At 67.3% G+C, this 55,295-nt stretch carries 55 protein-coding genes (2 of these 55 cut by a window edge); 33 read left to right on the forward strand and 22 right to left on the reverse strand.

What is annotated here, in order from left to right:
* The 5 genes from NGM07_RS17735 to NGM07_RS17755 form a co-directional block, all read right to left on the reverse strand.
* A protein-coding gene (locus NGM07_RS17735) for a DUF7565 family protein (RefSeq protein ID WP_253513961.1) crosses the window boundary here: on the reverse strand, window positions 1–76 show its beginning. 230 nt of this gene lie to the left of the window's left edge; the window shows 76 of its 306 coding nt (coding positions 1–76); its start codon is at window positions 74–76; the stop codon falls past the left edge of the window.
* A gap of 250 nt (window positions 77–326) precedes the next feature.
* Window positions 327–764: a transcription elongation factor Spt5 gene (locus NGM07_RS17740; protein WP_253513963.1), complete on the reverse strand. Its 438-nt coding sequence runs from the start codon at window positions 762–764 to the stop codon at window positions 327–329.
* A gap of 10 nt (window positions 765–774) precedes the next feature.
* Complete coding sequence (locus NGM07_RS17745; protein ID WP_253513966.1) at window positions 775–942, reverse strand: protein translocase SEC61 complex subunit gamma; 168 nt, start codon at window positions 940–942, stop codon at window positions 775–777.
* A 120-nt stretch (window positions 943–1,062) separates the two neighbouring features.
* Window positions 1,063–2,202, reverse strand: coding sequence for a cell division protein FtsZ (gene ftsZ, locus NGM07_RS17750; RefSeq protein WP_253513968.1), 1,140 nt, complete (start codon window positions 2,200–2,202; stop codon window positions 1,063–1,065).
* 117 nt (window positions 2,203–2,319) lie between these two features.
* Entirely contained in the window at window positions 2,320–3,657 is a 1,338-nt protein-coding gene (locus NGM07_RS17755; RefSeq protein WP_253513971.1) for a D-aminoacyl-tRNA deacylase, read from the reverse strand.
* A gap of 120 nt (window positions 3,658–3,777) precedes the next feature.
* On the opposite strand from NGM07_RS17755, the gene NGM07_RS17760 reads away from it, so the two are divergent.
* Entirely contained in the window at window positions 3,778–3,978 is a 201-nt protein-coding gene (locus NGM07_RS17760) for a hypothetical protein (protein ID WP_253513973.1), read from the forward strand.
* 76 nt (window positions 3,979–4,054) lie between these two features.
* On the opposite strand, the gene NGM07_RS17765 is transcribed toward NGM07_RS17760, so the two are convergent.
* Complete coding sequence (locus NGM07_RS17765; protein ID WP_253513976.1) at window positions 4,055–5,398, reverse strand: calcium:cation antiporter family protein; 1,344 nt, start codon at window positions 5,396–5,398, stop codon at window positions 4,055–4,057.
* A gap of 75 nt (window positions 5,399–5,473) precedes the next feature.
* Window positions 5,474–6,451, reverse strand: a complete 978-nt coding sequence (locus NGM07_RS17770; RefSeq protein ID WP_253513978.1) for a calcium/sodium antiporter — start codon at window positions 6,449–6,451, stop codon at window positions 5,474–5,476.
* A gap of 203 nt (window positions 6,452–6,654) precedes the next feature.
* On the opposite strand from NGM07_RS17770, the gene NGM07_RS17775 reads away from it, so the two are divergent.
* The 6 genes from NGM07_RS17775 to NGM07_RS17800 all read left to right on the forward strand — a co-directional run bounded on the left by NGM07_RS17775 (window position 6,655) and on the right by NGM07_RS17800 (window position 12,811).
* Window positions 6,655–7,506, forward strand: coding sequence for a shikimate dehydrogenase (locus tag NGM07_RS17775; RefSeq protein WP_253513980.1), 852 nt, complete (start codon window positions 6,655–6,657; stop codon window positions 7,504–7,506).
* Window positions 7,507–7,533: 27 nt separating this feature from the next.
* Window positions 7,534–8,433 carry a helix-hairpin-helix domain-containing protein gene (locus NGM07_RS17780; protein ID WP_253513982.1) on the forward strand — a complete coding sequence of 300 codons (900 nt, stop codon included), beginning with the start codon at window positions 7,534–7,536 and terminating at the stop codon, window positions 8,431–8,433.
* Window positions 8,434–8,518: 85 nt separating this feature from the next.
* Window positions 8,519–10,162 carry an anthranilate synthase component I family protein gene (locus NGM07_RS17785; RefSeq protein WP_253513984.1) on the forward strand — a complete coding sequence of 548 codons (1,644 nt, stop codon included), beginning with the start codon at window positions 8,519–8,521 and terminating at the stop codon, window positions 10,160–10,162.
* A gap of 629 nt (window positions 10,163–10,791) precedes the next feature.
* On the forward strand, window positions 10,792–11,358 hold the full coding sequence (locus NGM07_RS17790; protein ID WP_253513986.1) for an anthranilate synthase component II: 567 nt from the start codon (window positions 10,792–10,794) through the stop codon (window positions 11,356–11,358).
* 13 nt (window positions 11,359–11,371) lie between these two features.
* Window positions 11,372–12,253, forward strand: coding sequence for an aminotransferase class IV (locus NGM07_RS17795; protein ID WP_253513988.1), 882 nt, complete (start codon window positions 11,372–11,374; stop codon window positions 12,251–12,253).
* 141 nt (window positions 12,254–12,394) lie between these two features.
* Window positions 12,395–12,811 carry a Rieske (2Fe-2S) protein gene (locus NGM07_RS17800; protein WP_253513990.1) on the forward strand — a complete coding sequence of 139 codons (417 nt, stop codon included), beginning with the start codon at window positions 12,395–12,397 and terminating at the stop codon, window positions 12,809–12,811.
* Window positions 12,812–13,288: 477 nt separating this feature from the next.
* Here the strand turns inward: NGM07_RS17800 and NGM07_RS17805 are convergent, their stop codons facing one another.
* Together NGM07_RS17805 and NGM07_RS17810 are read right to left on the reverse strand one after the other, a co-directional pair.
* Window positions 13,289–14,026: a diphthine--ammonia ligase gene (locus NGM07_RS17805; RefSeq protein ID WP_253513992.1), complete on the reverse strand. Its 738-nt coding sequence runs from the start codon at window positions 14,024–14,026 to the stop codon at window positions 13,289–13,291.
* Between the two features lie 62 nt (window positions 14,027–14,088).
* The gene (locus tag NGM07_RS17810) at window positions 14,089–15,249 is read right to left on the reverse strand and encodes a DUF373 family protein (RefSeq protein ID WP_253513995.1); all 1,161 of its coding nucleotides are present in this window, start codon (window positions 15,247–15,249) and stop codon (window positions 14,089–14,091) included.
* A gap of 238 nt (window positions 15,250–15,487) precedes the next feature.
* Between NGM07_RS17810 and NGM07_RS17815 the strand changes: the two genes are divergently transcribed.
* The 3 genes from NGM07_RS17815 to NGM07_RS17825 all read left to right on the forward strand — a co-directional run bounded on the left by NGM07_RS17815 (window position 15,488) and on the right by NGM07_RS17825 (window position 16,474).
* Window positions 15,488–15,709, forward strand: a complete 222-nt coding sequence (locus NGM07_RS17815) for a hypothetical protein (RefSeq protein ID WP_253513997.1) — start codon at window positions 15,488–15,490, stop codon at window positions 15,707–15,709.
* Between the two features lie 120 nt (window positions 15,710–15,829).
* The gene (locus tag NGM07_RS17820) at window positions 15,830–16,189 is read left to right on the forward strand and encodes a DUF7344 domain-containing protein (protein ID WP_253513999.1); all 360 of its coding nucleotides are present in this window, start codon (window positions 15,830–15,832) and stop codon (window positions 16,187–16,189) included.
* Between the two features lie 129 nt (window positions 16,190–16,318).
* A complete protein-coding gene (locus NGM07_RS17825; protein ID WP_253514002.1) occupies window positions 16,319–16,474 on the forward strand; it encodes a hypothetical protein in 156 nt (51 codons plus the stop codon).
* Between the two features lie 26 nt (window positions 16,475–16,500).
* On the opposite strand, the gene NGM07_RS17830 is transcribed toward NGM07_RS17825, so the two are convergent.
* Complete coding sequence (locus NGM07_RS17830) at window positions 16,501–17,376, reverse strand: endonuclease III domain-containing protein (RefSeq protein WP_253514004.1); 876 nt, start codon at window positions 17,374–17,376, stop codon at window positions 16,501–16,503.
* A gap of 92 nt (window positions 17,377–17,468) precedes the next feature.
* On the opposite strand from NGM07_RS17830, the gene NGM07_RS17835 reads away from it, so the two are divergent.
* Complete coding sequence (locus NGM07_RS17835) at window positions 17,469–17,834, forward strand: ArsR/SmtB family transcription factor (RefSeq protein ID WP_253514007.1); 366 nt, start codon at window positions 17,469–17,471, stop codon at window positions 17,832–17,834.
* A 201-nt stretch (window positions 17,835–18,035) separates the two neighbouring features.
* The gene (locus NGM07_RS17840; RefSeq protein ID WP_253514009.1) at window positions 18,036–18,257 is read left to right on the forward strand and encodes a hypothetical protein; all 222 of its coding nucleotides are present in this window, start codon (window positions 18,036–18,038) and stop codon (window positions 18,255–18,257) included.
* A gap of 120 nt (window positions 18,258–18,377) precedes the next feature.
* Here NGM07_RS17840 and NGM07_RS17845 read toward each other — a convergent pair whose 3' ends face one another.
* The gene (locus tag NGM07_RS17845; RefSeq protein ID WP_368410317.1) at window positions 18,378–18,800 is read right to left on the reverse strand and encodes a DUF371 domain-containing protein; all 423 of its coding nucleotides are present in this window, start codon (window positions 18,798–18,800) and stop codon (window positions 18,378–18,380) included.
* Window positions 18,801–18,959: 159 nt separating this feature from the next.
* Between NGM07_RS17845 and NGM07_RS17850 the strand changes: the two genes are divergently transcribed.
* Window positions 18,960–19,556, forward strand: a complete 597-nt coding sequence (locus tag NGM07_RS17850) for a hypothetical protein (RefSeq protein ID WP_253514015.1) — start codon at window positions 18,960–18,962, stop codon at window positions 19,554–19,556.
* A 31-nt stretch (window positions 19,557–19,587) separates the two neighbouring features.
* Window positions 19,588–20,250 (forward strand): DUF2238 domain-containing protein, encoded by a 663-nt coding sequence (locus NGM07_RS17855; protein WP_253514018.1) that lies wholly within the window; start codon window positions 19,588–19,590, stop codon window positions 20,248–20,250.
* 85 nt (window positions 20,251–20,335) lie between these two features.
* Here NGM07_RS17855 and NGM07_RS17860 read toward each other — a convergent pair whose 3' ends face one another.
* Window positions 20,336–20,488 (reverse strand): hypothetical protein, encoded by a 153-nt coding sequence (locus NGM07_RS17860; RefSeq protein WP_253514021.1) that lies wholly within the window; start codon window positions 20,486–20,488, stop codon window positions 20,336–20,338.
* Window positions 20,489–20,600: 112 nt separating this feature from the next.
* Between NGM07_RS17860 and NGM07_RS17865 the strand changes: the two genes are divergently transcribed.
* The 3 genes from NGM07_RS17865 (at window position 20,601) to sppA (ending at window position 25,369) form a co-directional block, all read left to right on the forward strand.
* Window positions 20,601–22,514: a glycoside hydrolase family 2 protein gene (locus NGM07_RS17865; protein ID WP_253514023.1), complete on the forward strand. Its 1,914-nt coding sequence runs from the start codon at window positions 20,601–20,603 to the stop codon at window positions 22,512–22,514.
* A 260-nt stretch (window positions 22,515–22,774) separates the two neighbouring features.
* Window positions 22,775–23,638, forward strand: a complete 864-nt coding sequence (locus tag NGM07_RS17870; protein WP_253514026.1) for a coiled-coil protein — start codon at window positions 22,775–22,777, stop codon at window positions 23,636–23,638.
* A gap of 717 nt (window positions 23,639–24,355) precedes the next feature.
* Window positions 24,356–25,369: a signal peptide peptidase SppA gene (gene sppA, locus NGM07_RS17875; protein WP_253514029.1), complete on the forward strand. Its 1,014-nt coding sequence runs from the start codon at window positions 24,356–24,358 to the stop codon at window positions 25,367–25,369.
* 29 nt (window positions 25,370–25,398) lie between these two features.
* On the opposite strand, the gene ddfA is transcribed toward sppA, so the two are convergent.
* From ddfA to NGM07_RS17890, 3 genes are all read right to left on the reverse strand, one after another.
* On the reverse strand, window positions 25,399–25,755 hold the full coding sequence (gene ddfA, locus NGM07_RS17880; protein ID WP_253514032.1) for a DdfA family disk-determining factor: 357 nt from the start codon (window positions 25,753–25,755) through the stop codon (window positions 25,399–25,401).
* 120 nt (window positions 25,756–25,875) lie between these two features.
* A complete protein-coding gene (locus tag NGM07_RS17885; protein ID WP_253514034.1) occupies window positions 25,876–30,177 on the reverse strand; it encodes a PAS domain S-box protein in 4,302 nt (1,433 codons plus the stop codon).
* A 115-nt stretch (window positions 30,178–30,292) separates the two neighbouring features.
* Window positions 30,293–32,212 carry a beta-CASP ribonuclease aCPSF1 gene (locus NGM07_RS17890; protein WP_253514036.1) on the reverse strand — a complete coding sequence of 640 codons (1,920 nt, stop codon included), beginning with the start codon at window positions 32,210–32,212 and terminating at the stop codon, window positions 30,293–30,295.
* A 527-nt stretch (window positions 32,213–32,739) separates the two neighbouring features.
* Here NGM07_RS17890 and NGM07_RS17895 point away from each other — a divergent pair.
* Entirely contained in the window at window positions 32,740–33,231 is a 492-nt protein-coding gene (locus NGM07_RS17895) for a DUF7984 family protein (RefSeq protein ID WP_253514039.1), read from the forward strand.
* A 219-nt stretch (window positions 33,232–33,450) separates the two neighbouring features.
* Here the strand turns inward: NGM07_RS17895 and NGM07_RS17900 are convergent, their stop codons facing one another.
* Together NGM07_RS17900 and NGM07_RS17905 are read right to left on the reverse strand one after the other, a co-directional pair.
* Entirely contained in the window at window positions 33,451–34,203 is a 753-nt protein-coding gene (locus tag NGM07_RS17900; RefSeq protein WP_253514042.1) for a ferredoxin--NADP reductase, read from the reverse strand.
* Window positions 34,204–34,306: 103 nt separating this feature from the next.
* Window positions 34,307–34,768 carry a VOC family protein gene (locus NGM07_RS17905; protein ID WP_253514044.1) on the reverse strand — a complete coding sequence of 154 codons (462 nt, stop codon included), beginning with the start codon at window positions 34,766–34,768 and terminating at the stop codon, window positions 34,307–34,309.
* A gap of 146 nt (window positions 34,769–34,914) precedes the next feature.
* Here NGM07_RS17905 and NGM07_RS25615 point away from each other — a divergent pair, with 146 nt between their 5' ends.
* From NGM07_RS25615 to proS, 3 genes are all read left to right on the forward strand, one after another.
* On the forward strand, window positions 34,915–35,049 hold the full coding sequence (locus NGM07_RS25615; RefSeq protein ID WP_253514047.1) for an NUDIX domain-containing protein: 135 nt from the start codon (window positions 34,915–34,917) through the stop codon (window positions 35,047–35,049).
* A gap of 87 nt (window positions 35,050–35,136) precedes the next feature.
* Complete coding sequence (locus NGM07_RS17915; RefSeq protein WP_253514049.1) at window positions 35,137–35,670, forward strand: NUDIX hydrolase; 534 nt, start codon at window positions 35,137–35,139, stop codon at window positions 35,668–35,670.
* Window positions 35,671–35,817: 147 nt separating this feature from the next.
* Complete coding sequence (gene proS, locus NGM07_RS17920; RefSeq protein WP_253514052.1) at window positions 35,818–37,275, forward strand: proline--tRNA ligase; 1,458 nt, start codon at window positions 35,818–35,820, stop codon at window positions 37,273–37,275.
* 19 nt (window positions 37,276–37,294) lie between these two features.
* On the opposite strand, the gene NGM07_RS17925 is transcribed toward proS, so the two are convergent.
* Window positions 37,295–38,494: a DUF7827 domain-containing protein gene (locus tag NGM07_RS17925; RefSeq protein WP_253514054.1), complete on the reverse strand. Its 1,200-nt coding sequence runs from the start codon at window positions 38,492–38,494 to the stop codon at window positions 37,295–37,297.
* Window positions 38,495–38,550: 56 nt separating this feature from the next.
* On the reverse strand, window positions 38,551–38,952 hold the full coding sequence (locus tag NGM07_RS17930; protein WP_253514056.1) for a MaoC family dehydratase: 402 nt from the start codon (window positions 38,950–38,952) through the stop codon (window positions 38,551–38,553).
* Window positions 38,953–39,064: 112 nt separating this feature from the next.
* Between NGM07_RS17930 and NGM07_RS17935 the strand changes: the two genes are divergently transcribed.
* Window positions 39,065–39,871: an alpha/beta fold hydrolase gene (locus NGM07_RS17935; protein WP_253514059.1), complete on the forward strand. Its 807-nt coding sequence runs from the start codon at window positions 39,065–39,067 to the stop codon at window positions 39,869–39,871.
* Window positions 39,864–41,573, forward strand: coding sequence for an AMP-binding protein (locus NGM07_RS17940; protein WP_253514061.1), 1,710 nt, complete (start codon window positions 39,864–39,866; stop codon window positions 41,571–41,573). The genes NGM07_RS17935 and NGM07_RS17940 overlap by 8 nt, the downstream gene beginning before the upstream one ends.
* A 124-nt stretch (window positions 41,574–41,697) precedes the next feature.
* Here NGM07_RS17940 and NGM07_RS17945 read toward each other — a convergent pair whose 3' ends face one another.
* Both NGM07_RS17945 and NGM07_RS17950 read right to left on the reverse strand, forming a co-directional pair.
* Entirely contained in the window at window positions 41,698–42,204 is a 507-nt protein-coding gene (locus NGM07_RS17945) for an HTH domain-containing protein (RefSeq protein WP_253514063.1), read from the reverse strand.
* Window positions 42,205–42,368: 164 nt separating this feature from the next.
* A complete protein-coding gene (locus NGM07_RS17950; protein WP_253514066.1) occupies window positions 42,369–43,106 on the reverse strand; it encodes a MaoC family dehydratase in 738 nt (245 codons plus the stop codon).
* Between the two features lie 247 nt (window positions 43,107–43,353).
* Here NGM07_RS17950 and NGM07_RS17955 point away from each other — a divergent pair, with 247 nt between their 5' ends.
* From NGM07_RS17955 to NGM07_RS17980, 6 genes are all read left to right on the forward strand, one after another.
* Window positions 43,354–43,668, forward strand: a complete 315-nt coding sequence (locus NGM07_RS17955; protein WP_253514069.1) for an AbrB/MazE/SpoVT family DNA-binding domain-containing protein — start codon at window positions 43,354–43,356, stop codon at window positions 43,666–43,668.
* A 31-nt stretch (window positions 43,669–43,699) separates the two neighbouring features.
* Window positions 43,700–44,209, forward strand: coding sequence for a hypothetical protein (locus tag NGM07_RS17960; protein WP_253514071.1), 510 nt, complete (start codon window positions 43,700–43,702; stop codon window positions 44,207–44,209).
* 48 nt (window positions 44,210–44,257) lie between these two features.
* Complete coding sequence (locus NGM07_RS17965; RefSeq protein ID WP_253514074.1) at window positions 44,258–44,794, forward strand: poly(R)-hydroxyalkanoic acid synthase subunit; 537 nt, start codon at window positions 44,258–44,260, stop codon at window positions 44,792–44,794.
* Window positions 44,791–46,305, forward strand: a complete 1,515-nt coding sequence (gene phaC / locus NGM07_RS17970; RefSeq protein WP_253514076.1) for a class III poly(R)-hydroxyalkanoic acid synthase subunit PhaC — start codon at window positions 44,791–44,793, stop codon at window positions 46,303–46,305. Before NGM07_RS17965 ends, phaC begins: the two co-directional genes overlap by 4 nt.
* Before the next feature lie 237 nt (window positions 46,306–46,542).
* On the forward strand, window positions 46,543–47,286 hold the full coding sequence (locus NGM07_RS17975; RefSeq protein ID WP_253514078.1) for a beta-ketoacyl-ACP reductase: 744 nt from the start codon (window positions 46,543–46,545) through the stop codon (window positions 47,284–47,286).
* 277 nt (window positions 47,287–47,563) lie between these two features.
* The gene (locus NGM07_RS17980) at window positions 47,564–48,502 is read left to right on the forward strand and encodes an alpha/beta fold hydrolase (protein ID WP_253514081.1); all 939 of its coding nucleotides are present in this window, start codon (window positions 47,564–47,566) and stop codon (window positions 48,500–48,502) included.
* Between the two features lie 121 nt (window positions 48,503–48,623).
* On the opposite strand, the gene NGM07_RS17985 is transcribed toward NGM07_RS17980, so the two are convergent.
* On the reverse strand, window positions 48,624–49,418 hold the full coding sequence (locus NGM07_RS17985) for an alpha/beta fold hydrolase (RefSeq protein ID WP_253514083.1): 795 nt from the start codon (window positions 49,416–49,418) through the stop codon (window positions 48,624–48,626).
* 102 nt (window positions 49,419–49,520) lie between these two features.
* On the opposite strand from NGM07_RS17985, the gene NGM07_RS17990 reads away from it, so the two are divergent.
* The 4 genes from NGM07_RS17990 to NGM07_RS18005 all read left to right on the forward strand — a co-directional run.
* Window positions 49,521–50,546, forward strand: coding sequence for a 3-oxoacyl-ACP synthase (locus NGM07_RS17990; RefSeq protein WP_253514086.1), 1,026 nt, complete (start codon window positions 49,521–49,523; stop codon window positions 50,544–50,546).
* Between the two features lie 998 nt (window positions 50,547–51,544).
* Window positions 51,545–52,744 carry a Cdc6/Cdc18 family protein gene (locus NGM07_RS17995; protein ID WP_253514089.1) on the forward strand — a complete coding sequence of 400 codons (1,200 nt, stop codon included), beginning with the start codon at window positions 51,545–51,547 and terminating at the stop codon, window positions 52,742–52,744.
* Between the two features lie 310 nt (window positions 52,745–53,054).
* Window positions 53,055–53,315, forward strand: a complete 261-nt coding sequence (locus tag NGM07_RS18000; protein ID WP_253514092.1) for a winged helix-turn-helix domain-containing protein — start codon at window positions 53,055–53,057, stop codon at window positions 53,313–53,315.
* Window positions 53,316–53,507: 192 nt separating this feature from the next.
* Window positions 53,508–55,295: the 5' portion of a PAS domain-containing protein gene (locus NGM07_RS18005; protein WP_253514095.1), read on the forward strand. It continues 576 nt past the right edge of the window; 1,788 of the gene's 2,364 nt are visible here — the first part of the coding sequence; its start codon is at window positions 53,508–53,510; its stop codon lies off the right edge, out of view.

Here is a 55,295-nt window from a genome sequence, read left to right on the forward strand (position 1 = left end):
TCTGGTGGACGATGGCCTCCTCGACGGTGTCGAACTCCTCGCCGCAGTCGTCGATGCCGCATTCCCAGTCGGTCATGTACGGGGGATGGTCAGAGCCACCTGATAAAGCTACCTCTCCACCTTTTTTAACGAGGGACTCCGCCGAGCGCAACGCGCTCGGCTTCGACCCTCGCCAAAAAATCTGGACCAAAAAAGGACACGCGACCGCGCCGAGACGCAGTGCGTCTCGGCGCGGTCGCATCTTCTACTGCTGGTGCGCGCGCCGAAGGCGCGCTGTTCGGTCGCCAGTGTAGTCTCACGAAACGACCTCGAAAATCGGGACTCGCTCAGCGCTCTTCGGAGTCGAGAACGCGAATCTGGTCGCCCCGCACAGTCACCGGAATCGGGACGGTCGCCTCGTACAGTTCGACCGTCACCTGGTCCTTGCCCTCGTCGATGCGCTGGACCTGGGCCTTCTCGCCCTTGAACGGGCCGGCGATGAGTTCGACGATGTCGCCCTCCGCGATACCCTCCACGTCGGGGGTCGGCGAGAGGAAGTGCTCGACTTCCGAGATACTGCTCTTGCCCGGGACCATGTTCCGGGCGTGGGGAATCTCTTCGAGCACGCGAGTGATGACGGCGTCGTTGTCGGCCTCGACCATCACGTAACTCGTGAGCGAGTCGGGCGCGAGGACCGCGTGAATCTCGGGCTCCTCGCGGTTGATGATCATGTCGGCGACGGTGCGCTCCTGGCTCGCGGTCGTCTTGACTGCGTACATTCCCATCTGTGCTCACCTACGCTGGCGTGAAACTCATGATCGCGAAGATGATAAAGCCGAGTATGCCGACGAGGAGGATTCCCGCCCCGGCGATGGTCGCGATTTTGGAGAACTCCTCCCACGACGGCGTGCTGGCCAGCTTGAGCACGCGAACGTACGACGAGAGGTCTAACTTGACGTCCATGTTACCGGCAGTTAGAGAGCCGCCTTTTTCTATCTATTGATGCGCGACGGCTCGATTCACGTCGTGAGCGGGCGCTGTCGCGGTGCGCGGAGAGCGGGCGGGGCAGGGCGGGCGGAGAGCTTACTCGACGTAGTCGATGTCCTGGAGTCGCTTGTTCGCCTTCGCCTGCTGGGCCTCGTTGCGGCCGTATATCTGGGGCGATTCGACGCCCGTGACCACGATCATCGTGCGCATCTCGCCGTCCAGGTCCTCGTCGATGGACGTCCCCCAGATGATGCGCGCGTCGGGGTCGATGCGGTCGTAGATCTCCTCGACGACGCCCTCCGCCTCCTCGATGGACATGTCGTTGCCGCCGGTGACGTTGACGAGCGCGGAGTTCGCACCCGAGATGTCGACGTCGAGCAGCGGCGAGCGGAGCGCCGACTTCACGGAGTCCTGGGCCTTGGCGTCCGAGTCGGACTCGCCGAGGCCGATCATGGCGACGCCGCCCTTCTCCATGACGGTCCGAACGTCGGCGAAGTCGAGGTTGACGAGGCCGGGCTTGGTGATGAGTTCGGTGATGCCCTTCACCGAGCGCATCAGCACCTCGTCGGCGACCTTGAACGCCTGACGGACCGGCAGCTTGCCGACCGAGTCGAGCAGGCGGTCGTTGGGCACGACGATGACGGTGTCGGAGACGTCCCGGAGTCGTTCCAGGCCGGCCTCTGCGTTGGTGCGCCGGACCTCACCTTCGGCGGTGAACGGCGTCGTGACGATGGAGATGGTGAGCGCGCCCGACTCGCGGGCGGCCTTCGCGACCACGGGGGCCGAACCGGTGCCGGTGCCGCCGCCGAGTCCGGCGGTGACGAACACCATGTCCGAGCCCTGGATGGCGTCGTAGATCTCGTCCTGGCTCTCCAGGGCGGCCTCCTCGCCGACCTGCGGGAGCGACCCGGCACCCCGACCCTGGGTCTTCTGTTCGCCCATCAGAATCTTGGTGTCGGCCTCGATCTCGACGAGGTGCTGAACGTCGGTGTTGGCCGCCACGAGCGCCGCGCCGTGGATGCCCTCTTCGGCCATGCGGTTGACGGTGTTACCGCCGGCACCGCCGCACCCGACCACCGTGATGTCGGTCTGAAGGTCCTGAAGTACGTCCTTGAGTTCCTCGTCGGTCATCGTCCCCGTCATGTTCGCCGCCTCCGCGGCACCCCCCGACGTGGGTTGGTGCGAGGAGCTACCCCCCTCGGCTTCCTCGATGGCGTCTTCGACTAGCGAGTCCATGCTGAAGTTGCCTTGAGAACGGAGCTTAATTATCTTTCCCCTCTCTGTCGGACGAACGTCTGACAATCGCTGACATATGACGGCTCTCGCGCCCGAACGGTCCCCGCGGCGCTCGGTTCAGACCGGGAACCGGACCGTCCGCTCGGTCCGGACCGCCTCGGGCGGTATCTCCTCGTCGCCCACCGTCACTGCCTCTCCCGCCGAGAGTTTCCCGAACTCCGGCCCCTCCGGCACGCCGAGGTCGCGGGCCTTTCCCGGGTCGAAGGTCGTCTGGCGCGCGACCACCGCGTCGTCCTCGCGCGCGACCGAGTCGTACTTCTCGGCCAGCACGTCGGCCAGCGCCGCCACCAGCGCTTCGCGGTCGGCCGGGCCGCGACTCGCGGCCCGGCCGACCGCCCGCGTCCCGCTCTGCTCGGTTTCGAACGCGAGGACGTTCACTTCGACGGCCTCGCGGGCGGCGTCGGCGTCGATACCCTGGACCTCCGCCAACAGTTCCTCCGGGAGGTCTACGAGTTCGTACTCGTCCGGACCGTCGGCGTCGTCGCACCTCGCAGGGTCGCCGAACCGCAGGCCCTCGCCGACCGGCGCGAGGTCGGCCTCCAGCGACTCGACCAGCGCGAGCGGGACGCCCGTCGTCTCCCGGACCCACGTCTCGCTCACTACCTCGAAGCCGAGGTCGGCGACCTCGGCTTCGAGGTCGGGGCGGTCGCCGTCGACCACCACGCGGTCGGCACGACTTGCCTCGAAGGCTCGGGCAAGCACGTCCCGATTGTGCTCCGGCGCGCCCATCTCGTCGAGGCCCCAGTCGGCGGCGACGTGGCCGACCGCCCAGTCGGTTTCGCGGGCGATGCGAGTAAACCGGGGCGCGTAGTGGTTGCCGCCGAAGCCGACCATCTGTCGGTCGCGGTGCGGGGCGACGCCCCGCAGGTCGAGAATCGACCGGGCGACCGCTCGCGCGCCGTCGGGGTCGTCCCACTGGGGTTCGTCGCTGCCGAGTTCCGCGAACAGCGAGGGAACGCCGACCTCGGAGGGGCCGTGGTGGGTACACTCCATGCCGACCTCGTACTCCTCGGGCGCGTGCTCGGCAAAGGCGTCGAGCAGTCGCGCGAGCGCGTTCGGGCACGCTTCCGCGAGGCCGCCCTCCGTTCCGCCGTACTTCGCGGGGCCGAAGTTGCCCGTGAAGTGGGCGGTCAGCAGCGGACCGGTGTCGCCGGAGTGCCGGGAGGCGAAGACGAGGCAGTCCGGCGAGTCGAAGGGTCCGGCGGCGTCCTCGACGTCGAGGTGGAGGGCGTCGAACTCCCGGAGTTCGAACCCCTCGCGCCGGTAGTAGGTACCGCCGCCCTCGGCGTCGGCCAGCAAGTCGTCTTCGCGCTGTTCCCAGTCGGCCAGCTCCAGCAGGTGCTCGCCGACGTGGACGGAGGCCGAGTCGGCGCGGCTGACGACGATGGCTATCACGGGTGGGGATTGGGAGGAGCGCGGATTAAGCCCATCGAAGGCCGCGGTCGTCTCGCTTCGGACCCAGGTAGCGCCGGTATTTCATCAACTGCTTATAGTGAAAAGAACTTCCGTGACCTCATGGAACTGACGGAAGCCGACGGACTTCGGAATCTCGGTGTCGTCTGGCTCTACGTATGCTCGGTGTTCCTGGTCGTCGAAGCGTTACAATTATTCGGAGTCGGCGGCGCACCCCTCGTTCTGTGTTCGCTCGCAGCCGGCGTCCTGCTGGCGGTCGTCGTCCTGTGGGGCTACAACCGCGTCTTCCTCGACGAAGCGTAATCTCCGTTCTCGCAACTCACGGTAGAACGTGCGTCGAAAGTCGGTCCGCAGAAGTCTTCGAACTATCCTTCAGGCGTCAGTCGGCGTGGTCGACCTGCCCGGACCGACCGCCGATGGCGTCGCGGGCGTTGTCGACGGTGCGACCGACGAGATACTTGAGTTCCGCGCGCCGCATCGCGAACAGCACCGCGCCCAGCACGAGGTAGACCGCGGTGTAGGCGTAGAGGATGAGGATGCTGAGTTCGGTCGCCTGGGGTTCGGCCACCGTCCGGATGACGTAGAACTCCGCGACCAACTGAGTGAGGAACAGCACCAGGATGGCGACCGCCTCCCGGACGCTGATCTCGAAGTTCGAGAGGATGGCCAGCGCGAAGAAGCTCTGGGCTGCCGTGATCCAGATTTCGGCGGTCTGCTTGTGGTCGAAGGGAAGCGTGCCGATCTGGCCGGCGGCGATGCTGTAGACGACCGCGAGCGTCCCGATGAGCAGCGTCCACTGGTTGAGCTTCGAGGAGATGAGCGCGTTGAACCCGGCGGTCGAACGCGCCTTGTTGACGAGGTAGGCGACGACGATGAGTTCGGGCGACTCGGAGGCCAGCGGCGCGATCCACTGGATCATGAAGAACGGCGGGATGCCGGCGGCCGTCCCGAGTTCCTCCAACCCGTGGGCGAACGGGTGGACCGCGGTGTAGATCATCACGCCGGAGTAGGCGAACAGCACGAGGACGGTGAGGATGCGCGGAATCTTCGAGAGCGACTGGAAGTACGCCGGGACGCCGACCTGCTCTTCGTGGTCCTCGACGTCGCCGCGGATGATGATGGCGATGTAGGTGACGTAGAGGCCGACGAGGACGATGGTGTCGGGCATGCCGATGCCGTTGCCCAGCGGGACGAAGAACGCGTAGGCGGTGGCGATCAGCAGGAACGTTATCTCGGTGGCGATGTCGCGGTCGAGTTCGAGGTGGTCGGCCATGATGCCGGAACTCTCGTTGACCGCGGGGTCGTCCGAACTCCCCGAGCGGTAGATGGTGAACAGCGCGATGCCCGACCAGCCCAGGCCGATGAGGATGCGGTTCGCGCCGGTCATGTTGGCCACCGCGAGGTTGGCGGCTTCCATTCCGCGCGGAGTGTTGATGTTCGCGCCGGCGGTCCACGCGTACAGCGCGTCGACGGCGTACTCGGGGGCGACCGCGAGCACCGCGAGCACCGCCAGCGCGAACGCTCGCGGCACGTCTTTCTCGGCGGTTTCTGCGCCCCACGCCAGCAGGAACGACGCGCCGAGGACCGCGAGGCCGGTGATGCCGACCGTCGCGAGGTCGCTCATCGCGTGAACGTTCCCGGAAAGCCTGGTGACGACCCAGGGCAACGTCAGTAACACCGTGGCGGCGACCGCCACCAGCGGGTGTCGTAGGCGACTGGACATGACTCTCACCGGGTCTTGCTCGCCCCGAAAAGTAGGTCTTGCGTTACTAGTTCGACGAGACGACGGAAACGGAGTTCACGGGAACAGCAGGTAGACGAACCCGGCGTAGCCGCCGACGAGCGCGACGCCGCTCCACCGCGAGATGCTCCGCTTGTAGGCCATCAGCGCCATCGCGCCGACCGTGAACGCGACCATCACCGGGAAGTGGAACGTCTGGACGCTGGCCGTGACCGTCAGCGGGTTGACCACCGCGAGCAGGCCGACGACCGCCAGGACGTTGTAGATGTTCGAACCGATGACGTTGCCCACGCTGAACTCTGCTTCGTCGCGGAGCGCGCTCAGCACGGAGGTCGCGAGTTCCGGCAGCGACGTGCCGAACGCGATGATGGTGATGGCGATGAAGAGGTCGCCGAAGCCGAACGACCGCAGGAGGCCGGTACCGCCCTGCACGAGGCCGATGGACCCGCCGAGCAGGCAGACGCCCGCCCCGGCGAGGACGGCGAACTCCCGGAAGCCGGCCGACCCCGAATCGTCGTCGAGTTGCATCTCGTCGGGAATCACGTCACCGTCGTCGGCCCGGGACTCGTAGAGCATGTAGCCGGTGAACACCGCGAGCGTCACGAGCAACGCCGCGCCGTCGAACGGACCGAGCGTGCCGTCCGAGCCGAGCAGGACGAGCAACACCGCCGCGACGAGCATGAACGGCCCGTGTCGCCACAGGAGCTTCGAGTCGACGCCCATCGGCTGGACGAGCGCCGAAGCCCCGAGCACGAGGCCGATGTTCGCGATGTTAGAGCCGATGATGTTGCCGAGGCCGATGTCGTCGGAGATGCCGATGCCGCCGATGACGCTGACGAACAGTTCGGGCGACGTCGTCGAGAACGCGACGATGGTGACCCCGACCGTCGCCGGCGCGATGCCGTAGCCGAGCGCGAGCGAGGAGGCGCTGTCGACGAGCAACTCCGCGCCGAGGTACAGCAGGAGGATGCCGCCGACGAGATACAGCGTCTCCGCCGAGAGAAGAAGATCTCCGGTCGTTTGCAGTGCCAACATTGGTTTCCCTACCGAGAAACCGACCGAGAGGAACTCCATAAGTATTCGGACGATTATAGATTCTGAGAACCGACGCCGCCGACCGGCCGGAAACGCCGCTCTCGGCGCGGGTGGCGACGCGTCGCCGCCCGCGCCGACATCTCGGAGTTCGGACGGTTGCACCGAACCCAGCAGTTAACCCGGTCGCGGGCCTTCCGGCCGACATGGACGTATTCGGACTGCTCGGCAACCCCGTCGGGCACTCGCTGTCGCCGCCGATGCACGAGGCGGCCTACGCGGAACTCGGGATGGACGCCCGGTACGTCACCTTCGAACCGGACCCCGACGACCTCCCCGCGGCGCTCGACGGTGCGCGGGCGCTCGGCATAGAGGGGCTGAACGTCACCATCCCGTTCAAGGAGGACGCCCTCGACCTGGTCGAACCGGACGACCTGGCGGCCCGCATCGGCGCGGTCAACACCGTCGACTTCTCGACCCTCGGCCCGGACGGAACCCCGCGGGGGTACAACACCGACGCCGAGGGCGTGCGGCGGGCGTTCGCCCACCACGACGTCTCCCTCTCGGGCGCCCGGGCGGTCGTCGTCGGTGCGGGCGGGGCCGCCCGCGCCGCGGCGTTCACGCTCGCCGACGCCGGCGCGACGGTCCACGTCGCCAATCGGACCGTCGAGCGCGCCGAGGCGCTCTCAGCCGACGTCCGCGCGGCGTCCGCGCGCGAGTCGCGCGCGGACGCCGCGGAGCAAGCGACCGCCGGGGGCTTGGAGAGCCTCGAAACGCGGGTTCCCGACGCCGACGTGCTCGTGAACGCAACGAGCGTCGGCATGGAGGAGGACCGCTCGCCGGTGCCGGCCGACGCGCTCCACGCCGACCTCGCGGTGCTCGACGCGGTGTACCGACCGCTCGACACCAGACTCCTCCGGGATGCCCGCGAGCGCGGCGCGACGACCGTCGACGGTGCCTGGATGCTGTTGTATCAGGGGGTAGAAGCGTTCGAGCGGTGGACCGGCCGGGATGCCCCCGTGGACGCGATGAACGAAGCGCTTCGAACACGGATTTAAGTACCGGCGCCGTCTACTGTCACGCAAATGGGATTGCTCACCAAGCTGAAGTCGTTGCTCGGATTCGACGAGGACCGCTCGCAGGTGCGCCGCGGTGACACGGGCGTCACCATCGAGCGCGAACCCGGTGAGTCGGCGGAACCCGACACCGAATCCGAAAGCGCCGTCAAGGGCGTCGACACCGGCGCCGAAAGCGAGAGCGAGAGCCAGAGCGACACCAGCACCGCCAGCGACGTGCGGGGCGTGACCGAAGCGGAACCCGACGCAGAATCCGAGGCCGAGACGGAGACCGAACCGGCCACCGAGGCCGAGGCCGAAACCGAGGAACCGTCTAGCGCCGAGGCGGAACCCGAAGCCGAGTCCGAAGCCGAACCCGCGGTCGACGAAACCGAACCGGCGGAAGACGCCGAACCCGGGGAGGACGCCGAATCGGAAACCGACGAGGTCACGGAACCCGAAGCCGAGGTCGAGGCCGAACCGGAAACCGACGAGGTCGCGGAATCCGAACCCGAACCGGAGTCCGACGCCGAGGCCGGGGTCACAACCGAGGATGTGACGACCGCGCCCGAGGCCGAGAGCGCGCCGTCCCAGACCGACGAGGCCGCAGAACCGTCGGAGGCGACACAGCCGTCGACCGACGCCGCCATTCCCGACCAGAGCGCGGGCGACGAACCCGAGCCGACGCCCGAGGATACCGAAGACGAGGCCGAACTCGAACCGGACGAGGCCGCCGAGGAACCGGTCGGCGAGGGCGCGCCCCTCGACGACATCAAGGGCATCGGATCGGCGTACGCCGAGCGACTCCGCGACGCCGGCGTGGCCGACGTTGCGGAACTGGCGCGGGCCGACGCCGACCAGCTCGCCGATGAGACGGGGCTGTCCGAAAAGCGCATCTCCGGCTGGATCGAGCGCGCCCAGGAGTACTGACGTCGAGACGGTTCCGGTTCGGCATGACGCGTGGCGCCACACCGAACCGGAAAGCGGTTACTTCTCCCCTCCGTCCTCCCACCCGATGAGCGACCCGACCGTGGCGACCGACCGGGAGACGTTCCGCGAGACGGCCGCCGGCGCTCCCGCGGGCGCGCGAGTCCCGGTCGAAGTCCGGGTCCGCGTCGCCGACCCGTTCGAGGCCTACCGGCGGGCGCGCGACGGTTCCGGTGGCTTCTACCTCGCCACGACGGGCGGCCAACCTGGCTGGGGGTACTTCGGCGTCGAACCCGCGGAGCGACTGACGACCCACGGGGAGGCGACAGTGCTCGGCGACGACTCCGCGAGTCCCAGCCTCGCCGCCCTCGACGCTGCCCTCGCCGGTGAGCGACTCGTCCGGGGCGACTGCGAGGTTCCCTACCCCTGCGGGCTGTTCGGCTGGCTGTCCTACGACCTCGTGCGCGAACTGGAAGACGTCCCCGAACGAGCAATCGACGACCGCGGGTTACCGCGGGTGCAGTTCGGGCTGTACGACTGCGTCGCGGCGTGGGAAGAACCGCGAGACGCGCCGGACGCCGCGCTCGCGGCGTCCGGCGCGTCTCGAAATGATGAGCGGCGAAGCCGCGAGCCGCGAGGTTCGGGCGACGCGGACACCGCGTCGCCCGAACCTCGGAGTAGCGAGCGAGGAGGAACGACTCGCGAGCCGAGGACGTCCGAGGGCGGAACGACGCTCCGCATCACCGCTTGCCCGCGACTCCCGGCCGACGCGGACCTCGACGAAACCTACGAGCACGCACGAGAACGCGCGCTCGCCCTCGCTCGCGCCGCGAGCGAGGGCGAGCGCACGGTGGGGCCGCCGCGCGTCGACGCCGAAACCGCCGAGTTCGAGAGCGACTGCGGGCAGGACGCCTACGCCGAGGCCGTCCGCCAGGTGAAGGAGTACGTCAGGGACGGCGAGACGTTCCAGGCCAACGTCTCCCAACGCCTCGTCGCGCCCGCGGCGGTCCACCCCGTCGAGGCGTTCGACGCGCTCCGGCGGGTGAATCCCGCGCCGTACTCCGGCCTGCTGGAGTTCCCGGGCGTCGACCTCGTGAGCGCGAGTCCCGAACTCCTGCTCGACGTCGACGGCGACCGGGCGGTCACCGAACCCATCGCCGGAACCAGAGCGCGGGGCGAAACCCCGGCGGAGGACGCGGAACTGGAGGCCGACCTGCTGGGCGACGAGAAGGAGCGCGCCGAGCACGCGATGCTGGTCGACTTGGAGCGCAACGACCTCGGAAAGGTCTGCGAGTACGGGTCGGTCGAGGTTTCGGACTACCGCCGGGTCGACCGTTACTCGGAGGTGATGCACCTCGTCTCGGCGGTCGAGGGCCGCCTGCGTGCCGACCGTGGACTCACAGACGCCATCGCGGCGACGTTCCCCGGCGGGACCATCACGGGCGCGCCCAAACCCCGTACGGTGGAGATCATCGACGAACTCGAATCGACTCGTCGGGGGCCGTACACCGGGAGCATCGGCGTCCTGGGATTCGACGACCGCGCGACGCTGAACATCGTCATCCGGACGCTCGTCCGGTATCGAGACGAGTACCACCTCCGCGTCGGGGCCGGCATCGTCCACGACTCGGTGCCCGAGCGCGAGTACGACGAGACGCTGGCGAAGGCGCGTGCCTTGTTGAACGCGGTGGACGAGGCTTTAGGTGGAGAGAAGCGGCTGGCGGTGGAGTGAAGCGGACGTCTCTGTCAAACCGGATACCGCAACGGCGACCGCTACTCACACTCCACAACTGGAACCGCGACTGCTACCGCAACCCCGGCCGCTACTTACACGATGCAGATGAGTAGCCGCACTGCCACTGCAACCCACATGCCTCCCCAGCCGATTCGTTCGCACCGCTCACTCGGTCGTCCCTCGCGCGAGTTGTCGCGCACCGTCGGAGCGAAGCTCCGACGAGCCTTCCTTCGTTTCACTCAGGAAGACCACGAGGGCACGACCGCACGCGCCACGTCGGCTGTGAGGATGCGCGCTACCGTCTGTTGGTTATGGCGCGCGCTGGCGCGGCTTTATGCCGCGCCTTCATTCGTGCGAGGGACGAGCGAACGAAGTGAGCGAGTCGGCTGGGGAGGCACGTGGTCTGCAGTGGCGGTTGCGGTGCGGTTTCTCAATTGTGTCGTGCGAGTGGCGGTCTGCGGTACGGTCGTTCGAATCCACCTTTTGTGGTTCGGTGGAGCATCGGCGTGCGGGCGACTGAACTATCCACAGTCGTAGCGCACGAAGCATCGAGAGCGACGCACAGCAGGTAACCGAGACGCTTTAGCCGCCTCGATAGCAACCCTCACCCAACGAGACACGCTCGCATGACCATCCTGGTGATAGACAACTACGACTCGTTCGCGTACAACCTCGTCCAGTACGTGGGCGAGTTCGACGACGAGGTGGTGGTCCGGCGCAACGACGCCATCGACCTCGACGGCCTCGCGGCGCTCGACCCCGACGGCGTCGTGGTTTCGCCCGGTCCCGGCGTCCCCGAGGACGCCGGCCTCTCGATTCCGGTGTTCGCCGAGACCGACTACCCCGCACTCGGGGTCTGTCTGGGCCACCAGGCGCTCTGTGCCGCCAACGGCGCGGCGGTCGGCCACGCGCCGGAGGTCGTCCACGGCAAACCTTCGGCGATTCGCCACGACGGCGCGGGCGTCTTCGCCGGCCTCCCCGAGCGCTTCGAGGTCGGGCGCTACCACTCGCTGTCGGTCGAGGAGGCCGACCTCCCCGACGCGCTGGTCCCGTCGGCCCGGACCGACGACGGCGTGCTGATGGCGGTGCGCCACCGCGAGCGCCCCCACATCGGCGTTCAGTTCCACCCCGAGAGCATCCTGACCGACTGCGGGAAGCGACTCGTCGAGAACTTCTGCGAGCGGTGCCGGTGAATCCCTGCCAACAATGCCAGTACGCTACCACGTGAACGGCGACCTCGTGCCGGCCGAGGAGGCGACCGTGAACGTCCGCGACAGGGGATTCATGTACGGCGACGCCGCCTTCGAAACCCTGCGGGCCTACGGCGGCGAGGTCTTCGAGTGGGAGGCTCACGCCGAGCGCCTCCGACGGACCTGCGACGCCCTGTCGCTCGACCATGGCCTCTCCGAAACCGACCTCCGCGAGCGAATCGACGAAACCGTCGATGCCAACGACTTCGAGGAGGCGTACGTGAAACTCTCGATATCCAGAGGCGTCCAGCCAGGAAAGCTCTCGCCCGGCCCCGTCGAGGACCCCACGGTCGTCGTCTACGTCGCGGAACTCCCGCGGGGCGGTGCGAGCGAGGCGAGCGAACCGGTCTGGGACGGGCACGCCCGCGCCGAAGTCGTCGAAACCCGCCGGATTCCCGACACCGCGATACCCGCGAGCGCGAAGACCCACAACTACCTCAACGGGATTCTCGCCCGACTGGAACTCGGCGAGGACGCCGACGAGGCCCTGCTTCTCGACGCCGACGGGAACCTCGCGGAGGGCGCGACGAGCAACCTCTTCTTCGTGACCGACGGCGCGCTCAAGACCCCGAGCCTCGACGGCCCGATTCTCCCGGGTGTTACCCGCCGGTTCGTCCTCGAACTCGCCGCCGACGCCGGAATACCTGTCGAAGAGGGAACCTTCGACCCAGCTGACCTCCGCGAAGCCGACGAGGCGTTCTTGACGAACACGACCTGGGAGATTCGACCGCTGGCGTCGGTCGACGGCGAGGACGTCGGCGGCGGGCCGGTCACGGACGAGTTAATCCGGGCGTTCGACGCGCGCGTCGAACGTGAGTACTACGCGACGGACGAGTAGACCGGCGGATTGCAGGGTGGGACTTTCGAAGCGGTCGAAGTCACGGTTGTTGCGGGACATCGCGTTTCGCCACCGATGATTCTCCGAATCGTTTCCCAGAGTAGAAGCCTTCAATTCCCCCGGACCGCTACGACGGACCAAATGGACGAGGACAGTCGAATCACCGACGTCGACGACGTACCCGCCGACACGACGCTCCTCTTCACGATTCGGGACGGGTTCGACGAGATCGAGGCCATCCTGACCAGAATCGAGGGAGACGGCGAGGTAGCCGCCTACACCAACTACTGCCAGCACTGGACCGACGTGCGACTCGACAAGGGAAGCGGCGCGACAAAGCGCGACGGCGAACTGGTCTGCGGCAAGCACGGCGCGCTGTTCGAGGACGACTCGGGCCACTGCACCTACGGCCCCTGCGAGGGCGCGGTGTTGAACGACGTCGAGGTGACCGTCGAGGACGGCGGGGTCTACCTCGCGGACGAGGACTACGAGTTCGTGGAACTCGGGTCGTCCATCGAACACGACCTCTCGTCGAACCGGTCGCTGGGCTTCGACTAACTGTTTTGGTGGGGGTTCCGTAGATTCGGTTGCTGGGTACCTGTAGATGGTTGCTACTCCGCTGACAGCGACCGAACGCTGTGAATCCCTGCTCCAAGAGCTACTTCCCGTGAACCGCGACTGCTACTTTCACGACTCCGCAAACTGCGACCGCCACTCCCACTCCACGATTGAGTGACCACCACCGTCCCGCAACAGCCACACGCCTCCCCAGCCGACTCCTTCGTTCGCGCCTCCGGCGCTCACTCAGTCATCCACCGTCAGAGCAAAGCTCTGACGAGCCTTCGGGAGCGTCAGCGACCGAAGACCTCGCGCGACGTGGGCGCGACTCCAAACCACCGGAAGACAACCGCGTCTTCCGAGGTCACCCTCGCTTCGCTCGCGTGACCGCGGAGTCGCGCCAGCACGCGCCACTCGGATGGTCAAGCTTTCTCGCCGACACCGAGAGTCGACCGCTCGAATCCCGAACCCTGACTCTCACTCGCCAAGCCAGGCGTCGTCGACGTGCAGCGTCCCGCGCGAGCCCTGCCACTCCGTCTCGTAGTCGAGTTCGATGGGCCGGTCCATGTGCGGGCCGTCGGTGACCAGCGTCTCGAACTCCCCGCCCTCGCCCAGGATGTGGACCCCGTGGCTCTCGTTGAGGGCCTCCAGTTCTGCGACGGCGTCGGCATCGAGGGTCCGGCCGAGCCACGACTCGTCGAGGCCGTAGGCCGCCACCCGGACGACGGTGATTTCGAAGCCGGCGTCGAGCATCGCGTCGGCGAGTTCGCGGGGGTCGCGTTGCCACAGCGGCGCAAACAGGTCGGCGTCGAGTCGCTCGCACATCCCCTCGATGCGGGAGGTCTGGTACTCGCTCTCGACCGCACCGGCGGTCACGCCGGCCAGTCCGCCCGGTAGTTCGGCGTCGAGGTCGGCGAGCGCGGCTTCGAGGGGTTCGAGTTCGGCGTCGCCCTGCGCGCCCGACTCGGCGGCCTCGCTCGCCCGGAAGTCGTCGGGTTCGACCTCGACCAACTCGATGCCGACGCTCTCGGCCGCCAGCGAGGCGAGGCGGGTCGCCGGCACGTGGTACATGTACGAGTCGCCTTCGGGGTGGACCGTGACGAGTCGCGTCACGTCCAGGCCCGCCTCCAGCGCACGGTAGAGCGCCCACGAGGAGTCCTTCCCGCCGGAGAACAGCGACACCCACTCGCCGCTCCGCTCGCGTCCGTCGGTCATGTGGGCCAGTCGGGAGCGGCCGGGTAAATGCCTCGCGGTCTCGGACGCCCCGCGAAATAGAACTACTCGGCGGACTCGTGTTCCTCGGCGAGTTCCTCCTCGATGGTCGACCCGCCGACGTACGAGGAGACCCGCACCCCGAGCAGGCTGACGACCACGCCCGCGACGACGAACACCGCGAGGCGAGTGCCGGCCGTCAGTTCGGTGGACTCGACGGCGAAGTTGCCGACCTCGACGTGCGGAATCACGACCGCCGGGACGTACCCCTCGCGCTGGAGGAAGTACGCCGAGAAGCCCCGGACGACGAGTCCCACCGCGAGCACGCCGAACGGGAGGTTCATGTAGGAGTTGCGCACCCGGTCGTTCCGGATGGCCTCGTCGAGCAGGCGACCGGTCGAAGCCGCCAGCGCGGCCGCCGCGAGCCACGGAACGGAGGCGAACGCGAACGCCATCGCGGGCATCAGGAAGTTCCCGTCGGCCACCGTCATGTCCGAGACGCGGAGCGCCCCCGCGAACACGCCGACCAGCGAGAGGCCGGCCGCGACCACGTACGTGACGATGGACACCCTGCCGGAGTACAGCGCGTCCCGGACCTCCGCGGGGAGGTCGGCGAGATACTCGTCGACGCCGAGTCCCTTGTAGAGGACGAACAGACCGATGACCGCGGTTATCGAGGAGATGGCAATGGCCGGACCGAACGCCATCAGCACGATGGGAAAGGCGAGGAGCGCGAGGCCGACCGGAACGAGGACGGTCTGGCGGAGTTCCTCGTCGGCGAGGAACTGCTTCAGGAGGTAGTAGGTCGACTCGATGTCACGGGCCTGCCGGACGACCACGCGGTCGACGGCGTCGACGCGAATCCGACTCTCGATGACCGGGACGAGTCGCTCGTCCTGGGCGCTGTCGATGACGACCACGGCCGAGTCGGGGTCGTGTTCGGCGATGAGCGCGTCGGTCTGGGCCGCGACCGCGCGGTCGCGGCCTACCATCGTGTCGGCCGCCCCGGAGATGACCGCCACGGTGACCTCCTCGTCGCCGTCCCGGAGGTCGCGGGCGACTCGCAGGGCTTCGAGCAGGCAGTTGACGCCGGAGTCCTCGGGGTCGGCGAGTCCGACGTCGGTGACCAGCGACCGGACGGCCTCCCACCCGGAGACGGGCGTCTCCAGGCCGGTCTTGGCCCCGATGTCGTCGTCGCGGTCGACGCACACCACCAGCGTGCTCATGTCGCGTGGGTGAACGCAGACGGCCGGGGGTTAAAAAGCCTCGTGCTCGTCCGTCGCCCGCGCCGGCCGACTTTCGCCGCGACGACCCCGCCGCCCGACCCCATTCTGTCGGATTCGGCAGGTGGCGGCGAGGTTAAGTACGTGCGTCGCCCCTGGCCAGGTGTGCAGTCCCTACAGTCGAAATTCCACCAGTCAACCGTCTCGTCAGTCGCGCACGCGGTACACCCCCGGACGGACGATGGCTTCTGAAGACGGGTTCAGCGAGGCCACCGCGGCGACGGTCGAGTTCGAGCGCGACCTCGAATCGCTGCTGCTGACGGCGTTCGCCGACGGCGCGCTGGTCGAGGGGTCGTGGGACGTCGAACTCCCGGTGTCCAGCGCCCCGAACTGGACGGTCGAAATCAGCAAACGCTCCCCCGACGAAGCGGTGCAACACGAACCGGAGTTCGTCGACGACTAGCGTTTCAAACGAAAGGCTAAACTTAAGTAGCTCCTCTGAGGACACCCGAGTGTACTCTGCTGAAGTCGCACGCCGAGACGAGTAGTTCACCGTCGCGTAGGCCGAGTATGGGGAATCAGCATGAGATCCGACGTTAGAAAATCTACCGCATCTGGAACAGACGCTGCCGACCTCTCGCCGACCACCGTCTTCCAACTGTTAACAGACGAACGCCGCCGCTACGCCCTTCACTATCTCTCTCAGAAGGTCGGCGCGGTCCCCCTCGGCGAACTCGCCGAGCAGATTGCACTCTGGGAAGGCGACCCGACCCGCGACCGCTACGACCGGGTACTTACCGGTCTCAGCCACGTCCACCTGCCCCGACTGACCGACGCGGGCGTCGTCCGCTACGACCCCGTCCGCGAAACCGTCGAACTGCTGGAGGCGGCAGAGACGGTCCGGCCCTTCTTGAAACTCACCGTTCAGGACGACCTCCAGTAACGACCGCTCCAGTACCGAACCGTCCGAACGCGCGCCGAACGTTTTTCTCGGAGACGAACCGCGATAGCCGCGCGATTACGCCGGCGCTCCCCTAGGTTCAAGTGTCGCCCGCGAAACGGATGCTCGAAGATGGCCGACCGAACCGAAGTTCTCAGCGTACTCGTCGCGGTTCAGTTCGTCGCCACTGCCGCGGTGGTGCTACTGTTGGTCCCGCTGGACGCCGCGGCCCCGCTGGTCCCACTGTTTCTCGTCCTGGCGTTCGCCCTCTACAAGTATCGCTTCTGAGTGCGGAAGACGCTCGCGGCGGTCGTTCAGTCGTCGGAGACGGTTCCCGCCGGGTCGACGACCTCACCCGTCTCCGGGTCCACGCCCACCCTGTCGCAGCGGTCCGACAGCGGACACTCGTCGAGTCCGTCGAGGCAGACCGGCTTCCGCGCCTTGCAGTACTCGCGACCGAACTGGATGGACGCCGTGTGACCGAACCCGCACTTCTCGGCCGGCACGTCGCGCTCCAGGACCGCCCGGACCGCCTCGTGGTCGGCCTCGGGAGGCGCGACGCCGAGTCGGCGATAGATGCGGTGGACGTGGGTGTCGACCGGGAAGACGCCGGTCCGGCCGCCGGCGAAGAGGAGCACGCAGTCGGCGGTCTTGGGGCCGACGCCGTCCAGGTCCAGCAGCGCCGACCGGACCTCGGCGGGGTCGCGCTCCCTGACGAACGCGTCGAACGCCTCGTCGCCGCCGTACTCCTCGACGATGCGCTCGGCGACCGTCACGAGCACCTCCGCCTTCCGGTTGTAGAGGCCGGCCGAGCGGATGGTGTCGGCGAGTTCCTCGCGGTCGGCGTCCGCGAGCGCGGCCGCGAGGTCGGCGTTCGCGAGGCCGTCGTTCGCCGACCTCGCGGTCCGGTTCGCACTCGCGTCGGCGCCGTCGGACGCCGACCCGTAGCGCGCTATCAACGCGTCGTGTGCGGGTTGGCTCGCGACGTCGCTGGTGTTCTGGCTCAAGATGGTCCGGACGAGACACTCGAAGGCGTCCTGGCCGCCGTAGGTCTTCTGCCAGTACAGGCGGCCGAGGCGGTCGACGACCGCCTCGGCCCGGGTCGCCGCGTCGCCCGCCTCGAAGGAGGCGAACGCGCTGGCGTCGGGGTCGCCCCCGCTGATGTTCTCGGCGGGTTCGGGGTCGTCCATACCACGAATCGGGTCGCCGTCGGATTAAAACGGTCGGACCGACCCCCGAATCCGAGAGGTAGTCATACGGTGTCCGCCGTCGTACGGCCGGCGTGGCCGAGGAACTCGATGCTTCCGACCTCTCGGACGTCCTGGGGCAGGCGCAGGTCCTGCGCATCCTCGAACTCGCCAGCGGTCGACCGATGTCCGCCGAGGAGTTGGCCGAACGGTGCGACGTCTCGCTCTCGACGGTCTACCGTCGAGTGAAGGTCCTAGAAGAGTACGACCTGCTGGACGACCGGACGCAGGTCGACGCCGACGGCCAGCACTTCACGGTGTACCGGACCAGCCTGAATCGGCTCTGTCTCCGGGTCGACGACGGCGAACTCCGCGTCACCGTCTCCCGGACGGCCGACACCGTCGACCGGTTCCGTCGGTTCTGGAAGGCACTGCGCGCTCGTCGGGGGAGAAGGGGATGACGCGACGACCGACCGACGCGCTCGTCGGCGTGCCGGAAGGCACCGACTCCGACCGGCCGAAGCCGCTGGGATTCGGTATCGGGAGCCCCCGCGGCGGTCCCGGACGGACGAGCCACGACGTTAAGTTGCACGAGGCCCAACCACGTCTGGCGCCCCGTGGAGGGGGTAGCGGGGAGACGGCTGCAGAACGAGGAACGAATCATGAAAGAAACGGAGAAATGGGACTCTCTCATCTGGAGCGTCGATCGAGTCGACGCCGACGACACGGTCGAGATAACGATACAGGGTCGGCTCGAAGGACTCGACGCCGAAGAGCGGGACAAGATACTTCGCGAGGGACTACAACCGACCTCCGTCAACTTCGACGTCGGCGACGACGGTCGCTCGACCGCGGGGAACGACACGACGGCCGACCGCGGGTGAGCGACGACGGGCGTACGGCGACGGCCCGCGAACGCGTTCGCGGGCCGTCGCCGTGCGAACACCGGCCGTCGCGGTCCGCGTCGGCGACGGAGGTTTCGTTTTCTGCGCGTACGATACCGATTACTCCGGGCGCTCGACGGTCAGCGTGACCGCGAGGTCCGCGCCGTCGGCGAGCGCGGCCACGAGGTCGCGGTCGAAGCCCTCGGCGGCGAACGCCGCGCCGACCAGAATCGTGCGGTCGTCGACGTAGTCGCTGGTGCGGCCGACCATGCTCCGTTCGTCCTCGAAGCTGAGGTCGGGGTCGCCGCGACCGGCGACGGTGTCGCTGTGGCCGCCCGTCTCGAACGTGGCGGTGATGGTGGCGTCGGCGTCCCTGCAGGCCGCGACGAACTCGGGGTCGAAGTCGGCGGGCGCGCGGTCGGCCTCGACGCCGAGGATGCAGTCGCCGGCGGGGGTGAGGTAGTCGTCGGTCGTCACTTCGAAGGTGCTCGCGTGTTCGGCGGCCACGTTCTCGTGGCCGCGGGCGCGAACGACTTCTTCCAGCGCTTCCATACCGGTCGATTCGTCGGCGCGCACTTCAACCGCCGGAAACCGCCCCGCAGGTAGAGTTCCGCGAAAACCGTTCGGACCTGTCCGTTCGCTTCGAGTTCCGGACCGTTATGTGAGCGTCGGTCGTCCGACTCTCCGAACGGAGTCTCCAGCGTGGCCCAGCTTCAACCCGAGCGATTCCTGCGAGACGGTGCCCGGAACGCGGCGCTCGCCTGGGCGGTGGTCGTCGCACTCGCGGCCACCGGCCTCGTGAGCCTCGCGGCGTTCAGACTCGTCGCCGCGGTCATGGCGTTCCTGTTCGCCGCGGTCGCGGCCGTCCCGGCGGTCGCCGAGCGCAGTTGGACCCGGACGTACCCGTGGACGCTGCTGGTGCTCAGCGCCGCGCCGACGTACCTCCGGGTCTACGGGTCGGACGTCGTCCAGGTCTTCGCGGTCTTCGTCGGCGTGGCGACGTTCGCGCTCGTGGCGGTGCTGGACGTCCACTTACTGACCGACGTGCGGCTCTCGACGGCGTTCACCACGTTCTTCGTCGTCGTCGCCACCGTGGGGCTGACCGGCTTCTGGGCGGTCCTCCAGTGGGCGCTCGACCTCGCGTTCGGGAGCGGCTTCCCCGAGACGAACGCTCGCTTGATGTGGGGGTTCGTGACCGCGACGGTCGCTGGCGTCCTCAGCGCCATCGTCTTCGAGCGCTACCTGCTGGAGGCGGCGGTCGACGAGCGTGCGGGCGGAGACGAGGAGGTGGCCCGATGACGGCGGTACTCGCGACGCCGGAGGGAGCGCCGTGACGGTCCGTTCGCGCGTGCGGCCGTCCCGTGCGCGCCAGCGCCAGTTGGTCCGGGCGATGGAGTTCGGTCTGCTCGGCGTTCTGCTGGTGGGCCTCTGGCGGCGGAACCTCGGCATCGTCGTCAACGCGGCGGTCGGCCTGGCCGTCACGCAACTCCCCGCGGTGCTGGAGCGCGACTACCAGTTGACCCTCGGCCCGGGGCTGACCCTCTGGATCACGGCGGCGGTGTTCCTCCACGCCGTCGGGACGGTGCCGCTGCCCGGCGTCGACGCCAGCGCCTACCAGTCGCTGTGGTGGTACGACCACGTGACCCACACCCTCTCGTCGTCGGTTGTCGCCGCCGCGGGGTACGCGGCGGCCCGGGCGGTCGACGAGTACTCCGTCGACGTGCACCTCACGTCGGGGTTCCTGTTTGCGTACCTCCTGTTGTTCGTGATGGCGTTCGGCGTCGTCTGGGAACTCGTGGAGTTCTTCACGGGCCTGGCCGCCGCCTCGCTCGGCGTCCCGCGCATCCTCACCCAGTACGGACTGGGCGACACGATGCTCGACCTGGTGTTCGACGCGGCGGGGGCGCTCGTCGTCGCCGCCGCGGGGACCGCGGTGCTGTCGGGGGTCGCCGAGCAACTGGCGGGGTTGTTGGAGGCGCGGTCCGACGACTGAGGCGGAAGCCGTCACGACGAAAAACCACGGCGCTCGACGCGGCCACCGGCCCGCGGGCCGGCGGCCGCGTCGAACTTCCGGAGGGTCACCGCGAGACGGTCACCGTCACCGCGCCGCAGGCGCACTCGTACGCCCGGCGCGTGCCGGCCGGCGTCTCCATCGCCAGCATGAGCTGGTTCTCGCCGAGCGCTCTCTCGCAGGCCGGGTCGTCGCAGACGCACCGAAGGTCTTCGAGCATACCAACACCTGGTCGCGCCATCCTACTTAAATTGAGCCACGGGCGGAGTGAAAGTGAAAGTGGTCACCTGAGGGACGTAAGACCTATCACGGAGGGGTTTCGTTCCCTCACTATGTCTCTGACCGACTGGACGGGTGCGGCGGTCGACGCACCTGCCGGGGACGAACCTCCATCCCCCGAAGAGTACCACCCCGTCGAGGTGCCCGGCCGCCCCGAGCGGTTCGCCGACGCCGACGCCGACGCCGTGGCCTACCGAACCGAGTTCGCCGACCCCCGCGAGGGCGACGAGCGCGCGACCCTGGAACTGCGCGGCCTCTACGCGCACGCCCGAATCTGGCTGAACGGCGAATTACTCGGTGAACACGACGCCTACTTCGTGCCGGCCCGGTACGAACTCGACCTCGCCGAGGAGAACGAACTCGTCGTCGTCTGCCGCGCGCCCGAGCGGTTCGGCGGCGTTTACGCCACCGACCGCGTCCCCGCCGAGCGTGCGGTGCCCGGCATCTGGTGGGGCGCCGAACTCCGGACGCATCCTGCGACGTTCGTCGACTCGCTGTCGCTCACCCCGCGGCGCACCGACGACGGCGCGGTCATCGACGCCCGACTCGCCGTCGAGGCGGGCGAGGACGTCGACGACCGAATCTCGCTGTCGGTGCGCCCGCAGGGGTTCCGCGGCGGCGGCGTGATGGAGCGCGCCCGGGTCGAGGCCGACGCGGGCGAGCGAATCGTGGTCGAGAAGACGCTCGAACTGCGCGACCCCGCCTACTGGTGGCCGACGGGCCACGGCCCCCAGCACCAGTACGCGGTCCGGGCGCGACTCGGCGACGACGAGCGCGTGGTCAAGACCGGCCTCCGCGAAGTCGAGTACGGCGCCGACGGACTGCTCGTCAACGGCCAGCGGGTCCCCGCGCGGGGCTTCTCGCTGCTGCCGACAGGCGACCCGACGTGGGACGTCGAGCGCGCGGCGAACGCCGGCGCGAACCTCGTGCGGGCGCGCGGGCACGTCGCCCCCGCGGAGTTCTACGAGGCCTGCGCCGACGCGGGGGTGCTGGTCTGGCAGGACCTCCCGCTCTGCGGGCCGGGCGACTACGACGGCGAGCGCGCGGCCGACCTAGCCGAGACGCTCTCGTCCCACCTCGAACGCCACCCCTCGGTGGCGGCGTTCGGCGTCCACGACGGACCCAGCGACCACCTCGCGGGCGTCGGCCCGGGTCGGCTATCGCGCTACAAGGTCCGCTGGCGGGCCTGGCGCGCGAACTACGACGCCGGCCCCGACCGCGAGGTCGCCGACGCGTTCCCCGAAGGGACCGTGGTCTTCCCCGTCTCGGACGCCCCCGGCGTCGACGCCGACGCGACCGACCTGTACCCCGGGTGGGACTACGGGACTGCCGCCGACGCCGAGTGGGTACTGGAGAAGTACGACTGCGGCGACGTAATCGGGTCGTTCGGTGCGGGTGCGCTGGCGGGCGCTGACGGGGCCGAGAGCGTCGCGAGCACCGACGGCGGGGAAGTGAGCGCCGCGGAACTCGACGGAGAGGTCGCCGGCTTCGACGCCCGCGCCCACGACGCCTACGTCTCGGGCGACGTCGAGGATTCGCAGGCGTACCAGGCCCGGACGCTCAAGACCGTCGCCGAGGCGCTCCGGCGTCGGGGAAGCGACGTGATGGCCGCCGCGGCGCTCCGGGACACCGACGACGGCGCGGGCATGGGCGTGCTCGCGGCCGACGGGTCGGAGAAGGCGGGCTACTCGGCGCTCGCGGCGTCGTTCGCCCCGGTCCAGGCGGTGCTGGACGCCTACCCCGAACCGGGCGCGACCCGGCAGTTGACCGTCTGCAACGACACCCCGCAGGCGATTTCGGGGACCGTGACGTGGGTGGCCGGCGACCGGGAAGGGACTGCCGACGTCGAAGTGCCTGCGTTCGGCCGCGAGGGCGCGGGGACGCTCACGGTGCCCGGCGACGCCGAGTCGGTGACGTTGGCGTTCGCCCGCGGCGACCAAACGGTCCGGAACGAGTATCCTTTATAAGGAGGCTGAAAAGTGTGGGAAGCGTTTACACGCCCTCTGACGGCCGTGCGAACGGTTTCCACGGTTCTAACGAGCAGAAGTTTTAAATAGCCGCGGCGAATATTTCCTGATACCAGAACGCCACAGGCGTTCGCCAGCATCGCGCGACAAATGACAGGGTACTATTGTCACCGGTCGATTGCGAGTCGTCCAGAGCGTCGAGTTTCGACGTTCGGTCTGGCGAACCCCGAGGCGGGCATGGAATCGAGGTTTAACTAAGCATGGTAAGCGTAACGGAAGAGGAACTTCAGAACAAGTCGAAAGGCGAACTAATCAAACTCGCGGGACAGCTCCGAGACCGACGTAACGAGCTGAACCAGAAGGCCAGCAAGCGAGCGTCCAAGCGCGACGACCTCAACGCCAAGACGCGCGAGAAGGTCGACGAGGCTCAGGAGCACCGCGAGAAGCGCGACGAGCTCAACGAGCAGGTCCAAGAGCACAAGGAGAAGCGCAACGAGCTCAACGCGAAGGCCAACGAGCTCTTCGACGAGGTCGAGCAGAAGAAGTCCGACCTCGAACTCGACGAGGGCAAGGGCCTTGAAGAGCTCGAGGACGAGATCGAACAGCTCGAGTTCAAGCAGCAGACCGAGGTGCTCTCGACCGAGGACGAGCGCGAACTCATCGAGAAGATCGAGGACAAGCGCGAGGAGTACCAGCAGCGCAAGGACAAGCTGGACAACACCGAGGACCTCGAAGGACTCGTCGAGGAAGCCGAGGAGGTGCGCGCCGAAGCGAGCCGTCACCACGAGAAGGTCACGGAACTCGCCGACAAGGCCCAGGAGCACCACAACAACATGATCGAGGCCTATCGCGAGGCCGACGAGATTCGCGACGACGCCGACGAGATGCACGAGAGCTTCGTGGAGGCCCAGGAGGCGGCCGACCAGCACCACGAGGACTTCGTGCGCGTCCAGAAGCGCCTGCGCGAACTCGACAAGAAGGAAGAGAAGGAGCGCAAGTCCGAGAAGGCCAAGGAGCGCGAAGAGGCCAAGGAGGAGGCCGAGGAGATCTACCAGCAGTTCAAGGAAGGCGAGACCCTCGACACCGAGGACCTCATGAAGCTCCAGAAAACGGGGCTCCTGTAGTCGCTCTCTAACGTTATGCGTCGTTTGCGGTTTCTTCTTCGACTGAACGGTGAGTGACTTCTGTGGCGTCTTTGTGTGCTGTAGCGCGACTGCCGGCTTTGCACAGTGAATTTCGTCGCTTGCGCGTTTTCGGAGCGTAACTACACTGTAACCGCGACAGCCACTGGTTTAGCAGCCGCAACCGCCACTTCGACAGCGAACGCTACTCGCACTCCACAAATGAAACCGCCCCGCCACCGCACGCCACACGCCTCCCCAGCCGATTCGCTCACTCGCTGCGCTCGTTCGCTCATCCACCGTCGGAGCAAAGCTCCGACGAGCCTTCGGTCGCCGACGCTCCCGAAGACCTCGCGCAACGTGGGCGCGGCACGAGGCCGCGCCAGTGCGCGCCACGTGGAAGGCCAAGTATCGCGAATCTTTCCAACCGAATCGGCGCGCGCGGTCGGCTCCTCGCGAGCCGACAGGTTCGCGCGAGGGACGACTGAACGAGCGTCAGCGAGTGAAGGAGTCGGCTGGGGAGGGGTGTGGACCGCGGTTGCAGTGGCGGTGCGGGTACTCAGTTGTATCGTGTGAGTGGCGGTCTGCGCTACGGGCGCGGTGCAGTAGGATCGTATCACGAACTCATTACGAACGCAAATTCGCGAATCAACGCGAAGGGCGAAGCCTTAACGGCCGACGCGACCACAAAGCGGAGTATGGATTTCGTCGGAGGTCACGATGGCGGATAACGGACGGAACGTCTCGCGCCTACTGGTCGTCGCGGTCGGAGCCCTCGTCGCGGTCGCGGTCGGCTGGCAACTGTTCGTCGACGTGCCCGATGGTAACCTCGCCGCGCTGTTCGGCGTCGTCCTCGCGCTGCTTACCGGCGTCGTCGGGGCGCGAATCGCCGGGCGAATCGCCTCCTCGCGGTTTCCCGCATACGACGTGGCCGAGGTCGCCGTCGAGGGACCCATCACCCGCGACGGCGGCGGAGGCGGGATTCCGCCCCGCCCCGGCGGCACCGGCGCCGACGACGTGGTCGAGCAGATTCGGCGAGCCGACGAAGACGACGGCGCGAACGCTCTCCTGTTGAAGCTCAACACCCCCGGCGGCCAGGTCGTCCCGAGCGACGACATCCGCGTCGCGGCCGAGCGCTTCGACGGGCCGACCGTCGCCTACGCGACCGACGTCTGCGCCAGCGGCGGCTACTGGATCGCCAGCGGGTGCGACGCCATCTACGCCCGCGAGGGAAGCATCGTCGGGAGCATCGGCGTCATCGGTTCGCGGGTCAACGCGGCCGAACTCGCCGACAACCTCGGCCTGGAGTACGAGCGACTCGCGGCGGGCAAGTACAAGGACGCCGGCCAGTCGCTCAAGGAGATGTCCGAGGACGAACGCGAGTACCTCCAGGGGCTCATCGACGGCTACTACGAGGAGTTCGTCGACCGGGTCACCGACGGCCGAGAGCTAACCGACGAGCAGGTCCGGGACACCGAGGCCCGGGTCTACCTCGGCGAGGACGCGCTCCACATCGGCCTGGTCGACGAACTCGGCACGCGGGAGGACGTCAAAGAGCGACTCGCGGCCGACCTCGGCGTCGAGGAGGTTTCGGTCAGGGAGTTCGAACCCCAGCGCGGTCTGATGGAGCGAGTCCGCGGCGGCGCGATGGCGGCGGCCTACTCGTTCGGCGCCGGCGCGGCCGGCGCGCTGGCGGGCGACCGAGGCGACGTCGAGGGCTTCGAGTTCAGATAGCTTCGGAGAATTCGAGGTCGAGAACCGAACTACGACCGGACCGTCGGCGCGTCGACGACGGTCGTCAGCTGGGCGTCCTCGGGGTAGACGTCGACGCGTCCGAAGTCGTGGACGAGGACGTTGTAGTCGTGGTAGCGGAAGTGAAGCTGTCCGAACAGACGGGCGACACCGTCGACTCGGGGTTCGAACAACTGGTCAAGCGCGTCGGGGTCGACGGCGTCGTACAACGGTTCGGCCAGTTCGGCGGTCGTCGTGCCCTCGGCCGCCGCGACCGCGCGCACCACGGTCGCCGACAGCGACTCGGTTTCCGCGTCCCACGTCTCGCGCACGACCGGTTCCAGCGTTACTTGCGTTCCCTGTTCTGCCACAGCGTCTGCGTCACTCATTACTCGTTATCGTACGACCGCGACTCGGATGTTCGTACCAGCTAGATACCAAGCCCCGCCCGGCGCCGACGGGCTATCAATCTCGAACGGTCCGGACGCTTCGTCGGACGCGACGCCGACTCAGTCGTCGTAGAGCAGTCCGAACAGTTTGCGCTGGGCGGCCCGCAGGTGCTTGTTGAACGTCGGCTGCGAGATGCCGAGCGTCTCGCCGATTTCGCTCCCGGTCGACTGGCGCGGCGTCTCGAAGAACCCCCCGAAGTAGGCGGTCCGGAGCACCTCGCGCTGGCGGTCGGTGAGGCTGTCGTCGAACTGGGTCCGGAAGTCCTCGCGCGTCCGGAACTCCCGTTCGTGTTCGCGCCGGGCGAGCAGTTCCAGACCGTCGTACCGGGTCTGGACCGCTTCGAGGAAGCGCCGGACGTCCCCCGACTGCGGGAACGTCACGATGGCGGTCCCCTCGCCGTCGACCGCGGTGAACGTCCGCGGGATGGCCCCGTAGTCGAGCAGCGTCGGCACGAAGTTCGTCGGTTCGACCACGCACGCGAACGACGCCTGGTCGCCGCTCGCCGAGACGAGGCGGAGGTCCCGGACCTCGACCGCGCGGCCGAGGTACTCGCGCACCGCCTCGGGGTCGGCCCCGCGAGTCTCGAAGAACACCCGGAACGCCCCGTCGGACGTGGCGGTGACGCTCTCGAACTCGAACTCACAGTCGAGCGCGTTCGTCAGGTCCACGAACGGGACGTCGGGGTCGCGGACGCTGAACTCTATCTCCACGAAGTCGGTGCTGACCAGCGCCTTCTTGCTCTCGACGGCGTTGATGGCGTAGCCGACGGTGCCCGCGAGTTCGGCGAGCACGTCGCGTTCGAGGTCGTCGAACGCCTCGGCCTGGTCGGCGTAGACCGCCAGCACGCCGTAGAGGGTGTCCTTGTAGAGCAGCGGGAGGACGATACAGGAGCGGTAGCCGCGCTTGAGCGCCGCCGACCGCCAGTCCTCGAACGGCGGGTCGCCGAGGAGGTTCCCGACGACCTGGGGTTCCCTGGTCCGGACCGCCGTCAAGAAGGGGTTCTCGGGCGACGCGTCGGCGGCCGCGAACGAGACGGAGTCGAGGTAGCCCTTGTCGGCCCCGGCGTACTCGCGGGGCCGTATCTCCTCGCCCACCGCGTCGTAGTCGCCGAGCCAGGCGAACGCGTAGGGGCCCGTCGACGTCAACTGCGAGCACACCTCCTGCTCGATTTCCACCTGCGACCCGGCCGCGACGAGCGCCTTGTCTATCCGGCGAATCACGTCGTTGATTCTGTTGAGGCGTTCGAGGCGCTCGTTCTGCTCGCGCAACAGCTCCTCCCGTTCGAGAATCTGGCGCTCGCGGTCGGTCCGGTCGAGCGCCGACTCGGTGTTGGCCGCCAGAATCCGGACGAACGTCGACTCGGCGTTGGACCCGAGGACTCGCGTCAGCGGCGGGCCGCCGGCGCCGATTTCGGTCCCCCCGTCGCCGTCGTCGGCCGCCGCGCCGGCCGCGTCCTCGTCGCGGTGTGTCGCTCCGACGACGAGGATGCCGTACCTTCCAAGCGGGAAGACCGCCACGTCGTAGGCCGTCGCGACGTCGTCGTCCTCGGCCGGCGACGGTCCCTCCTCGCGCGGTGCTGGCGAGTCGGCGGCCGCGGCCGCCGACTCGCCCCCGGCCGGGAGTCCGCCGAAGGTGGTGACCCGGTTCTCGGCGAACGCCCGCCACGCGAGGTCGGCCTCGGGCGCCAGCAGTCGCTCGGCGTCGAACACCGCCTCGGCCTGCGGGGAGAGCGAGCGGGGTTCGAGTTCGCCGGTGGCGTCGTCGTAGCAGGCCACCATCGTCAGCGAGAGCGAGAGGTCGTCGTTCGCGGTTTCGGCGACGATGTCGCAGACCTCCCCGCGCGTCTCGGCCCGGAGCAGTTCGCCCGAGGCCTCCGCGAGCGATTCGAGCGTGCGCTCGCGCTGGCGGCGGCGAATCGCCATGGTGAGGATGTGGGCGACGCTCTGGACGAAGTGAACGTCGTGGTCGTCGTACGACCGGCGTTCGGTGTGGTGGGTCCCGAGGATGCCCCACGGCTCCGCCGGCGTCCCGATGATGGTGCTGATGCCGCTCTTCACGTCGTGGGAGGTCAGCAGTTCGGGTCCCGAGAAACGAGTCTCGTTCTCGAGGTCCTCGACCACCACCGGCTCCTCGGAGATGAGCGTGAAGCCGGCCTGCGACCCGCGGTCGTCGTCGACCGCCGCCGACCCGACGATTCCCTCGTTCCAGCCGACGCCGTTGCGGAGCAGGAGTTCGTCGTCCTCGGGGAACAGTTCGAGCACCTTGCAGTAGTCGTGCTCGAGCGTGTCGGCGACCAGTTCGCAGGCCTCGTCGAAGAGGTCGTCCAGCGGCCGGTCTTCGAGTGCGCGCTTGGAGAACTCCGCGATCGCGCGCTGCTGGCGGACCCGTTCGCGGAGTTCGCGCTCGCGCTCCTTGCGGCCGGTCACGTCCCGAACGATGCCACATCGGCCCCACCGCTCGTCGTCGTAGGGGTACGGGCCGAACCGACTCTCGACGGGGAGGGTCGAGCCGTCTCGGGCGACGAGTTCGAGTTCGAGGCGGGCCTCCGCGTCGTCGCCCGACCAGATGCCGGACGCGAGTTCGTCGGCCAACTCGGATATCTCGCCGTCGTGGACGACCTTCGCGGGCTTGCCGAGTAGTCGCTCGCGCTCCCAGCCGACCATCTCCAGGAAGGCGTCGTTCGCCATCACGAAGTTCCCGTCGGGGTCGAGCGCGTAGATGCCGTCGGCGCTGGTTTCGACCACCGCCTCGTACTGTTCGAGTTCGCGCTCGCGGCGTTTGCGCTCGTTCACGTCCCGGAAGTACACCGACAGTCCCGTCTCGGAGGGGTAGGCCCGCACCTCGAACCAGGTGTCCAGCGGCGGGAAGTACTCCTCGAAGCCGGTTGGCTCCTGGGTTTCCATCGCCGCCCGGTACTCGCGTTCGAACGTCGAGTCGACCGCCTCGGGGAACGCCTTCCAGACGCTCGTGCCGAGCAGATCGGATTCGGCCCGCTCGAGGAACTGCTCGGCGCGCTCGTTGACGTAGGTGAACCGCCAGTCGGGGTCGACCGCGAAGACGGCGTCGGTCACCCGGCCGAGCGCCTGTTCGAGTTCGCTCTGGAGGTGCTGGCTCTTCGCTTCGAGGTCCCGCTCGTAGCGCTTGCGCTCGGTGACGTCCTCGGCCGCGACGATGACCCGCGAGAGGTCGCCGCCGGGTTCGAACACCGGCGCGGCGTTGACCCGCAGCCACCGTCGGGTCCCCTCGGGGGACTCGACCATCAGCTCTCGCTCGTCGACCGCCTCCCCGGTCGCGCGGACGCGGGCCGACGGCCGTTCGTCGTCGGCCAGCGGTTCGCCGTCGGCGTCGTACAGTTTCCACCCCGTCAGTTCGTCCAGCGAGTGCTCGCGGAGCGACTCGTCGGCGAGGCTGAAGAGGTCGCGGGCGCGCTGGTTCGCCATCTCCAGGTCGCCGTCGGCGGTCTGGACCGCCAGCGCCGTCGGCGCGGTTTCGAGCAGTCGCCGAGTGAGGTCCTTCTCACGCCGGAGCGCCTGCTCGCGCTCGCGGCGCTCCGAGAGGTCCCGGACGATGCCGACCGTCCCCTCGACCGCGCCGTCGGCGACGAGCGGTCGGAGTCGAATCTCGCACGGAATTCGACCGCCGTCGGCGGTTCGAACTCCAACTTCGAGCGTCTCGGTGCTCTCTCCGTTCCCCCGAAGTCGTCGGGTCGCCGCCCGGACGCGCTCGGCGTCGGCGTCGCTCACGAGCATCGAGGCGTTCGCCCCGAGCAGCGCCTCGCGGTCGTAGCCGGTCTTCTCGACCACCGCGTCGTTGACCGCGACGAACGTCCCGTCGGCGTCGAGTTGGTAGACGCCCTCGTCGATGGAGTTGACGATGGTTTCGTACCGGGTCAACTGGGCCTTTCGAGCCTTCCGGTCGGAGATGTCCCGGACGACCGCGGTGAAAAACGACTCGCCGTCGACCCGTTGTTCACTGAACGAGACGGCGAGTTCCAGTTCGTCGCCGTCGCGTCCGAGGCCGGGAAACTCCACGTAGTCCCAGTCGAACTCCGTCTCCTCGGACGAGACGTACCGGTCGACGGCGGCGAGGTACTCCGAGCGGAACTGCTCGGGCATCAACGCGGTCAGCGATTCGCCGATCAGCGACTCGGGGTCGTAACCGAAGACGTGCTCGACCGCGGGGTTGGCGAAGACGATGCTGCTCGACTGGTCGACGGTCAGGATGACGTCCGCGGTTCGCTCGACGAAATCGCGGTAGAAGTCATCCCCGCCGAGCCGAGAGAAGCTGACGGGGTCGTAGGCGACGCCGGACGCCGCGTCCGGAATCGTCGGACCCCCGGAGGATGACGAATCCAGTTGCACTGCTTCGAATCACGGCCGACGAACTGATAACGTTGGTGCCGGACGGATAATATTTCTCCGAACGGACCTGTTCAAAGGGCGGAAGGAAGCGAGAGCGCCGTGCTCCGAAGCGCGGTTACTTGAACCGGAACGTCTCGAGGTTCTTGGGCGCGAACGTCCGCATGTTGAACTCGTGGTACAGCGACGACGAGAGGTCCTGGACGCTCGACTCGTCGCCGTGGACGCACAGTACCTTCTCCGGGCGGGGCTTCATCGTCTTCACGAAGTTCATCAGGCCCTGGCGGTCGGCGTGGCCGGAGAAGCCGTCGACGGTCTTCACGTCAAGTGCGAGCGAGAGTTTCCCGTTGCGGCCGCCGCCGCGGTTCATCGGAATCTCGTCCCAGCCGTTCTGGATGCGCCGACCCAGCGTCCCCTGGGCCTGGTAGCCGACGAACACCATCCGGTTGTCCGGGTCGGGGCCGAGGTGTTCGAGCCACGACATGATCGGGCCGCCGGTCACCATGCCGGAGGTCGACAGCACGATGCACTGGTCGCCGTCGGCGACGTCCTGGCGCTCCTCCTCGCCGCCGTCGATGTGGTTGAACTGGTCGGCGAGGAACGGGTTCTCGTCCTCGTGGAAGATGCGGTCTCTCAGGTCGTCGCGGAGGTACTCGGGGTAGGTGGTGTGGATGGCCGTCGCCTCCCATATCATGCCGTCCAGGTGGACCGGCATCTCGGGGATGTCGCCGTTGCGCATCGCCTCCTCGATGACCAGCATCATCTCCTGGGACCGACCGACCGCGAAGGCGGGGATGACGACCTTCCCGCCGCGCTCGTACGTCTCGTTGATGACCTTCTTGAGTTTGCGCTCCGAATCTTCCTGGTCGGTCTGGTAGTCGTTGCGGCCGCCGTAGGTCGACTCCAGGACGAGCGTCTCGACCCGCGGGAAGTCGTTGACCGCGCCGTTGAACAGTCGGGTGTCGTCGTAGTGGATGTCGCCGGAGAACGCGACGTTGTAGAGGCCGTCGCCGATGTGGAAGTGCGACACCGCCGAGCCGAGGATGTGACCCGCGTTGTGGAAGGTGAGCTTCACGTCGGGCGCGATGTCGGTGACGTCGCCGTACTCCAGCGGGATGGTGTGCTTGATGGCCTCTCTGACCATCTCGGACTCGTAGGGCGGCACTCGGCCTTCCTTGGCGGCCACGTCGAGGTAGTCCAACTGGAGCAGGCCCATCAGGTCGCGGGACGGTTCGGTGGTGTAAATCGGGCCGTCGTAGCCGTACTTAAAGAGCAGCGGGAGGAGCGCCGAGTGGTCGAGGTGAGCGTGGGTCAGCACCACCGCGTCGATGGTGTTGGCGCCCGCGCCCAGCGCCTCCTCGACCTGGAGGTAGGGGACCTCACCCTCGGAACCGGGTTTGTCGCCGCAGTCGATGAGGATACGGGTTTCGGGCGTACTGAGGATGAAACTCGCCCGGCCGACCTCCCGACAGCAGCCGAGGGTCGTGATGCGGACGTACTCCTCGTCGGACATCTCCTCGCGGTGGATCTGGCGGCCGACCTTCTCCAGGATGTCGCGGCGGTCGTCGCGCTCTTGCTTGAGGAAGTTCCGGACGTTCGAGACCGTCGAGGACTCGATGGGCGGGGTGCGAACCACCTCGGGCGTCCAGCCGACCTCCTGGGTTATCTGGCGGAGCGTCGACCCGTGCTTGCCGATGACCATCCCGGGCTTCTCGGCTTCGATGACCACCTCGCCGGTGTCGACGTGGAAGTCGAGGTCCGTGACGCCCGCTTCCTCGGGGATGACGTCGAGTATCTGTTCGCGTGCGTCCTCGGGCCGCGAGAGAACGTCGGGGTCGGGCCGGACCGTGATGCGCTTTCGGAGTTTACTCGCCAACTGCCGGATGAGGTCGCCGTTGCGGGCGAACTTCTTGGGGTCGCGCGTGTAGACGACCAGTTCCGGGCCTTCGTACTTGACGTCCGACACCGAGATGTCGCTCGGTAGTTCGCTCTTGATCTCTGTTCGCAGGTCCTCGAGTTGCTGGTCTACTTTACTCATAGTGGAAAAAGTGAGCTTCCGTCTGTGTCGTGCGACTCCCACCGCGAGTCCGAGGGCCTGGGCTGTGGACCGCACGGCCCACGCCGCTCGTACCATCTGGACTACGATGTAGAGTACTGCACAGCATAGATTTCGCTTCTCTGCGGGAAGGGGACTCGCGTCCGGCGCGAGTCGTCCGCGCCCCCTGTGGTCGAAGCCACAGACCGGACGCTGACTCGGGGACGCAGTAAAACCCGCTTATGGGCCATTAGTCGTTGGCGTTATAAAAACCTTCTCAATGCCGGAGGACCGCCGCGCCGTGGCCCGCCCGTACGCGCGAAACAAGCCTTTCGCTCCGGGTCGGTCGGCGAAAATTGCGACGTTCATATACCGACGGCCGACGGGACAGTAGCGTTCGGACGTTTCTACTCGTCCTGTCACCACTCCGGTCGACCGTCCGGCGACGGCCACCAGACTTCCCGATTTGAGCGTGCGTCGCGAAGGCGTCCGAACGCCACTGCTAAGCCGCTCCCGTCCGTCGTGGCGGTATGCGAGTGACGCCCGCGACCGTCGCCGACGAGCGCGAGTGGGTCCGCGAGCGCGCGTCCGACGTGGTCCCGCTCGTCAACGAGGTGCGCGCCGACCTCGGCGAACTGTTCGACGCCGACGTCGACCCCGTGAGCGAGGAGGCCTACCGCCGAGAGGTCGACGCGGTGTTCGCCGACGGCGACCTGGCGGTCAACGTGGCCGCGCTGGTCGCGCTCCTCCGGGACTTAGACGTCGAAGGCGACTACCCGGGGTTCGTGGTTGACGAACTGCTCGGCCGGCAACTCGCCGGGACGATAGCCGGCAACCAACCGCTTCGACTCCTCGGCGAGGCGACGTTCCACTACGCCGACGTGGTCGTGACCGAGACGGAGGGAGATGCGGCAGGGGCCGACGACTTGGACGCCGCGCTCGCCGCGGGGTTCCAGACGCGACTGCCCGGCTGGGACTGGACCGAGAGCGAGAGTCCGTTCTCGGTCAGAGACATGGACTAAGGAAACGCTCGATGCGACGGACCACCGGCGAACGCTCGCGAATCAACCGATAGGGTGGGGCTGAAAGGGGCCGCCCGCTCGCGTTCATCGTGGTCGTCTCAGCGCGGCCACTATCTCGGGCGCGGCGGTGCCGCGGCCGAGATATCCCGCTGAGCGACCGCGAGCGGGCGGGGGCTTTCGAGGCGGTCACTGTCGCGTTCCTGCCGACAAAACTCCGTGCTATTCTTCGTCGTCCGAAACCTCGTCGCCCTCCCAGCCCTCGGTGTAGATACTGTCCTCGTCGGCGCCCTCGTCTTTCAGCACGTCCTCGGTCTGGACGACCATCTCGGGGACGCCGCAGACGTAGAAGTCCCGACTCTCGAAGTCGTCGACGTAGTCGCTCAGGTGCTCCTGAACGTGGCCCTCCGGACCCTCCCAATCGTCGGCCTCCGAGAGGACGTAGGTCACCTCGAAGTCGTCGTTCTCGGCGGCCATCTGGTCGAGCGTCTCGCGGTAGATGACGTGCTCTCGGTCCTTCTCCCCGAAGAAGAAGTGGGCGCGGCCCGACCCCTCCCGGGCGTACTGCTTGGCCATCGCCATCATCGGCGTGATGCCCGTCCCGGTCGAGACGAAGGCGACGTCCGAGTCCAGGTCGCGCAGGTAGAGGTCACCACCGAGTTCCTCGATTTCGACGGTGTCGCCCGGGTCGCGGTCGTGCATCCACGTCGAGGCGGTGCCGTCGGGGTAGCGCTTGATGGCGAGCGTGATGCGCTCGTGGCCCGGCAGCGCCGTCGAGGTGTAGGGTCGGACGACCTCGTCGTCCCCCGATTCCGCGTCGTCCTCGGCCGGGCTCTCGGCGCGGTCGAAGTGGACGTGGGTGTGCTGGCCGGGGTCGAAGTCGAAGGTGTAGCCGTCGGATTCGAGCACGAACTGCTTGACGGTCGGCGTCATCTGGTAGACGGACGTGACCGTGACCTCGTGCGTGTCGGTCATCGTGGAACCGGTGGGGCTACGACGGACGCGGGGAAAACTCGGGTGGCCGGGAAGCGTGGTCGGCCGGGACGTCCGGCCGGCCGAGCGAACGGCGTTCGGCCGGTCACTCCGGCGCCATCCCCTTCTCGTCGAGTTCGGTGAGGGCCGACTCGGACTTCCCGAGGTCGTCGAGTCCCATCCCGGCGAGCACGTGGTCGGCCTTCGTGAACTGCACGTCCTCGTAGGCCACAACCTGGACCCAGTTGCCCCACGGGTCCCGGAAGTCGAGACCGCCGGTTCCGAGTCGCTCGGCGTCGGTTTCCCTGAGGCGACGTTCGACGGCCTCGGGGTCGTCCACCACGAGTCCGAAGTGGCGGTGGTCGTCGGCCTCCCCGGGGTCCTCGACCGCGGCGAGCGCGAGGAACTGGTCGCCCATGTCGAGGAAGGCCGACGATTCCCCCCGGCCCCGGAGTTCGAACTCGAAGAGTTCGCCGTAGAACGCCAGAGCCTCGTCGACGTCCCCGACTTCGAGCGCGACGTGATTGACGCCGACCATCTTGGCTCGCGAGTCGTCATCGTCGGTCATGCGGAGTCTGCAGGAGCGTACGACGGGTCGCGGGATAACTCGGATGGCCCAGGGTACCGCGCCACCATCGTCGCGGTCCTCCGCGAGCGACTCGCGGCACCGACGAGAGTCGAAGGCTTTTCCCGACCGACTGCGAGTGTGGCGGTATGCAACCCGCGACGCTGTGCTACCTCCTGCAACCCGACGACGAGGAGGTGCTACTCATCCGCAAGAAGCGCGGACTCGGCGAGGGTCTGTACGTTGGCCCCGGCGGTAAAGTCGAGGACGGCGAGACGCCGTGACGGCGGAGCCGTCACGAGCCGTCGGTCGCTCCGCTCTCGACGACGCCCCGGGAGTGCGTCGTCCGCGAGGTCGAGGAGGAGATCGGCGTGACGCCCCGCGACCCCGAGAAGGTCGGCGAGTTCCGGTTCGTCTTCGGCGACGACCCGAGGATGTTCGTCCACGTCTTCCGCGCAGAACGGTTTTCGGGGACGCCCGAAGAAAGCGAGGAGGCCGACCCCGAGTGGTTCGACTACGACGCGGTCCCCTGCGACGGGATGTGGGAGGACGACCGCTACTGGATACCGTATCTGTTCGACGGCGAGACGTTCGCCGGGGAGTTCAGTTCGATTCAGTTGGCGAGGAGTTGGTCGAGTGGGACGTGGAGGCCGGTGTGTCTCTGTGAGTCATTCGGTCATCGGAAAACGATGAGACTCGTCGAAAGACGGTGTTTCGAGTCACTAGACAATCTTCGATGTGACAGTCACAACTCCACGGGACAACTCCACGGGTTTCGGTCACCAAACCCCGTACAGCGCGAGCAGAAGTGCGTCAACGACGACGATTCCGAGAACCATCGCCAAGAGAGCCCAACCTACGTACTCCGAGAGAACCCTCGAAGAGTTAGACGTCATACAGGATAATCTATTCGTTCGGTTAAAAATATTTCTTCGATACACGACTTTCTCGCTCGCAGTTACCCGTGTCGTTCTCCGGACACTTCTCACAACCCAGAACCACTACCACAGGTTCACCGCATTTAAGACCGCTTCGGAGAAATCTCTACGACAATGAGCGACAACGACCAGGAACTCGGCATCACCGAGTCCAAAGAGCACAACCCCGGCGACTGGTACGCGGAGGTCGTCCTGAAGGCCCACCTCGCGGACTACGCCCCCATGGGCGGGTTCATCGTCACCCGGCCCCGCGGCTACGCCCTCTGGGAGGGCCTGCAGGACCACCTCGACGCGTGGTTCAAGGAAACCGGCTCGCAGAACGCCTACTTCCCCGCGCTCATTCCCGAGAGCTACCTCGAACGCGAGAGCGACATCGTCGAGGGCTTCGACCCCGAGGTGGCGTGGGTCACCCACGGCGGCCACGAAGAACTCGAAGAGCGACTTGCGTTCCGGCCCACCAGCGAGTCCATCATCACGCCGTTCATGAGCCAGTGGGTCCGGAGCCACCGCGACCTGCCCCTGCGGCTCAACCAGTGGTGTTCGGTCATCCGGTGGGAGGCCACCGAGACCAAGCCGTTCTTCCGCACGAAGGAGTTCCTCTGGCAGGAGGGCCACACCGCCCACGAAACCGAGGAGGAGGCGTGGGACGAGACGATGACCCGCCTGGGTCAGTACGAGAAGCTCTACGAGGAGGTGCTGGCCATCCCGGTGATGCGCGGCCGCAAGCCCGCCCACGACAAGTTCCCCGGCGCCGACACCACCACGACCGTCGAGGCGCTGATGCCCGACGGCAAGTCGGTCCAGGGCGGTACTTCCCACTACCTCGGCCAGGGCTTCGCACGCGCGTACGACCTCACCTTCACCGACGAGGACGAGGAGGAGCAGGCGGCCCACACGACCTCGTGGGGGCTGTCGTGGCGCGCGCTCGGCGCGCTCATCATGACCCACTCCGACGACCAGGGGTTCGTCTGCCCGCCCGCCATCGCGCCCGAGCAGGTCGTCGTCGTCCCCATCTGGCAGGAGGAGAATCGCGAGGAGGTCCTGGAGTACGCCGAGGGCGTCGCCGACGACCTCGACGACGCGGGCGTCCGGGTCGAACTCGACGACCGCGACGAGCGCAACCCCGGCTTCAAGTTCAACGAGTGGGAGCTCAAGGGCGTCCCCGTCCGCATCGAGATCGGCCCCAACGAGGTCGAGGACGACGAACTCACGGTTGTCCACCGCCCCGACGGCGAGAGCACGGTCGAGGACCGCGAGTACATCGAGGACACCATCGAGGACCACTTCGACGACGTGTACGACAAGCTCTACTCGGCCGCCGAGGAGAACCTCGAGGAGAACGTCCGGGAGGCACACGACCGCTCGGAGATCCTCGGCACCATCGGGCGCTACGGTGGCTACGTCAAGACGCCGTGGTGCGGCGACGAGGCCTGCGAGCAGGCCATCAAGGAGGAAATCGCCGCGGAAATCGTGATGGTCCCGATGGACCGAGACGAGGAACCCATCGGCGAGGAGTGCGGCGTCTGCGGCGACGAGGCCTGCGAGACGGCGTACTTCGCGAAGTCGTACTGAATTCGACTCCTCTCGTATTCTACCGCTTTCGCTTCGGGCGACGAGCCGCCAGCAGTGCAACCGTCGTGAACGCAGTCAGTGCCGCCGAAACGCCAAACCCGGGAACGTCGGCGCCCGAGTTGGCGTCTCCGTTCGTAGCCGTCTCGGCGGGTTCGTTTGTCGTCTGGGTCGCTTCGTCTTCGCTCGTCGGCGATTCGAGGGTCGAAGTCGCCCTCTTCGTCGACGTCGTTCCCTCGGTCGATTCCTCGTGGGAGTTGACCACGGTGAAGTTCGTCACGACCGACTCGCGTCCGTCCGCGGCGAGCACCGAGGACCCCGCCAGCGTGAAGTTAGCACGGTACTCGTGGCCGGCCCGAAGTTCCGCCGCACGAGCGCCACGGGTTACGTTCGCGTCGGAGAGGTCGACGACGGCGTAGTAGCTGTCATTTTTCGCGTCAGCGACGACGCCAGCGTCGCCAGGTTCGAGGTGGATTTCGGCTTTCCGAACTTCGGTCATGGGGTTGGTCTGTTCGATTCGCAGTTCGGCCACACCACCGCCGAGGAACGACAGGAACCCTGCCGTTACGTTCGACCCGTTCTGCGCCGCGACAGCGCCGTCGAGTCCTGACGCGCGGAGTTCCAGAACGAGCGTGTCGTCGAGGGTCACGGCGTCGCTCCGGGTGAGGTTCCCCGCGTCCATCGCCGCGTTGACCGCGGTGAGGTTCGACAGGTTCGCCGACCCCGGCGCGACGAACGTTCGGAGGTCGTGCGTCGAACGCTCGGAGACGACGAGCTGACCGACGCTCGTCACCTCGGCGCCGGTCGCGTTCCCCGCCCAGAGTTCGAGGTCGTAGTCGTCGCTGGCGACCGGCGTCGACGCGTTCGAGCGCTCTCGCACCGAGACGGCGTCCTCACCGCGAGCCTCGAACGTCCCGTCGTAGGTGTTGAACCGGAGCGTCGCCCGGCCGTCGCCGTTCTCATCGTGCACGGTGACGGTGGCAAGGTGACGCTCGTCCGGGGACCCGACGCGGACCGTCGCCGCGTCGGTCCCGGAGAGGCGAACGCCGATGGCGGCGACGTCGCCGCGCTGTTCGTGCGCGATGCCGGTCGTCGCGAACTCGACGCGCGGGTCGTCGGCATCGTCGAGCGTCGAGGCGACCGGCGCGGAGAACGCGGCGGTCACCAGCGAGAGCGTTACCAGGCAGTACAGCAGTCGTCTCGGGTGGAGGGCCGGAGACATGGATACGCGTTCGAACAGGTAGGAAAAATAACTTCTGTTCGAGGTTCTATCTCCGACTACTCGTTCTCGTGGGGAATCGACAGCACGACGGCCTCGCCGGACAGCACGCGCTCGTCTTCGGTCTCGGCCACCGTGTCGACGCGAAGGCGGTCCTCGCCGAGGTTCTCTTTGACGGTGGCGGTCGCGGTGATGGTCTGGCCCGGCCGGACCGGGTTCTCGAAGTCGAGGTCCTGCGAGAGGTAGATGATATCCCCGGGGAGGTCCGCGAGCGCGGCGCTGACGACGCCCGCCGACAGCATCCCGTGGGCGATTCGCCCGCCGAAGAACGTCTCGGCGGCGTAGTCGTCGTCGAGGTGGACGGGGTTGTCGTCGCCCGTGAGTCGGGCGTAGTCGTCGATGGTCGCTTCGGTGACCTGGAGGGACGATTCCGCGGAATCGCCGGGGGATGCGACTGGCATGTCCGAACCGGAGTAGTCGTACGAGGTCAATCCTTCGGTTACCGCTGAAACGGGGTCCCCGGTTAACATGTAAAACGGGGTTTTAATGGTAGCCTCGTGCGTGAACTACCCCATGCCATATGCGGACAACGACGGGGTTTCGCTGTACTACGAACTCGCGGGCCCCGAAACCGGAGCGACCGTCGCTCTCGTGGAGGGCCTGGGCTACGGCCGGTGGATGTGGCGCTGGCAGCGCGACCGACTGACCGAGGCGGGCTACCGGGTCGTCGTCTGGGACAACCGGGGGACCGGCGATTCGGACGCGCCCGAGGGACCGTACGCTATCGCGGAGATGGCCGGCGATCTGGAGGCGGTGCTGGCCGACGCGGGCGTCGAGCGCGCGCACGTCGTCGGCGCAAGCATGGGCGGCATGATCGCCCAGCGGTACGCGCTGGACTACGACCGCGCCGAGTCGCTCGTCCTGCTCTGTACCTCGCCGGGCGGCCCGGAAGCCGTCGAGACGCCGCCCGAGACGCAGGCCCGGATGTTCGACGTACCGGAGGACGCCGACGAGTGCGAGGCCATCCGGTACAAGATGGAACCCGCCATGACCGACGACTTCTGGGAGGAGAACGACGACCTCATCGCCGACATCGTGGACTGGCGACTCGAAAGCGACGCGGACGCCCACGCCCGCGAGGCCCAGGCCGCCGCGGTGGCCGAGTTCGACGTCAGCGACCGCCTCGGCGAGATAGCGGTTCCCGTCCTGGTCGCCCACGGCGACTCCGACCGGGTGCTCCCCGTCGAGAACGCCGACCTGCTCTACCGGGACCTGCCGAACGCCCGCCTGGCCGTCTTCGAGGACGGCTCGCACCTCTTCTTCGTCGAGGACGCCGACGCGGTCAACGAACGCATCCTTGAGTTTCTGAACCATGTTTAGCCACGACGCGACCCCCTACGACTGGGTGGGGGCCTGGAGCGAGAAGCGCGCGCAACTGACGCCCGACGCGGTCGGACTGGTCGACGCGACCACGGGCGAGCGCTACACCTACGCCGAACTCGACCGGCGGGCCAACCGAACCGCGAGACTCCTCCGGGCCGAAGGCGTCGCGCTGGACGACCCCGCCGAAGGGGCGTCGGCGAGCGGGAACGACGCTGTCTCGGCCGGCGAGAACGACGGCGTCTCGGTGAGCGGGATGGACCGCGACGCGGCCGCCGGCGGCCGCGTCGCGGTCCTCTCGCGCAACCGCCCGGAACTGGTCGACCTCTTCTTCGCCACGGCGAAGACCGGCGGCGTGCTCGCGCCCCTCTCCCACCGCCTCGCGGCGGGCGAACTGGTCGCGATGCTGAACGACGTCGAACCGTCGCTGCTGGTGGTCGAGGACCCCTTCGCCGACCTCGCGGCCGACGTGCTGGCCCGCGACGACCGCGAGTTCGACTGCGCGGTCGTCTCGCTGTCCGCGGACAGCGAGACGACCGACTCCGAAGGCGGAGACGGCGCGGGAAGCGAGGACGGCGCGAGCGAGTGGGAGTCGTGGGACGACGCCCTCCCCGCGGACGACTCGCCCGTCGAAACCGCCGACCTGTCGATGGACGACCCGCACCTCTTCCTCCACACCGGCGGGTCGACCGGGATTCCCAAGGAGACGGTGCTCACCCACGGCTCTATCCTCTGGAACTCGTTCAACACCATCACCTCCTGGGGGCTCCGGGCCGACGACGTCACGCCGATGGTGTTCCCGATGTTCCACACCGGCGGCTGGAACGTCCTGACGGTGCCGCTGTTCCACCTCGGGGCCACCGTCGTCATCGCCCGCGAGTTCGACCCGGGCGAAGTGCTCCGCCTCGTCGCGGACGAGGGCGCGACCGTCCTAGTCGCGGTACCTGCGGTGCTCCGGATGATGACCCAGGACGACGACTGGGCCGACACCGACCTCTCGACCCTGCGGTTCGCCAAGAGCGGCGGCGGCCCCTGCCGCGAGGCGGTGATGAACGCGTGGTGGGACCGAGACGTCGACCTCTCGCAGGGCTACGGCCTGACCGAGTGCGGCCCGAACAACTTCTCGATGCCCGAGGGCTGGCCGACCGAGAAGGCCGACAGCGTCGGCGTCCCCGCGACCCACGTCGACGCCCGGGTCGTCGACCCCGACGGCACAGAACTGCCGGACGGCGAGATCGGCGAACTCGAACTCGCGAGCCCTCACGCCGCCGACCGCTACTGGCGCGACCCTGAGGAAACCGCCGAGACGTTCCGCGACGGCTGGGTCGCAACCGGCGACCTCGCACGCCGCGACGAGGCCGGCTACTACTACATCGAGGGCCGGAAGAAGAACATGTACGTCTCGGGCGGCGAGAACGTCTATCCCGCCGCCGTGGAGGACCGCATCGCCGACCACCCGAAGGTCGAGGAGGTCGTGGTCGTCCCCGTCCCCGACGACAAGTGGGGGCAGGTCGGCAAGGCCGTGGTCCAGGGCGACGAGTCGCTGACGCTCGACGAACTCGCGGAGTTCCTCGACGGGAAACTGGCGCGGTTCAAGCACCCGCGCGACCTCGCGTTCGTCGACGAGATGCCGACGAGCGGCCCGTCGAAGATCGACCGCGGCGCGGTGGACGCCGAGTTCGGCGAAGACGGGGCGAACTGACCGGCCGGCCTCCGCGTTCCGAAATATCTCCGCGTTCCCGGGCGAGCGGCGCGCCGCTCGCCCGGGAACGAGTGCATCGGTCCGACGCGTTCGGTCCGTCCCGCCCGCGGCCACAGAATCCGAGTCAGTGAAGGAGTCGTTCGGGTCGGCTGGTCGAGCGACCCTCGCTCGATTCGAGCGCCGCCAGGCCGTCGGCGACGGTGTACTCGCGGCCGTCCTTCGCGTGCGGGAAGACGGCGGCCAGTTCGTCGTCGTACCTGACCGCGAGGCAGGCGACCGGGAGTCGCAACTCCGTGCGGTCCTCGCCCGTCATCTCCGAGCGAACCTCGTGCTCTTCGAAGCAGTGGTCGACGGACGCGCCGGTCCGGTCGGCCCACTCCCGGAACTCGTCGACGGTCGCGAGCACGTCGCCGCCGAGCGCGGGGCGGTCGCCCCTGACCCGGCGACAGACCTTCCGGCCCCACACTTCGACGTCGCACTCGTCGATGGTCCCCTCGCGTTCGAGGCGTTCGAGGCGTTCGAACAGCGTCCCCGGAACGTCCTCGGCCCCGCTCGGTGCGAACCCCTGCGTGAACAGTCGAGCCCGCAGCGTAGATTCCCCGTTTCGCAATTGTGCATTCGCGTCGTTCATCTTCTCCACCCTGAAGCGTTCCCACGACGGGCCCGGGTTAAACGGTTTCGTCCACGTGGAAACGAACCGTCAGTTAGGGCCGGCGGAGAGCCGCCGGCCGGCTCGAGCGTTTCGGAGATTATGGGCGTCTCCCGGCGCGAACCCGGCGCTCGGGACGGATGTCGTCACTCGGTTCCGGCCGACGTCGACTCGTCGGCGTCGGCCGGTCGCTCGGGCGAGGGGTCGACCATCACCGTCGCGTCGCCCTCGACGATGGTCTCGCCGTCCGGATTCCGGACGGCCACCGATAGCCGGTAGCGGTCGCCGTCGAGTCGCTCGACGATGCGACACGTCGCGGTGAGTCGGTCGCCGACGTGCGCCGGCCCCAGGAACGACAACTCCTGGGAGAGGTAGACGACGGTCCCCGGGAGCGCCGCCAGCGCCGCGCTGACCAGTCCGGCGACAAGCCCGCCGTGGACGATGCGTCCGCCGAACCGGGTCCCCTCGGCGTACGCGTCGTCGAGGTGGAGTCGGTTGGTGTCGCCGCTGGCGTCGGCGAAGCTCAGGACGTCGTCGTCCGTGACGGTCTTCGAGAACTCGACGGAGTCGCCGACGGCCAACTCCTCCCGGGCGTCGACCGTGCGTTCGAGTTCCCAGTCGGACCGGACGTACGTGAGCGAGTCGACCGGCGCGGGTTCGACGGAGTCGTCGAACTTCGGGGAACTCGCTTCGTCGCGCTCCGGCGGAACCTCGGGGATGCCGTTCGGAATCGTCGCCAGCGCCGCGCGGTTGGCGTTCGCGGCCGCGGTGAACGACAGTTCGAGCGCCCGCGTCCACGCGGTCGTGAACCCCTGAAACGGGGCCGTCCAGGAGTCCGAGAACGGGGTCGCCCGGGTACCGTTCGTGCCTTGCGTCTGCTCCATGGTAGTGTTCGTCGTGCCGACGGGGTAAGGGTTCTGTGCCCGAATGCGCGGTTCGCTCCGGACCGTTCTTCGCCGCGAATCGTCCGGAAAGCGTCTCGACCGCCCGGGTTCGTGGATAATCCGGCCGCTCAGGCGCGGTCGACCGTCGGCGGTGAATGGTAGCGAGTGGTGAGTGCCTCCACTCGACGGTAATGAAATCCATCTGGGAGTCATCTTTATGGATGTCCCGACCCACGTTCTAATCGGGATGACGGGGGGAGATGACGACGTCACGTGGCCAGCGGCCGCGTTCGCAAAACAGATGCAGGAAGCGAGCGAGGACGCGATGGAACAACAGCAGGAGTTGTTTCGCCGCTGGCTCTCGGCCAGCGCCGAGGGGGACCCGACGGAGGACCTCTCGGAGTACGCGGCCACGAGCGTCGAGACGGCGACCTTCAAGACTCGCGTCCAGAGCGGCGGCCGAATCAGCATACCCGACGTGGAGCGCGAAGTCCTGGGCATCGAAGAGGGAGACATCGTCCAGGCCATCGTCCTCCCGGTGAACCCGCCCAACGGTGATTAAAATGTCGAGAAATCAACAGACACGGAACCCGATGAACGCGATGTTCGAGATGCAGCGAAACGCCATCCAGCAGAGCCAGCAGATGATGCAGCAGGGCATCGACATGCAGCAGCGTGCGACCGAGTCGATGATGCGGAACAACCTCAGCTCGGGTCGCAACGCCCAGCGCCAGGGCACCGAGTTCGCCCGTAACTGGATGGACACCTACTTCCGCACGCTCGGGACGATGTTCGGCCAGGGAGACACCTCCGAGGTGAGCGACCAGCTCCGCGAGCAGTTCGAGCAGTTCAACGACTCCCAGGAGGAGGCCTGGAGCTCGTTCGAGGACAGCCTCGACCAGGCGATGGACGCCTACGAGGACCTGAGCGAGAGCCAGAAGGAGCTCATCGACCGGTCGTTCAACTCGTTCTTCGAGATGCAGCGCGAAACCGGCGAGCGCGTCGCCGACGCCGCTGAGGAGATGGAGCGACAGGCCCAGGAAGGCGAGTCGTCGTCCGGTTCGTCGAGCTCCTCGAGCTCCTCGGGCTCCTCGAGTTCGTAGAGCGCCGAACCGACCCGAAAGCGGAGATACACGACGTTATTTAGTACGATGTCAGATTCAAGTACAGCGACTGAGGGAACGGGGGAGTGGCCGTACGACGAGGCGGTTTTCGATGCACTGAAGGAGTCCGTCGAAGCGCAGGGCGAGTTCGTCGACCGGTGGGCGGCCGCGATGCACGACGCGAGCGACGAACAGCACCTGTGGGGCGACGCCGCCGAGGGGTACGCGCGGGCCTACGAGGTGTGGATGGAGGCGTCCCGACGAGCGTTCGAGCGGTCGACCGACCTGATGGCGGGCGAGGAGGTGCCGATGGAGGAGTTCCGCGACCTTTGGATGGACGCGGCCAACGACGCGTTCAAGGAGCTGGCGTCGTCGGACGCCTTCGCCGCCGCGCTCGCCCAGAACGTCGAGCAACTCGACGTGATTCAGGACGCCCAGGAGGCGACCCAGACGGCGCTCCACAACTACGGCTTCGCCACCGAGGGCGACGTGACGGAGGTCGGCGAGCGACTGGTCGAACTCGAACGGAGACAACACGAGGTCGAGCGCAAACTCGACCGGATACTCGACGCGGTGGAAGAATGAGCGAAACCACCGACGACGCCGCGCGCGAGGGGGCGCGCCGGCTCAGCGTGCTGGACGCCTTCACCGAACTCGAGCGCCAGTCGTGGGAGAACGCCGGCGAGTTCATCGAGACGATGACGCTCGCGCCCGAGCGAATCCAGGACGCCGCCCACGTCGAGGTGGGCCAGACGCCGAGCGAAGTGGTCTACTCGGAGAACAAACTCGACCTGCTCCACTACGAGTCGGAGGCCGACGAAACCTACGACGTGCCCATCCTCGTCGTCTACGCGCTCATCAACAAGCCGTACATCCTCGACCTCCAGCCGGACCGGAGCGTGGTCCGGCGACTGCTGGAGGCCGGCTTCGACGTCTACCTCATCGACTGGGGCGAACCGTCGAACCTCGACGCCTCGCTGTCGCTGTACGACTACGTCGAGCGCTACATCGGCAACTGCGTCGACGTAGTCCGCGAACGCGCCGACATCGATGCCGTCAACGTGCTCGGCTACTGCATGGGCGGGACGATGAGCGCGATGTACGCCGCGCTCCACCCCGAGAAGGTCCGGAACCTCGGGCTGATGGCGACCGGGCTCTGCTTCGACGGCACCGGCGGCGTCCTCGAAGAGTGGGGCGGCGGGCAGTACGACCCGGACGACCTCGTCGAGACGTTCGGCAACGCGCCCGGCGGCCTGCTGAGCATCGGGTTCGCGATGCTCGACCCCGTCCAGAACTTCGTGACGAAGTACCTGCGGCTGTACGACAATCTGGAGGACGAGGAGTTCGTCGAGAACTTCGTCCGGATGGAGCGGTGGGTCAGAGACTCCCCGGACGTGGCGGGCGAGGCCTACCGGGAGTTCATCGAGTACCTCTACCAGGACAACCTGCTCATGAACAACGACCTCCACCTGAACGGTCGCCACGTCGACGTCGAGAACATCGACATGCCGGTGCTCCAGTTGGTCGCCGAGTACGACCACCTGGTCCCGCCGGCGTCGAGTCTCCCGTTCAACGACGAGGTCGCCAGCGACGACGTGACCACCATCGAGTCGCCGACCGGACACATCGGCCTGTCGGTTTCCTCGAAGGCCCACGACGAGGTGTGGCCCAAGGCCGTCGAGTGGTTCGCCGCGCGGTCCCAGCCCGACGTGGAGGGCACCCCGCAGGCTGACGCCGAAGCGGCGGCCGCCGAGCGCCGGGCGGAGACCGAGGCGGAAGGCGAACCCGCCGAGACGGCGAGCAGCGCCGACGAGGCCGTCGAAACCGAGTCGGGCGAGCCGGCGGAGACGACCGAACCGGTCGACGTGCGGGCCGGAACCGCGCCGGAAGGTAGCAGTCTCGAGGTCCTCGAGGGCATCGGGCCGGCCTACGAGGAACGACTCACCGAGGCGGGGTTCGAGACGGTCGAGGAGCTGGCGGACGCAGACGAGGTCGACCTCGCCAGGCGGACCACGCTCTCGGAGAAGCGCGTCCAGGGGTGGATAGAGCAGGCCCAGGAGTTCGTCCGGCAGCGCGGCGAGTTCGACGGAGAGTGAGCCGGAGTTCGACGACCCATCAGCTCGCCCGACTGATTTTCCAACGGATTAGTCAGTAACTGCACGAACGTACGGCGACACGACAGTTGTCTGCATAAACGCTTATGGCAAACTGCGGTGGCGACCACGTATGGGGGTTGACCGAATGACCACGTATCCAGGAGGGCCGCCTACAGCGCCGAGAGCGCCTGATATCGGCCGATTCGATCGTGCGCGACTCGGCGGGGGGAAGAAACGATGACCGTCGAGGACAAGACGTGCCTGGTCACGGGCGCGTCCCGAGGTATCGGACGCGGCGTCGCCGAGGAACTGGGTCGGAACGGTGCCAACGTCGTCATCAACTACGTCTCCTCGGAGGAGGAGGCCCACGAGACCGCCGAACAGATCGAGTCCGAGGGCGGCACCGCGGTCGTCGCACAGGCCGACGTCTCGGACCGCGAGGCGGTCGACGACCTCGCCGACAGCGTCCGCGACACCTTCGGGTCGGTCGACGTGCTGGTGAACAACGCCGGTATCACCATCGACCGGAAGTTCGAGGACATGACCCGCGAGGAGTGGGACCGAGTGATGGACGTGAACCTCGGCGGGACGTTCAACTGCACGAAGGCGTTCTACGACGACATCGAGTCGGCCGAGGAGGGACGGCTCATCAACGTCTCCAGCGTCGTCGGCCAGCAGGGCAACTACGGCCAGGCCAACTACGCGGCGACCAAGAGCGGGATGTTCGGGTTCACCCGGTCGCTCGCGCTCGAACTGGCCGGTTCGGGGTCGACCGCGAACTGCGTCGCGCCCGGATTCACCGAGACCGACATGCTCGCGGAGGTCCGCGAGGACATCCGCGAGCGCATCCGGAAGAAGATTCCGCTCAACCGGTTCGCGCAGGTCGACGACGTCGCCTGCGCCGTCCGGTTCCTCGCCAGCGAGGAGTCGTCGTACATGACCGGCCAGGTCGTCAGCGTCAACGGCGGCATGGAGTGGTGACCGCCTCTCGTCGGGCGCCGGCAGACTTGCGCTGACCGCTCGCCTGACGGTCTGGAGTCGAGAGGAGCCTTCTTTTTCGCGACTTCCGTTCGAGCGGCCGCGACCGTCTTCGACGCTCGAGTGGGTCGCGAGCGCGACGTTCTCTATTGGACGAGGAGAATCACCTTGAGCGGAAAACACGACCGGCTGAACTTCATGGAAAACCGACAGCCGGCGGCCGCGTGTCGACGTCACGGAATAGAAAGATATTAACCCGTGGGATGGCCGGGAGTTATCAATGCCCACGGTCACCAATGACGGTCTCTCCCTCTACTACGAAACCGCGGGGGACCCCGACGCCGAACCGGTCGTCTTCCTGCAAGGTTGGGGAGTGGGTCGATGGCTGTGGCGCTGGCAGCGCCGGGCGCTGGCCGACCAGTTCCGGGTCATCCTCCCCGACAACCGCGGCACCGGGCAGTCGGAGACACCCGGCGGTCCGGGCAACGTGCCGGAGTTGTTCGTCGAACGGACCGGTCGCCTGTGGTCGAACTGGCTGTCGATGTTCTGGTCGCCGATGCTGGTCGACCCGTGGTTCCGGTGGCTCGACGGCTTCGACCGACCGTACACCATCTCGTCGATGGCCGGCGATCTGGAGGCGGTGCTGGCCGACGCGGGCGTCGAGCGCGCGCACGTCGTCGGCGCGAGCATGGGCGGCATGATCGGCCTCCAGTACGCCATCGAGTACGACCGGGCGAAATCGCTGACGCTGCTTGGGTCGACGCCCGGGGGCCGAGACGCGGTGCTCCCCGACCCGGACGTCCAGATGAAGATGGCCTCCGGGGTCGCGCGGGCCGCCGACAGGGCGGAACTCCGCCGCCGGACGCGAATCGCGATGTCCGAGGAGTTCGCCGACGCCAACGACGACCTGGTCGAGCGAATCCTCGACTGGCGCGCCGACGCCGACGCCACGCCGCGGGGTCGGTTCCTCCAGGCGGTCGCCGCCACCTCCTTCGACGCGAACGGTCGGCTCTCGGAGGTCGAGATTCCGACCCAGGTGCTCCACGGAACCGCCGACCGCGTCCTGCCGGTCGAGAACGGCCGCCTGCTGGCCGACCGCCTGCCAGACGCCTCCTACACGCCCATCGAGGGCGGTTCGCACCTGTTCTTCATCGAGGAACCGGACCGCGTGAACGACCACCTCCGCGGGTTCCTCCGGGAGCACCGCGCCGAGGCGTAGCGTCGGCGACGGCTGGGATTGGACGGTCGGGATTCGATGGCCGGGATTCGACGGCCACGGGCGCGGTCGTCGAATCCCGGAGTCCGTCTCGAATTTTCGGACTTTCTCGGAGTTCCGGACGCTACCTCGTCCGACCGAGCGCGAACCGCTCGACCGCATCGACGAACGCGCCGGGCCGCTCCAGGTTGCAGACGTGGCCGGCCCCCTCGATGACCTGAAGTCGGGCGTTCGGGGCGGCGATTACGTGTTCGTCCTCGCCGAGTCGGTTGAGCAGGTCCCACTGGCCGTTGAGCACCAGTGACGGCCCGGAGAACGAGGCGAACGCCGACCGAAAGTCCACGCCCGCGAGGTCGAACCCCGCTTTGCCGAACTGTCGGGGGTAGAACCCCGATTCGAGTATCTCCCGTTCAGCGTCGGCGTCGAGTTCTCGGCGCTTCACCCACTGTGCCGCGAGCGCCTCGACCGCGCGGTTCGCGAGTCCGTTCTCGGTGACGGCCTCGGAGGCGGCCGAGACGCCGCGGGTGAGCGGTTCCAGCAGTCCCACCGGGTTCGCGCTGCTGCCCGAAATCACCAGCGCGTCGACCTTCTCGGGGTGGCGGCGGGCGTACGCCGTGGCGACGTAGCCGCCGAGCGAGAGGCCCACGACGGTCGCGCGACCCCTGGCGACCGTCTCGACGACGTCGTCGAGGCGTCGTATCCCGGCCTCCAGTTCGAAGTCCTCGTCGGCGAGCGCGCCGTGGCCGGGGAGGTCGGGCGCGACGACCCGGTAGTCGTCGGCCAGCGACTCCCGCTGGGGGACCCACATCTTCCGCGTGAACATCACGCCGTGGACGAACACGACCGGCTGTGCATCCGCGGGACCGGCGACGTCGACGCCTCGAAGTTCGGTCCTCGTCTCCGCGTCTGGGCTGTTCATGGCGCTTCTACCGCCAGCGTTTCCTTAGGTGCTTGGGGCGGGTCGGACGGTGCCGACGGCTCAGTCGGAAAGCCCATGACGGCCCGGCAGTGAGAGGTAGCGATGACCGACGAACCGACCGAAACGGTCGCCCTGACCGGCTACGGAATCTACGTCCCCGAGCACGTCGTCACGGGCGAAGAGATCGCCGCCCAGAGCGGAATCCCCGAGGAAGTAGTGGTCGAGAAGATGGGCGTGAAAGAGAAGCGCGTCTGTCCTCCCGATGGGGACCACGTCACCGACATGTGCGTGAAGGCCGCCGAACGCGCGCTCGCCGACGCCGACCTCTCGGCCGACGAACTGGACATGGTACTGTATCACGGCTCGGAGTTCAAGGACTTCGTGGTGTGGAGCGCCGCCGCCAACGTCGCCGAGCGCGTCGGCGCCGAAAACGCCTTCGCCGTCGAGAGCTACGCGCTGTGCGCCGGTGCGCCGCTCGCGCTCCGCCAGGCCAAATCCCAACTGCTCGCAGATACCCCCGAGAAAATCCTGCTCGTCGCGGCCAGTCGCGAAGAGGACCTCGTGAACTACGAGAACGAGGATTCGTCGTTCATGTTCAACTTCGGCAGCGGCGCGAGCGCGACGGTTCTGGAGAAGGGCCCCGCGGACGGTCGCGCGTGCGCGACCGTCGGCGAGAGCGCCGCCGTGACCGACGGGAGCTTTTCGGAAGACGTGGTGATGCCCGCAGGCGGGTCGCGCAACCCTGCGAGTCACGCCACCGTCGATGCGGGCCTCCACTCGCTGGACGTGCCCAACCCCGAGGGGATGAAGGAACGACTGGCGGAGGTGAGCCTCGAGAATTTCGAGGAAGTCGCGGACGAGGCGCTGGCGCGGTCGGGCTACGACCGCTCGGACCTCGATTTCCTGGCGCTCACCCACATGAAGCGGTCGTTCCACGAGTACCTGACCGACCGCCTCGACGCTCGGAACTACTATCTGGACGAGTACGGTCACGTCCAGAGCGTCGACCAACTCCTCGCGCTCGACGAAGGCCTCTCGCGCGGCCTCGTGGAACCGGGCGACGTCGTGCTGTTCCTGGCCGCCGGCACCGGCTACACCTGGGCCGCCACCGTATTGGAGTGGCACTGAGACGTTCGAAGTTGCTCACCGCGGACGCCTCCGGAGGAAGCGCGAATCGGCGCGACCGAAAGCGTAGGCGATAGCGAACCGGATGTCGGGGGGTGCGGCGAACCCAGATGGGTTCGACGGGGCGGGGAGAGTACATTTCGTCTGTTCTCGGGAGGCGGTAACGAGGGACGGTGGCCCGAAGAACGGTTCGGAGGGAGAGTGCGTTTCGTCTGTTCTCGGTGGACGGTAACACGGGACGGTTCTCGGAGGACGTCCGGAGATTTCGACGGAGTGTCCGGAGGGTGAGAGTACGTTTCGTCTGTTCTCGGCGGTCGGTCGGCCTCTCGTCTCGCGATGCCCCCATCTCGTGACGACTTCCGGCGAGAGGTTTCTTCGGTCACAACACGGCTTCGTCGTGACACGACTTCGGCTACCACGTGACCTCCGTCGTGACACGGCTCCCGGCGCGACGTCTCGCTTCGGGGGAGAGTACGTTTCGTCTGCTTTCAGTCGGAGTGGAAACACCCGAGGAGAGCCGAGATACTGAGTGGAGGATACTGAGTGGAGAGCGGAAGTACGACGGACAGAGAGTACGTTTCGTCTGTTCTCGCAGTTCGCAAGAACGGGGAAGAACCGAATCAGTAGGCCAATCCGTCCGTCTGACTGACTCTGCCGTGGTTCACGGGACGAACCTGACGGAACGACCACGTAAATAGAAACGGACAGGCGAAAAGTCGAGGCAAGAGGGCCGGAATCACCGAGAGATGCGGCCGAAGTGAGAGTACGTTTCGTCTGTTCTTCGCGAAACCACTCTCGTCCCCCAGCGTTCACGGCGAGAACCTAGAGTGTTAACTTGAACCTTTGCGTAGCGGCAAGTAGCATTTTCCATCTCATCAACCTCTCTATCGAGAAGTTACTCACGAAATCTACTCTCCCTCCCCTACTTGTACCGGTCCAACAGACGAAACCCAAGTACACGGGTTTTATATCCGGGCGGTCGGAGGTTCGGGGCAAGAACAATGGGCGGGCTGTTCAGCGACGTCACCGACACGATATTCCTCAACAAGAAGGTTCTCGACGAGGAGTACCAACCGGACGAGATCCTCGAACGCGAAGACGAGATAGACGAGTACAAGTCGGCGTTCAAGGACGTGCTCTTCGGCCGGAACCCCTCGAACGTCATGCTCTACGGGAAGGCGGGCGTGGGAAAGACCGCGGTCACGCGGTACGTCCTCGACGAACTGAAGACCGAAACCGACCAGCGGGAGGAGGCCGACGAACTCTACGTCCACCGCCACAACTGCAACGGCGACACCATGTTCAGCGCCGTCCGGACCCTGGTGAACGGGCTCCTCCCCGAGGACAGCGCCAAGTTCCCCAAGAAGGGCCTCTCTCGGGCCGACGCCTTGGAGGAGTTCTACGTCCAACTCGAACGACTCGGCGGGACGCACCTCGTCGTCCTCGACGAAATCGACCACCTCCAGGACGCGAACGAACTCCTCTACGAACTCCCCAGGGCGCGCGCGAACGACTACATCTCGAACGCCCGCATCGGCATCATCGGCATCAGCAACAACTACACCTTCCGCCAGCGCCTCTCGGCGAAGGTTCAGGACGCGCTCAAGGAGGAGGAGATCTCGTTCAGCACTTACGACGCCAACGAACTCCGGGCCATCCTCCACAACCGCGCGGAGAAGGCGCTCTCGGACGACAGCTACTCCGACAGCGCAATCGCGAAAGCCGCAGCGGTCGCCGGCCGCGACACCGGGAGCGCCCGCCAGGCCATCGACCTCCTGCGGAAGGGCGCCGAAATCGCCGAGGAGAACGGCGAACCCATGGTCGAGGACGACCACATCGAACTCGCCCGCGAGGCCGTCAAGCGCGGCCGGCTTCAGGACAAGATCGAAGACCAGTCGCTCCACGCCAGACTGGTCCTGGAAGCGGTCGCCCAACTCGACCACGTCGGCGAGACGCCCGCCCGCTCGAAGGAGATAATGAAGACCTACCGCCGGGTCACCGCCAAGCGCGCCGAGGAACCGCTGACGACGCTCAAGAGCATCCAGAACCACCTCAGCGACCTCTACATGCTCGGGTTCCTCCTCCGAAGCGAGGAGAACGAGGGCCGGAAGGGCGGGTCGTACCACGAGTACGACCTCGACATGGACGCCGACGTCGTCTTCGAAGTCTGTGACGAACTCGACGAGGAAGACGCCGTCTGACGGTGCCTCACGGGGGGCTGACGGTGCTCCCGCCGGGGGCTAATGATGCTCCGGCGGGGAACCGTCTTCACGCTCCCGCGACGGAAACTCGACTCCGAAGGACCCCAACGCGACCCTCTCCCCGGAACGACCCAACTCGGCCCTCTCCCGGTGGCGTCTCACCTCCGACGAAGTACCTCCTCTGACGAAGTACCGCCTGCGACAGAGAACCTGCCCGAACGTTCCTGAACATTTACCTGTTTGTCCGGTATACTCGAAATTAAAGGTGGGCGAGTGCGTTGTACCGAGACGATACGGAGACACCAAGACGATGGAAGACGGACCCGAACGCGATTTCGACTGGCTGACCCGGTCGGACGTCGCGATACTGCGCGACCTCTCCGCGGACGGCCCCGACTACATTCCGCTGGTCGCCAACCGAATCGGCATCCACCTCAAGCACGTCGAGAGCCGCTGTACCGTGCTCCTCGAACGGGGATTGATAGAGCAAACCACCGACGAAGTCATCTACCGCCTCACCGAAGACGGCGAGCAGTGTCTGCGCGCGCGCTCCGACGACGAGGCCACGTGACCCCGACCGCGGTTCCGTCCGACTTCACGTTTTCTCCAGACCGCACGCTTTCCCCCAACCGCACGCTCTCCCCCGACCGTACGCTTTCTCCCGACCACACCCTCTCCCCCGACCGCATTTCGCATCCGACCCCCGGTGGCGGGTACGATTCAACGAGAAGGCTTTACCGACGCGCACCTGATTACTGACATAATGGAACCGTCCCGCGAGGCGAACGCGGAACTCCGAACGCGCGTCCGTCAGCAGGAGGTCGTCGCCGAACTCGGTCAGCGGGCGCTCGAGACTGGCGAACTCGACCGGCTGATGCACGACGCCGCGGTCGCCGTGTCTCGGACGCTCGAAACCGACTACGCCGCCGTCCTCGAACTCTCTCCGGCCGGCGACGAAGCGGTCCTCCGCGAGGGAGTGGGCTGGCGCGAAGGAACTGTCGGGACCGCGACCCGCTTCGCCGACGACTCGCACGTCGCCCGTGCGCGCGGCCGAACCGACCCGGTCATCGTCGACGACTTTCGCACCCACGAGGAGTTCTCTGCGTTCGGATTTCTCGACGGCCACGACGTCACCGGCGGTATCGCCGCGCGAATCGGCTCCTCGGACGACCCCTGGGGCGTACTGGGCGTCTACGCGACGGACCGGCGCTCGTTCACCGAGAACGACGCCACCTTCGTCCGGAGCGTCGCGAACGTCCTGGCGTCGGCCATCGAAAACGAACGGACCCAGAGCGAACTCGAAGAGATATACGGTCGCATCTCCGACGCGTTCTTCGCGCTCGACGAGGAGTGGCGGTTCACGTACCTCAACGAGCGCGCCCACGAGCTTATCAACCCCGAGGGGCGGACGCTGGTCGGCCGCAACGTCTGGGAGGAGTTCCCCGAAGCCATCGGCCGCAAGTTCAAGTCGAAGTACGAACACGCGATGTACGAACAGGAAACCGTCGCCTTCGAAGAGTACTATCCCGAGCCACTCGACGCGTGGTTCGAGGTGCGGGCCTACCCCTCCGAGTCGGGGCTGTCGGTGTACTTCCGGGACGTCACCGACCGCCGCAAGCGCGAGCAACGACTCGAACGGAAGGAGCGCCAGTTCGAGGCGGTCTTCGAGGACCCGAACATCCTCGTGGGACTGCTCGACCCGAGCGGGAAGGTGCTGGACATCAACCAGACGGCGATGGAGTACATCGACGCCGACCTCGGGGCGGTGACCGGCGAACCGTTCTGGGAGACGCCGTGGTGGGGCGAGGGCGACGAGGGCGCCGACGTCAGGGAGTGGGTCGAGCGGGCGGCAGCCGGCGAGTACGTCGACTTCGAGACGGACCTCACCCGCCCCGACGGTGAGGTGTACACGATCAACGGCGTGTTCAGACCGGTCACGAACGACGAGGGCGAGGTCGTCTCGGTGCTCGTCTCGGACCGCGACATCACCGAACGCCGCGAGTACGAACGTCAACTCGAACAGAGCGAGCAGCGCTACCGCACGCTGGCGGAGTCGTTCCCGAACGGTATCGTCACGCTGTTCGACGAAGACCTGCGGTACACGCTCGCGGCGGGCCGAGCGTTCGAGACGCTCCCGGTTTCCCGCGACGACCTCGAGGACCGGACGCCCCGCGAGGCGTGGGGCGAGGAGGTCGCCGACGCCCTCGAACCGGCGCTGCGGGACGCCCTCGACGGCGAGGAGACCGCGGTGGAGGTCACGTACGTCGACCGCGAGTGGATCATCTACGTGGTACCGATTACTGACGAGGACGGGGACGTCTTCGGCGGGATGACGATGGCCCAGGACATCACCGAGCGCAAGGAGTACCGCCGCCGACTCGAAGAGACGGTCGAGAAACTCGAGGAGTCCAACGAGCGCCTCGAATCGTTCGCCAGCATGCTCGCCCACGAACTCCGCAACCCCGTCACCATCGGCCAGATATACGGCCGACAACTGCCGGACGAGTCCGACTCGGAGGCCGTCGAGTACGTCACCGAGGCGTTCGACCGC

The sequence above is a fragment of the Halorussus vallis genome, assembly GCF_024138165.1.
Taxonomy (GTDB): domain Archaea; phylum Halobacteriota; class Halobacteria; order Halobacteriales; family Haladaptataceae; genus Halorussus; species Halorussus vallis.

Excerpts from the sequence above, each read along its gene's own strand:
- NGM07_RS17740 (WP_253513963.1), bottom strand. The coding sequence starts at position 764 with ATGGGAATGTACGCAGTCAAGACGACCGCGAGCCAGGAGCGCACCGTC.
- NGM07_RS17745 (WP_253513966.1), bottom strand. The coding sequence starts at position 942 with ATGGACGTCAAGTTAGACCTCTCGTCGTACGTTCGCGTGCTCAAGCTG.
- ftsZ (WP_253513968.1), bottom strand. The coding sequence starts at position 2,202 with ATGGACTCGCTAGTCGAAGACGCCATCGAGGAAGCCGAGGGGGGTAGC.
- NGM07_RS17760 (WP_253513973.1), top strand. The coding sequence starts at position 3,778 with ATGGAACTGACGGAAGCCGACGGACTTCGGAATCTCGGTGTCGTCTGG.
- NGM07_RS17765 (WP_253513976.1), bottom strand. The coding sequence starts at position 5,398 with ATGTCCAGTCGCCTACGACACCCGCTGGTGGCGGTCGCCGCCACGGTG.
- NGM07_RS17770 (WP_253513978.1), bottom strand. The coding sequence starts at position 6,451 with ATGTTGGCACTGCAAACGACCGGAGATCTTCTTCTCTCGGCGGAGACG.
- NGM07_RS17775 (WP_253513980.1), top strand. The coding sequence starts at position 6,655 with ATGGACGTATTCGGACTGCTCGGCAACCCCGTCGGGCACTCGCTGTCG.
- NGM07_RS17780 (WP_253513982.1), top strand. The coding sequence starts at position 7,534 with ATGGGATTGCTCACCAAGCTGAAGTCGTTGCTCGGATTCGACGAGGAC.
- NGM07_RS17785 (WP_253513984.1), top strand. The coding sequence starts at position 8,519 with ATGAGCGACCCGACCGTGGCGACCGACCGGGAGACGTTCCGCGAGACG.
- NGM07_RS17790 (WP_253513986.1), top strand. The coding sequence starts at position 10,792 with ATGACCATCCTGGTGATAGACAACTACGACTCGTTCGCGTACAACCTC.
- NGM07_RS17795 (WP_253513988.1), top strand. The coding sequence starts at position 11,372 with ATGCCAGTACGCTACCACGTGAACGGCGACCTCGTGCCGGCCGAGGAG.
- NGM07_RS17800 (WP_253513990.1), top strand. The coding sequence starts at position 12,395 with ATGGACGAGGACAGTCGAATCACCGACGTCGACGACGTACCCGCCGAC.
- NGM07_RS17805 (WP_253513992.1), bottom strand. The coding sequence starts at position 14,026 with ATGACCGACGGACGCGAGCGGAGCGGCGAGTGGGTGTCGCTGTTCTCC.
- NGM07_RS17810 (WP_253513995.1), bottom strand. The coding sequence starts at position 15,249 with ATGAGCACGCTGGTGGTGTGCGTCGACCGCGACGACGACATCGGGGCC.
- NGM07_RS17815 (WP_253513997.1), top strand. The coding sequence starts at position 15,488 with ATGGCTTCTGAAGACGGGTTCAGCGAGGCCACCGCGGCGACGGTCGAG.
- NGM07_RS17820 (WP_253513999.1), top strand. The coding sequence starts at position 15,830 with ATGAGATCCGACGTTAGAAAATCTACCGCATCTGGAACAGACGCTGCC.
- NGM07_RS17825 (WP_253514002.1), top strand. The coding sequence starts at position 16,319 with ATGGCCGACCGAACCGAAGTTCTCAGCGTACTCGTCGCGGTTCAGTTC.
- NGM07_RS17830 (WP_253514004.1), bottom strand. The coding sequence starts at position 17,376 with ATGGACGACCCCGAACCCGCCGAGAACATCAGCGGGGGCGACCCCGAC.
- NGM07_RS17840 (WP_253514009.1), top strand. The coding sequence starts at position 18,036 with ATGAAAGAAACGGAGAAATGGGACTCTCTCATCTGGAGCGTCGATCGA.
- NGM07_RS17860 (WP_253514021.1), bottom strand. The coding sequence starts at position 20,488 with ATGCTCGAAGACCTTCGGTGCGTCTGCGACGACCCGGCCTGCGAGAGA.
- NGM07_RS17865 (WP_253514023.1), top strand. The coding sequence starts at position 20,601 with ATGTCTCTGACCGACTGGACGGGTGCGGCGGTCGACGCACCTGCCGGG.
- NGM07_RS17870 (WP_253514026.1), top strand. The coding sequence starts at position 22,775 with ATGGTAAGCGTAACGGAAGAGGAACTTCAGAACAAGTCGAAAGGCGAA.
- sppA (WP_253514029.1), top strand. The coding sequence starts at position 24,356 with ATGGCGGATAACGGACGGAACGTCTCGCGCCTACTGGTCGTCGCGGTC.
- ddfA (WP_253514032.1), bottom strand. The coding sequence starts at position 25,755 with ATGAGTGACGCAGACGCTGTGGCAGAACAGGGAACGCAAGTAACGCTG.
- NGM07_RS17890 (WP_253514036.1), bottom strand. The coding sequence starts at position 32,212 with ATGAGTAAAGTAGACCAGCAACTCGAGGACCTGCGAACAGAGATCAAG.
- NGM07_RS17895 (WP_253514039.1), top strand. The coding sequence starts at position 32,740 with ATGCGAGTGACGCCCGCGACCGTCGCCGACGAGCGCGAGTGGGTCCGC.
- NGM07_RS17900 (WP_253514042.1), bottom strand. The coding sequence starts at position 34,203 with ATGACCGACACGCACGAGGTCACGGTCACGTCCGTCTACCAGATGACG.
- NGM07_RS17905 (WP_253514044.1), bottom strand. The coding sequence starts at position 34,768 with ATGACCGACGATGACGACTCGCGAGCCAAGATGGTCGGCGTCAATCAC.
- NGM07_RS25615 (WP_253514047.1), top strand. The coding sequence starts at position 34,915 with ATGCAACCCGCGACGCTGTGCTACCTCCTGCAACCCGACGACGAGGAG.
- proS (WP_253514052.1), top strand. The coding sequence starts at position 35,818 with ATGAGCGACAACGACCAGGAACTCGGCATCACCGAGTCCAAAGAGCAC.
- NGM07_RS17925 (WP_253514054.1), bottom strand. The coding sequence starts at position 38,494 with ATGTCTCCGGCCCTCCACCCGAGACGACTGCTGTACTGCCTGGTAACG.
- NGM07_RS17930 (WP_253514056.1), bottom strand. The coding sequence starts at position 38,952 with ATGCCAGTCGCATCCCCCGGCGATTCCGCGGAATCGTCCCTCCAGGTC.
- NGM07_RS17935 (WP_253514059.1), top strand. The coding sequence starts at position 39,065 with ATGCCATATGCGGACAACGACGGGGTTTCGCTGTACTACGAACTCGCG.
- NGM07_RS17940 (WP_253514061.1), top strand. The coding sequence starts at position 39,864 with ATGTTTAGCCACGACGCGACCCCCTACGACTGGGTGGGGGCCTGGAGC.
- NGM07_RS17945 (WP_253514063.1), bottom strand. The coding sequence starts at position 42,204 with ATGAACGACGCGAATGCACAATTGCGAAACGGGGAATCTACGCTGCGG.
- NGM07_RS17950 (WP_253514066.1), bottom strand. The coding sequence starts at position 43,106 with ATGGAGCAGACGCAAGGCACGAACGGTACCCGGGCGACCCCGTTCTCG.
- NGM07_RS17955 (WP_253514069.1), top strand. The coding sequence starts at position 43,354 with ATGACGGGGGGAGATGACGACGTCACGTGGCCAGCGGCCGCGTTCGCA.
- NGM07_RS17960 (WP_253514071.1), top strand. The coding sequence starts at position 43,700 with ATGAACGCGATGTTCGAGATGCAGCGAAACGCCATCCAGCAGAGCCAG.
- NGM07_RS17965 (WP_253514074.1), top strand. The coding sequence starts at position 44,258 with ATGTCAGATTCAAGTACAGCGACTGAGGGAACGGGGGAGTGGCCGTAC.
- phaC (WP_253514076.1), top strand. The coding sequence starts at position 44,791 with ATGAGCGAAACCACCGACGACGCCGCGCGCGAGGGGGCGCGCCGGCTC.
- NGM07_RS17975 (WP_253514078.1), top strand. The coding sequence starts at position 46,543 with ATGACCGTCGAGGACAAGACGTGCCTGGTCACGGGCGCGTCCCGAGGT.
- NGM07_RS17980 (WP_253514081.1), top strand. The coding sequence starts at position 47,564 with ATGCCCACGGTCACCAATGACGGTCTCTCCCTCTACTACGAAACCGCG.
- NGM07_RS17985 (WP_253514083.1), bottom strand. The coding sequence starts at position 49,418 with ATGAACAGCCCAGACGCGGAGACGAGGACCGAACTTCGAGGCGTCGAC.
- NGM07_RS17990 (WP_253514086.1), top strand. The coding sequence starts at position 49,521 with ATGACCGACGAACCGACCGAAACGGTCGCCCTGACCGGCTACGGAATC.
- NGM07_RS17995 (WP_253514089.1), top strand. The coding sequence starts at position 51,545 with ATGGGCGGGCTGTTCAGCGACGTCACCGACACGATATTCCTCAACAAG.
- NGM07_RS18000 (WP_253514092.1), top strand. The coding sequence starts at position 53,055 with ATGGAAGACGGACCCGAACGCGATTTCGACTGGCTGACCCGGTCGGAC.